This window comes from Niallia sp. 03133, from assembly GCF_052663225.1.
Map to the genome: position 1 here is coordinate 57672 of NZ_JBQTCY010000002.1, position 57671 is coordinate 115342.

Below are 57671 nucleotides of genomic sequence, written 5' to 3' on the forward strand. Positions count from 1 at the left end.
AATCGATTACACCTTTACCAGACCAGAAAGTAGTTTGTCTTAACAAACCTTCTTTTATTAAGAGGACAATCTTTGATCCCTCGTTAGCAGGCATAACATGCGATTTTATGTAAAAATGCTAGTCTAGTCTTTTTATACCTATGCATCATGAAATAAATCAAAACAAAAAAGATCGCGATACTACGATCATTTTTGTTTACATAATATAATTATGGTAATCTATGAATTTTCGATTTTTTTACAGACTCCTATTGTTAGCTCTTCAGTTATTTCATCCAATTTTGGTTCGAGCATACTGTTTATCATCGCAGCAAAGGTGCCAAATGCTTCTATTTGCAAAAAACCTGTCATTTTTGTTTCCCTTTTCGATATTGGAACTGCTAAAAAAAAGCCGTTGCCAGAAAATTTCTCGTTAATGCCTGTTAACTTAAATGTCACCTTGCTTGGTTCTTCCCATTTTAAAATGTCTACTCGTAGCTGAATTTTTTTGGAAAATAAACCAAAGTCCGTTTTAAACTCCCAAGTAGATACTAAATCTGAAAGAATTTGATGGTGAATATAGCCTGGAACTAATGGAGCCCAATTATTCATAGACCTTACAAAATTCCATACTTTCTTCAGATCAGCTTTTACCATAATGCTATTTTTTTTTTGAGGCATGGCAGCACTTCCTTTTTCACGTGTTAACGTGCAGTTCAACCAATGATGTTTAAGTTTATAAACACTTTGTACTAATTCTATTCAAAAGGAAGGTAATGTATGCCATTATCATTGATTTCTCCAATGGACCAGATAATCCTTGCTCTCGTTCTATTAACTCTAAATTAGCCCATGTGAATCGAAAAAAGAATCCTCTTTTCATTAAATAAGTAGTTCAGTTATCGTGGAGAAATATATGAAATAACATATCAATTAGCAGACCAAATCGTATAGTTGATATGGTCTCTTTTTCACCTTATATCTCAACTTTTATTAGGTTTTAACATTAGAAATGGCAGGGCGAACCCCAATAAAATTCACATAATGACAATAACTCTTGTCAATGGAGAATAAAGATGTTAAAAGGTATACTATTTAATATGTTAATTCTTATGCATTCAAAAGGTAATTGTAATTTTATGTTAAAATAAATAAAGAGTTTATGAAAAAATATACTTAAAGTAATGGGGCAGCTTTATTCGGGAAGAGGAAATGGGAGTGGTATTTTGTTAAAAATTCTACGTTATATTTTATCAGTAGTAACTATTTTATTTGCTACTTATGGACTAATTACGAAAAATTTTGAGTTTAACCATATTATGATTTTTCTCTTAGGTCTAACAATGTTGATTATGGGGTTAGAGGAATTTCGAAAAGAGCGAAAAGTAAACGGCTGGTTAATGGTTGGTGTTTTTTTATTTTCATTATTTGTATCAATACAAGGTTTTTTATTAAGCTAAAGGGTGCTTTAATTCCATCAATAAGACCGTTAATCTAAAATGCTTGAATTATATTTATAATCCAAGCATTTTTGTGTGTTAAGTAAGCTATTTTTTGCCTTACTATTCCTAATGTTATTTAGTCTACGTTTTTACATTTTTTCCACAGTATCTGAACTACTTATTCATTAGAGCGTGTTCTTTCAATTATTTTTCAGAAGACGATTGAAGTCGTCGCTTCCAGTAGTCCAAAGTACCAACAGGGATAGCAAAAGATGTTACACCTGCCTGGCCATCGCCAATTCTTCTTGGATACGCTTTGTTCCAAGGAGAAAATGATAGGGTAGTGCCCGGATCACCTGATTCGTTGCCAAAATATAAAGTAAACTTCCATCAGTGGGGGTTTTTCCTCATCCCCACTGATAGTTAGTTGCACTTATCGGACCTTTACGGGTTATTATCCCCCACCTAGTTTCCTCGATTTCTCGGCATCCTCGAGGTGGGGGTCTTACAGACCGTTAAGCGTGGGATAAATAGTAGGGTTCAGGATTTTCAAAATCAACCGTCTTTTTTTACTTGTAGCAACCCTCATCCTTCACTATAAAAATCTATATTCTCTTGCGGATTACCAGCAATTGCTGAGATAGGATGTATTCCAGCTGTAACTGTTTTCATGATGTTTCCTTCCCTATAGATAGGTAACAAATTCACCAATTGGTTTACGATAACCGCGCGGCTTTCGACTTTCTACTTTTTCTTTTCCTATCGTAATCATTAGTACAGGTTCTAGGTTGTCATCAATTGATAATAATTCGCGCATTTTTTCTTGATCAAATCCTATCATAGGACAAGTATCCCACCCTTTATTTTTCGCTGCCAACATAAAGAGCATTGCGGATAAAGACGCATTGCGTATCGCTTCATCCCGTTGAAAAACAATTCCGCGATTTTCATGTAATTGAATTATTTCTTGGACTATTGCTTCATATTGAATATCATTTAAAACCCCTAACATATGCAATCCTTCATAAATTTTTCCCACATTTTGATAAGCTCGTTTATCTCCTAAAACAATGATAACGGCAGATGATGATTGAACCTTGTATTGACCGAACGCTGCTTCTCTTACTTTCTCTTTTAATGCATGATCCTGAACGGCTAAATAATGGGTATGCTGCAAATTAAAAGCACTGGGCGCCAGTTTCACTTCTTCAAATATTTCATTTAATTCTTGCTTGGAAATCGATACATTTTCAACAAAATTATTAGCAGATCTTCTGTTTTTTATAATGGTTTCAAAATTTATCATAGGACTTTCTCCTTAAATAATATTTAAATTTATAGTTATATTGTAACGTAATTTTATCTCGAAATCAAGATATTAAACAAAAAAAGATCGTAACAATAATCTTTTTTGTTAACATAATATTATTATGGTTCATTAATATTCATCTCAACTAAACTTTTTTCATTTTTGCCCCCACTTTATTTTTGGCTCTTTTGGCTCTGTTCAATTTCATTGTTGATTTTAAATAATCCTGACCGTCAGAAGCAACAACTACTAAAACTAGACAATCTTCTTGATAGTTAACATAATATTATTATGTTAACTATCAAGAGAAATAATCCGATAGTTCGATATCCATTGCCTTCTCTTTTTGCGCATCGGATACATGTGTATATTTCTGTGTTGTATTTAAATTAGTATGACCTAATAATTCTTGGACAGTTCTAATATCTCTTCCATCCCGTACTAAATGGGTTGCAAAGGAATGCCTTAATTTATGACTGGATATTCCTTTTGATTTCCAGTTGAATGTTGGAGATTCTTTTTCGACTATTTCACAAATGCGCTCCGTTATTTCTTGGATTCTTCTTCGTGATATTCTTTTGCCTCGTCTGGAGATAAAAACTGCTTCTTCTTGCCCTTTCATTGGCATAATTCTATCTTCTTCAATATAGTAAAGAAGTTCTTCATACAATGTATTCGGAAGTGGAATATATCTTGCTTTATTTCCTTTTCCCAGCACTTGTATCCCTCTTTTGTGTGTATGAATGGAGGATAAGTTAAGCGTATGAATCTCTGTTACCCGCAGTCCGGCAAAAGCCATTAAACCAAGCATTACTTTGTTTCTTCTTACATGCTGTCTTTGAGACGCTTTTTCTATCATTCCAAAAAAAGATTTTAATTCCTCTTTTTCAAGATAGCTTGGGAGTTTTCCTTTTCGTTCTTTTGCACTTTCATACTCATTTGCTGGGTTTTTGGCGGCGAGCTCATAATCAATTAAACATTTATAAAAGGAGCGGATTGCGGTCAGACGCCGATTTCTGGATTCTGCACTATTTCCCCGTTTTGATTTTAACTCATTCATAAATAATGTTAATGTCATCTTTTTCACGTCATCTAAAGCAACTTTCTGCTGACTTTTACGTGTAATATATTCTAAAAAGAGCAAAACATCACGAATATAATTATCGATCGTAAATTTACTATAGTCCTTATTATCCATATGAGTAGTAAATAGGATTAATTCTTCTTCATACCATTCATATAAGCGATCTTTTTCTCTCATTGTATCAGTATCAGTCCTTCATCCATGTTATTTCCTGCTAATTATTATACTATATACTTTCAAAAACCGCACATAAGAGATATTATGCGCGGTAATGCAGTGTAGCTTGTTACAATCGAATTATATTTACTTTCACTATCATATACCTATTTAGTTTTCAATCAATAATTGGGATAATTAGTAAAAACAATTGTCATTTTGGTCATACTAGTCAAAGGGGCTGATGGCATGAAAATATTATTTATTCTAATTAGTTTTTTAAATTTTATTGATGGGCTGTTTACATATGTAGGCATGCATCTGCAGCTGATTACCGAATTCAACCCTCTTATGGAAACCATTTGGAATATTTCACCTTTCCTTTTTCTTTTTTGCAAAATTTCGCTTTCTATTGTTTTATTCTGCATTGCCAGGCTATTATTTATTACAAAGTATCAAAAAGCGTGGACACTCTTCCTGCTTATCCCAGTCGGCTTATATGGAAGTATTATGATTTTGCATCTTAATTGGATTGTAACAGCAGAAATCACAGTTTAGTTTACCATAATTATTTTATGTCATCTTCAAATAAATTTTCTTTCATTTTCTTGCATTCAATATTACAATAAGAGAAACATAGGAAAAAAAGGGGTAAAAAAATGAGTGTACATAAAGCAATTACGAAACATGTTGAACAAGTAAATAGCCGCGTAAACGTTTTTAAACAGCTGGACTATGCGCGTGAAAAATATATTGAAGAAGCAGTGCAACAATGCTTAAATGGAGAAAAATTTTCGGTTAAAAAAATTAATGCAGTAACAGAAGAAATTAATTCTCTAGCAAAACAAGGAGTTGTTCCTTCAAGAAAATTAGTAACCATCGAAATGGTCAAGGAATACACGAAAAAGTTGAAATAATCAAAACCACCCGTGAGAACGGGTGGTTTGCTCTACGGCTGAAAGCCTTTGTTACTGACCAAACCCTAAAGGGCTACTGAATGGTTCGCCTTTTGTACTACTTCTACTGGCCAGACCTCAAAGGCCTTCTTCCTTCTTACTTTCGTTTCTTTTTCTTTACCTCTTCACCAGTGAATGGATCAATGTATTCCATCATACTTAATTGTTCTGCGACTATATCATCTTGTATTTGGTTACGTATATATTCTTCTATTACTTTCTTGTTTCTTTCAACTGTATCCACATAATAGCCCGTACACCAAAATTTTCGGTTTCCATATCTGTATTTTAAATTGGCGCGACGGTCAAATATCATCAAACTGCTTTTTCCTTTTAAATAACCTACAAATGCGGACACACTTATTTTAGGTGGAATACTCACTAACATATGTACGTGATCTTTACACGCGGTTGCTTCAATTATCTCCACACCTTTTCTTTCACATAGTGTGCGTAGTATTTCTCCGATATCCTTTTTTATTTTTCCATAAATTATTTGCCTCCTGTATTTCGGGGCAAACACTATGTGATACTTACAATTCCACTTTGTATGTGCTAAACTATTAATGTCTTTTGACAAAAAAACTCCTCCGTATGCTGATATTTTGGTTGGCGAACCAAAAATATTTTAACACCTTGGGGGAGTTTTTTTAATACCACGCTGAAAGCTTTTTGGAACCCTAGGCCTAGCCTAGGGTTTTCTTTTCCATAAATAAAAAAAGCAGAATTTCTTCCATATAGGAGAAATTTTGCTTTTTTTGATAATTACTCCCTTTTTGCTATTCTTAATTTAGATCATTAAAAGGGGTTCTTTCCATGTATAGCTCGTTATTTGAGAATCTTCCTTAATATTTACGTTAAGATTTTAAGTTTACCACAACTCTATAATATATCCGATTGTTCACAGCTGTCTCCATGCTATTCATTTTATGGAGAATGACTCCGTATTTTTTTAGGTTTTAGTGATATCAAATCTTAGTAATATGCCTTGATTAACTATTATTTTTTTGTTTTTTTAAGGTTGATTCTAGGAATTTTTTATTATGCAAAATACTAGGATGATCTGGTTTATATTTTCTGGCTATTTCATTATGTTTATAAGCCAAACCATAGTTGCCTAATTGCGAATAACAAACACATAACTGTAAATGCGGCAGCCATGTCCAACAAGCATGATTAACGATCCCCAAATTCTCTGTGGGCTTTTCAAGTTGTGTGGCAAGTCTATACCAAAAGAGTGCCTGCTGGAGTTGATTAGTATGAAGAAAACGATAACCTAAGCGGCAGCAAAAATCTGCTCTAGGGCTGTCGTATTCAAAAGACTTTAATATGAAGTGCATTTCGCTTTCTCGGTCTCCTAATACATCAAAACATTCTGCAAGCCTTCCGCAGGCAGAAATATTGTCTTCTACCCACCCTTTTTTAGTTGATAAAAATTGTTTATAGTAATCGATTGCAACTTCTATCTTTTTATGTTCAAACAATTCGTTTGCAAAGTAATACAAATCTCTTGGAGAAAACTTCTCTCCTTTTGAAAGACGATTTTCATAGATTCGGAGATTTCGGTCGGAGTCATGTTGCATGCTGCTATGAGTAACAGCAATATCACTATGATGGATGTTTCCCCAAACTTCTAGATACTCATGTACTGCCCCGATCCATTGGAAGTTGTTTTTCCTTTTTACGAGGCGATTACGTCGCAGGCTAGAAATGACATTTTCATTTTCGTCAAGCATGAGATGATAATGCATCGTGACAGAATCAATAGAGGGGTTCAGCGTTTTCTTTAGTTTAAAGAATTGCTCAAAATCCCGTTCCTTTAGAATATCATCTGCATCCAACCAAAAAATGTAATCCATCGTAGCAAAACTAAAAGCGAAATTACGTGCTGCAGCAAAGTCATCAACCCAAGGGAAGTCAAAAACACGATCAGTATATTTTGAAACAATTTCTTTTGTTTTATCTGTAGAACCAGTATCCACAATGATCATTTCATCGACAAGATCTTTTACTGAGTCTAAACATCTTGCGATGGTTTCTTCTTCATTTTTTACAATCATACAAAGGCTAATGGTAATCAATTTGGCATACTCTCCTTTACCTTATGTTTCTATTTATCCCACACTTAACGGGCAGTAAAACCCCCACCTCGGGGATGCAGAGAAATCGAGGAAGCTAGGTGGGGGATAACTGCCCGTAAAGATCCGATAAGTTCAACTAACCATCATTGGGGGATGATCAAACCCCCACTCATGGAAGGTTCACTTTATGATATGAAGTAAGTTTATTTATTTTATGAAGTACATTCATTTAGGGTGTATAGAATAATTCTGGTTCTTAATAACTAAGGGAAATAAAATCTGTCACTTTTTTAATTAAATTGATGGCAAATCGCATTACCGTTTTATTACATCGAATTTTTATATGATTAATATCAATTAATTTTAACCTTTTTATTATGTAATAATGTTATGTTAAAGACTATATGAGTTTCATGGAGCATTATGTTATCTTTATCCAAATATCGGCAACGAACATGAGATTATACTAAAAAAAGACTTAAAGGAACTTTTTGAAATAATACGTTAATCATTCTAAAAGTTCCCTTAGTCTTATTTCTGCTTCAAAATCCCTTTTCTACATTTTGTCCTTTGAGACTTTTAATGATAATCTCCTTCATAAGACTGATATTACCATTAAAATTGTTACTGAAGGTTCTTCATCTTTTGTTTCTAATCTAATTTTTTAATAACAATAGAAGCATTAACATTTGTTTGCGTTCCACCAGCGAGAGTCTGTAGGGTAACTGCAGCAGCAGAGGAATGATTCCGAAGAGTAAGAGTATCTCCAGCTGCCATGGTGATTATAACCTGACCGTTGTTTTGTTGAGTTCCTGCTCCTGATCCATAAACTGTTCCCATAACAGGTGCTCCATTTAAAAATAGTGCGAATTGGTTCGGCTCCACACCCGATACAGAGAAGGTAACCTCATAGTCTCCTTGATTGACAACTTGAATTAGAGCGGTTCCGGGTGCATGGATAATACCAGGTGTCATTACGCCATTTGAATCAAAAAGGACATCAGCTTCTATGGCTACCACTTGAGCGCCTAAGTTGTAAATATACGCATATTGAGATAACCCAGCACCAGCTTCTCCAGTGGCACCTGTAGCTCCTGTTGCTCCCGCTGGACCTGCTTCTCCGGTAGCTCCTGTTGCTCCTGTTGCTCCTGTTGCTCCTGCTGGACCTGCTTCTCCTGTAGCTCCTGTTGCTCCTGTTGCTCCTGTTGCTCCCGCTGGACCTGCTTCTCCTGTTGCTCCTGTTGCTCCTGTTGCTCCTGCTGGACCTGCTTCTCCGGTAGGTCCTGTTGCTCCTGTTGCTCCTGTTGCTCCTGCTGGACCTGCTTCTCCTGTAGCTCCTGTAGCTCCTGTTGCTCCTGTTGCTCCTGCTGGACCTGCTTCTCCTGTTGCTCCTGTAGCTCCTGTTGCTCCTGTTGCTCCCGCTGGACCTGCTTCTCCTGTTGCTCCTGTTGCTCCTGCTGGACCTGCTTCTCCGGTAGCTCCTGTTGCTCCTGTTGCTCCTGTTGCTCCTGTTGCTCCCGCTGGACCTGCTTCTCCTGTAGCTCCTGTTGCTCCTGTTGCTCCTGCTGGACCTGCTTCTCCTGTAGCTCCTGTAGCTCCTGTTGCTCCTGTTGCTCCCGCTGGACCTGCTTCTCCTGTTGCTCCTGTTGCTCCTGTTGCTCCTGTTGCTCCTGCTGGACCTGCTTCTCCGGTAGCTCCAGTAGCACCTGTTGCTCCTGTTGCTCCTGCTGGACCTGCTTCTCCTGTAGCTCCTGTAGCTCCTGTTGCTCCCGCTGGACCTGCTTCTCCGGTAGCTCCTGTTGCTCCTGTAGCTCCTGTTGCTCCTGCTGGACCTGCTTCTCCTGTTGCTCCTGTTGCTCCTGTTGCTCCTGTTGCTCCCGCTGGACCTGCTTCTCCTGTTGCTCCTGTTGCTCCTGTTGCTCCTGCTGGACCTGCTTCTCCGGTAGCTCCTGTTGCTCCTGTAGCTCCTGTTGCTCCTGCTGGACCTGCTTCTCCGGTAGCTCCTGTAGCTCCTGTTGCTCCTGTTGCTCCTGCTGGACCTGCTTCTCCTGTTGCTCCTGTTGCTCCTGCTGGACCTGCTTCTCCTGTTGCTCCTGTTGCTCCTGTTGCTCCTGTTGCTCCCGCTGGACCTGCTTCTCCTGTAGCTCCTGTTGCTCCTGTTGCTCCTGTTGCTCCTGTTGCTCCTGCTGGACCTGCTTCTCCGGTAGCTCCAGTAGCACCTGTTGCTCCTGCTGGACCTGCTTCTCCTGTAGCTCCAGTAGCACCTGTTGCTCCTGCTGGACCTGCTTCTCCTGTAGCTCCAGTAGCACCTGTTGCTCCTGTTGCTCCTGCTGGACCTGCTTCTCCGGTAGCTCCAGTAGCACCTGTTGCTCCTGTTGCTCCTGTTGCTCCTGCTGGACCTGCTTCTCCTGTAGCTCCAGTAGCACCTGTTGCTCCTGTTGCTCCTGCTGGACCTGCTTCTCCGGTAGCACCTGTTGCTCCTGTTGCTCCTGCTGGACCTGCTTCTCCGGTAGCACCTGTTGCTCCTGTTGCTCCTGCTGGACCTGCTTCTCCAGTAGCTCCTGTAGCACCTGTTGCACCTGTTGCTCCTGTTGCTCCCGCTGGACCTGCTTCTCCTGTAGCTCCTGTAGCACCTGTTGCTCCTGTTGCTCCTGCTGGACCTGCTTCTCCAGTAGCTCCTGTTGCTCCTGCTGGACCTGCTTCTCCTGTAGCTCCAGTAGCACCTGTTGCTCCTGTTGCTCCTGCTGGACCTGCTTCTCCTGTAGCTCCTGTAGCACCTGTTGCTCCTGTTGCTCCTGCTGGACCTGCTTCTCCTGTAGCTCCAGTAGCACCTGTTGCTCCTGTTGCTCCTGCTGGACCTGCTTCTCCTGTAGCACCTGTTGCTCCTGTTGCTCCTGTTGCTCCTGCTGAACCTGCTTCTCCAGTAGCTCCTGTAGCACCTGTTGCTCCTGTTGCTCCTGTTGCTCCCGCTGGACCTGCTTCTCCAGTAGCTCCTGTAGCACCTGTTGCTCCTGTTGCTCCTGCTGGACCTGCTTCTCCAGTAGCACCTGTTGCTCCTGTTGCTCCAGTAGCTCCTGCTGGACCTGCTTCTCCAGTAGCACCCGTTGCCCCAGTAGATCCAGTTGGTACAATGACACATACTTTTACTTTACATTTGCAATTACCTTTTCCGCATTCAGAGCATTTTTTTTCACTGCATTTATTGGATTTATATTCACATTCTTTACATTTATCTTTGCTGCACTTACGTCCGCATTCAGAGCATTTTTTTTCACTGCATTTATTGGATTTATATTCACATTCTTTACATTTATCTTTGCTGCATTTACGTCCGCATTCAGAGCATTTTTTTTCACTGCATTTATTGGATTTATATTCACATTCTTTACATTTATCTTTGCTGCACTTACGTCCGCATTCAGAGCATTTTTTATCACTGCATTTATTGGATTTATATTCACATTCTTTACATTTATCTTTGCTGCATTTACATCCGCATTCAGAGCATTTTTTTTCACTATATTTTTTGGATTTATGTTCACATTCTTTACATTTATTTTTGCTGCATTTACGTCCACACTTTGAACACTTATGACCTAGCAATTTTTTTCAACTCCTTTACTTTAAATCTACTGTAGTTTATGTAAAGGAAATAAAAGTGCCTGGACAATCAGTCGAGTTTCCTATTTTTTTACATAACAACCTATTATTTTCGGATAATCCACTGGTGTCTTTATCGTATTAGAGTATTTATTGCATTCTTCTGATCTGGCTTTAGAATGCATTGTCTTAGTTGACTAACAAAAGGAATGGGAAATTAAAAGAATAAGATTTCATTAGAAGTAATAGTTGTAAACAAAGAAGATTTCCCTACTATGATGATTTATTCTTATTGTTTTAGGTTATCCTAAGTTTTTATACAAAAGCCTAATTTCTCGATTTTAATGCTGAGAAATTAGGCTTTTTAATATATAGAATTTCCTTGAATTAGTAAACCTGTACTTTTCTGAGGCTACTCTATACTAATTAGTAATAAAATACACAATATAGGTAAAATATAAATATAATATAAGGAAAAAAAAATCTGTCCACATTTCAGTGACTTAACATATTTTTGTATAACACATTCAAAGTATCGAAATTTCCTTATAACAAATCATTTAGTTTAATCATTATTCTTCAGCATTTTTTATTAACATATATTGACATTTTAGAAAAAATTCAGATCATTGAGGTGGTAATAGTCATGCCGATGTTGGATGTAGATGGTATCAGCTTATACTATAATGTGAAAGGAAAAGGAATTCCTATTGTGTTTATTCATCCTCCACTGCTCACAAATTCGAATTTCTACTATCAAAAAAGGGAACTTTCCCGCGAATTTCAAGTGATTACTTTTGATATAAGAGGTCACGGTAGCAGTCAGAACTCAAAAATACCAATTACCTATAATCTGATTGTTGCAGATATTCTATGTCTTTTGGACTATTTAAAAATTAATAAAGCAGTTATATGTGGATATTCTACCGGCGGCTCCATTGTATTGGAATATTTGTTACATGCATCTGAGCGTGCTTTAGGAGGAATTATTATAAGTGGAATGTCTGAAGTAAGAGATAATTTAAAGGATAAAATTTTATTAGGAGTAACATTCGCTAATAAAGAAGATTTCCCCATTCTTGCACTAGCGATTTCTTGGGGAAATTCGAATACAAAAGCAATGTTCAACAAGCTGTTTCAAGATGCTTTAAAAGGAAATCCGGAAAATATAAAACAGTATTACCTTTATAGTTTGCATTATAATTGTACCGATAATTTAGAGAAAATCGAGCTTCCGGTTTTACTTGTATACGGTAAAAAGGATAGACAATTTTCCAATTATGCTGATTTATTGCAAGAGAAATTACCTAATAGGGAATTAAAGTATATTGACCATGTAAAGCATCAAATTCCTACAAAAGCTGCTTATGATGTAAATAATTTAATAAAGCACTTTATCTTTGCACATAATGAGATGAATATAGGTGAAACATATCTTTGATATCCTCTTTCTTTTTGTATTCATACTTTCGGATCCATATAATAAGCTGATCTTTGTAAAAATCCTAAATCAAATGGAGTGAAAATATTGAAAAGAGATAAAAGTAAAGGAATACATTTATTTTTATTGCTTTTTGTTGCTGCTGTATTTATTTGGTCTGTCATTAAGCCAAAAGGATACATGATATGGACAATGGAAGTACTTCCTGCTGTAGTAGTATTAATTATTGTAATAAGCATATATAAAAAATTCCGCCTAACTACACTGTCTTATATCATTATTGCTATCCTATCGATTTTAATGTTCATCGGCGCTCATTATACTTACGCCAAAGTTCCTTTATTCAATTGGATTAAAGATTATTATGATTTAAACAGGAATCACTATGACCGTTTTGGACATTTTCTAAAAGGATTATTTGCAATTGTCATTAGAGAGATAGTAATACGGAAAACCACGTTAACAAATGGCCCGTGGTTATTTGCTGTCACATTAAGCTTTGCCCTTTCCATTGGAGCTTTATATGAAATAATCGAATGGTTAGCTTCTATCATTTCAAAGGGAGGAAAAGCTTCCCAAGAATTTTTAGGAACACAGGGTGATTTTTGGGATTCTCAATGGGATATGACGTTAACGTTACTAGGTTCTATCCTTGTACTGTTCACTTTATCAAAACTACATAACAATCTGTTAAGAAAAAAGAATGTACCAATAGATTAAAGCTGAAATGGAACTAACAAGTTATTCTATTAACTCTTTTTTAATGGCTTTTTTCGTATAGATTGTTGCTTTTAAACTCGCGCCTTTATGTAAAAAACAGCAAACTTTGAGAAAACAGCCTTTTTAATTTACAAAGATATAACCAACTTCCATCCTAATTTTATAGTAAAACATTCAATTTCACCTATCATATTACATTCAGATCATGTGTTAAATATTTCATAATAGATAAAGTAAACTTCCATCAGTGGGGGTTTTTCCTTATCCCCACCTAGCTTCCTCGATTTCTCGGCATCCCCGAGGTGGGGGTCTTACTGCCCGTTAAGAGTGGGGTAAAATGGGAAATGCAAACATCGGTCTGTTTGTTTACCAAAACATTTCCAGAATCATCTTCCCCCTTGATGTAAATATTAGATGATGGAAGGACAAAATGATACTTTCCAAATCTTCTATAGAGGAAGTGTTTAAAAATGAATAACAGGATACCAGCGCTATTGAATACTGGGAGAAGTCGTAGGCTATTAAAGAGGTTTGGAAGAAGAAGAAATAATAGAGGTATGATGTTGGCGTCTTTATTAGGTCTAGGAGTTAGTGTTGCTGCAGCATTCGGGATAGGGAGGAATCGAAACAGCAATATGCTGCGCCCTGTCCAAAATGTTATGAAGAATATTAGAACACGATCTGCTGGGCAAATGACTGCCCCTGCTGCTGTAGCAGAGTTTTCAAAAGAATTAACACCTAATAAAAACCCTCTAACAAATAAATAAATTTAATGCTACAAAAGATGCCCACTTGAAAGTGGGCATCTTTTGTAGGATAGTTTGATCAAGTAAAAACCAAATAATATATTTCTGAATAAAATTCCCTGTAAAGCAAGAAATATGTAACAAACGGAAAGGAGATTTCGCTGAATTAGATAGAGGTTAATTTGAAGTTAATAGTGTAGTTAAAAAAGGGGTAAGTTGAAATATTTCATTTAAGGGATGTTTTCATGTCTTACCAAAACAAATGAAATTTACTATTTCAGTACGAAGCGACTATTTTATGTAAAAAAAACATTACGCTTTCTGTTACATTAAGAATAAATTGAAGGCTTCGAGGAAAGCTAGTTTAGAGGTGAAAACAATGGAAAATGATACTTTTGATCAGATAAAAAGAGAGAGCAAAAAAGGGAAATATGATGATTATCTTGATATAAGTTCAACAGGTTATGGCTATGAATCACATCATGCGATTCCTTTTGAAAAAAATCTTAAAAACCACAGTGTAATAAAGAGCAATAAAAAATAATTGTTTAGAATTGGTGTTGCACGCATGCATGAAATAATAATCAGAAAATGGAAATACCTATAAAAAAAAGAGCATACGGTGGAAAATCACTTCACCCTATGCCCTTTTCATAGCCCACTAATTCTTCACTTGCTATTTTCCAATGCTTTTACTTATTAATTATGATTAATTGTTCTTTTGATGTTGATACTTCCGCAGTCTTCACGATAACCATCTTGGATGGAGCATCATAGTACCAAACATCATTTCCTTTATCTACTTCTTCTTTCGAGCTTACCTGATTTAGTTTTTTCCCATTTCGTTTGACTGATTTAATCCCTTTTTGATCTTTTACATCAACTTTTATTTCTGCAGTCCACGTTCTTTTTTCCATTTGTCCATCAAAGCTGCCCTTCATCGCTGCAATTTCAAGGAAAGTGTCTTTTGCAGTTGAACGAATCATAAGCTTTGTTTCAACTGTATGACCTTTTTCATATTGGTAAGTTTTGCCGTCATCTTCATATAAATTAAAGTTTGTAGCTTCTCCATTTTGTTTTGGGTAGGCATGAAGCGTTATTTTATTTGCTGGTCTTTCAGAAGTATAATTTTGAACCTCTTGCTGTGGAATAATCGCCCCTTCTTTTATAAAAACTGGAATTTTAGATAAATCAGCTTCATACTCTATATTTTGTCCGCCTGTATACGTTTTTTGGGTGCTCCAATCAAACCATTTTCCTTCAGGAAGATAAATACTTCTTTTTGCAATTCCTTCTAACGCTATTGGAGCCACAAGCATATTTGGTCCAAACATCCATTGATCTTCTATTCCATACACATTTGAATCTTTTGCGTAATCCATAACTAGAGGTCTCATCAGTGATACATTTCCTTCAGCAGTTTCTTTAGCAGCTGAATAAATATAAGGCAATAGTTTGTAACGCTGTTCAATGGTTTGTTTTACGATGCTTTCTGCTTTTTCGCCAAATGCCCAAGGTACTCTTGTATTTGTTGGATCTCCACATTCACAATTATGTGCACGGAAGATTGGCATAAAGGATCCCGCTTGCATCCAGCGAGTATATAGTTCTGCCGATGGTTTGCCATAAAAACCACCAATATCAGTAGTAAAATAAGGCATTCCAGACATGGATGAGCTTAAGCCTAATTGCATATTATGTCGAAAAGACTCCCAGCTTGCATCAACATCCCCGCTCCATACTGTTGTACCGTACTCTTGAATGCCGGAAAATCCGGATCGGGCTAAGCTCCATAGACGATTGTCGCTATAGCTTCTATGACCAGTATAGAAGGATTTTGCTTCATTTAATGCGTATACATTTCTAATTTCAGCTGCACTTCCCTTATAAAATTGATGTCTTAATGAATCTGTTGCGATCTCTGGTTCATTAAGGTCAATCCAGTATCCTTTTACACCTGCATCATGCAATGTTTTAACCTGTGCATTAAACCAATCAACTGCTTTTGGATTGGTAAAATCGACTAATCCAGCTTTCCCATACCATGCATCATAAATAATCGTATTTCCGGAAACATCTTTTACAAAATATCCATTGCGATCCCCTTCATTAAAATTACTTGCCGTTACTTGAATATACGGGTCTACAATGGGAACCATATTAACACCTTTTTTTGCTAATTTCTTCATACTTTCTTTCGCATCAGCGAATGATTCTGACCATGTCATATCAAAGTAGTGGTTTTCTTTTGCCCAATAAACATCGAGAATCATTCCATCCATGGGAATTTGTTTTTCACGAAACGTATCTACAATTTTATTTACTTCCTGCCAGCTTTTATATCCAAATTTGGATTGAATAAATCCTAGCGCCCATTTTGGCGGCATTGGCGGAGTTCCTGTTAAGTCTGCAAAGCTTTCCATAATATTAGTTAATGAACTTTCTTTTTCTTCGGCCATAAAGTAGTAAATCATTTCTCCATTTGGTGAATGGAACGTATAAGATTTTTCGTCGGTAGCTCCCATGTCAAACGTTGTATTTTCATACGTGTTATCAAAATACAGTCCGTATCCTTTCGTACTAGTGAAGAATGTGCCAGAAATATCCGATGTGTTTCCACCATATCCTCCCTTCATTCCATTATTCATGACGATCTTATGACTTCTCCTGTCGAAGGATTGTGAATCACGGTCGATTCCTAAACCATAGAAATGCTCATCTGAATCTAATTTCATAGCGGAATATACACCCGTATCTCCATCATAACCTAAACCTTTTCCTGCCAAATTCTCTGTTAACATGTTTGTATTCGCTGCATCATAGTAAGCTATTTTAAAAGGAGACTTATAGGCACGTATACTTATTTTTCCTGTTTGAATCAAGATGTAGTCATTTAGAGTGCTTACTTTTGGAACTATTTTTGGATCCTCTTTGTCGACAACAAAGGATGCCTTTGTCTTAAATGTACCAGTCGGTTCCATCCAAACTTTAGCCGTATCGTCCTGCACAAATTCTATTTTCACCTTTTCTTCCCCTTTTGAATTCAAAACGATGCTTTTTCCATCATTATCTACTGTATAAGGGGTATTAGGATTTAAGCCTTCAATATACGATACATTTTGATATTCAGATGGATCTTTTTTCATCATGCTAACTTGACTGATATCAAGAACACTGTCCGCTTTGCCATCTGTGCTGATGCCAATCTTTACTACTTCACCATTCGTTAACGTGATATTTGGCACTCTCACTTCTTTCCAATCTCCGCTTGTTGGAATTGGAACTTCTTTTATGCCGCCAGAGTACATGACATAAAGCACTGCATTTTCAAAACTTCCAGATTTACGTGTATTTACCGATAAAGTGTAATTTCCATCTATTGGCGCATTTGCAAATTGCCATAGATCGGATGAATAAGCTTCTGAACCTGTTATTCTTGCAAAGTTCTTTCCATCTTCCGATTGAATGGATTGGTTTACCATATTTGTGCGGCTCCAACCAGTAAATGCTTGGTCAAACTTGTTGTTATATAGTTGGATCAACTTATCTTCCGTGTTAGTAGAGTCAATTGGTTGAAGCACGACATTGTCTATTTGCATAGAAGTATCAGCTTTAGAAGCTTCCATATAAAATTCGATGCTTAATTGACCTTCTGTTACCTGTATTTTGTCTGTATTAAATTTTTTATATTCAAAATCGTCTGCTTCCCACTTTTGTTTTGCAGGACCATCTGGATTCTTTAATTTAGGTTCAATCGTTACTTCCACTTTTTCTTTCCCTGGTTGGGAAACAATCAATTTTGCAGCCCCGCCTGAAAAACTTGGATCTAAGTGGGGCATTAATTTCACCATGGATGATACCGTATATTCACCATTCTGTAAGCCGATTATTGTTTGCTTTGAAGAAGCTTTTCCTCCTTCATTAGGAGAATATAAGTATTGTTTATATCCTTCAAAAGCATCATTTTTATCAACTCCATGCCAAATGGTTGTTCCAAAGGCATTAAAAGTCCAGCCAGTTTCATTGCCCAATTCAAAATCTCCATTCACAAGTTGGCCTGAGCTTGTTTCAAACTGAATGGAATCTATTAATACGGATCCTTTCGTTTCATTTGTAAATTCCAAGGTGACTAAATTTTCCCCTTTATTTAGTTGCAGTGATTCTTTCACCGTACTCCATTTATCATTACTAGCAGGGAAAGCAACTGTTTTAGGTGCAGTAATGATATTCTTCTCTTCATCCTCAGCAGAAAGGGATAAAGTACTGGCTTCTTCCTTTTCACTTCTATATTTTATTGCCAATGGGAATTGGCCAGATTCAGGCATTTCAACCGCAATCGTGACTTTCGAACCGTTTTTTGTAAGCCCTTTTATATAACCAAATCCATCATAACCCATTTGTTCGTTGTCAAAGATGGCTCCTCCTTGATAAGATGCCACTTCAGTTTGAAATACTTTATCATTTGATTTTGGAACTAATTTTAATACTGTACTATCATGCGGCTCCAGCATTTCCGAATACATGGTCCGGTTGCCTACATCTTTATGTTCCCAAAGATTCCGAACAAAAGCTTCTTCGCTAAGCCCAATATCTTTTTTGAAATCAATGGAAAGCCCTTTGCTTACATCACTGCGATTAAAGAACGATATGATCCAAGAACTATCAGGCAGCTGACCAACCCATCTTTCACTGTCTCGGCTCCCATTATTTTTATAGTGCAAATTAGAATAAAATAGTGGTTTTCCTACAAAGCCTCGCTTATTTAATTCAATTAATTCAGGATTTTGATAATATTTATAGTTATCGCCAATGGTGTCATATTGATCGGCAATGGTAATGGGAGAACCAGCCATTGTAAATAGAGATACTGCTGTTTTCTTTTCATTTCCGGCATAACGACCGCTGAATGTATTTAGCCTTAAGAAATCGCCGTCATTGATCATAGAACTGCGTCCAGATATATCAGCAAAACCAGTAAATCCTTGGAATGGATTGGCCCATTGAGACCAATTATTTGTCCACTCTTGTCTGCGGCCGCTGATATGATCCCATCCTCCTTTAAAAGCATCTTCATCAATACGAATCATATCCCCATATTTTTGTTCGAAATCGCCATGATTAAATAAGTTCGGCATCACCAAACTTAGGAAAATATTATTCTCTTTTGAAGCTTCATCCATCCACTTCAATGCTTTTTGATATTGATCTCTCGTATGACCAGTGCCGATTTGGCCTAGCCCTTTATCGTATCCACTTTCGTACCAAGATAAGAAGTCTACTCTCAAATAAGAGGCTCCTTGTTTTCCAAAGAAGTTAACATATCCTTTTAAATATTTTTCTGCATCAGGGTGATCTACATTTAACCAGTAAAGCGCTCTTTCTCCCCCTTGACCGCCATCAAAACGGTCACCTTGCAATATTTTACCGTTTCCTAAATCCTGTGGATCTTTAATGACAAGGTCTGCTACTGGCGTATTTGTCCCTGCTACTTTGTATTTATCGGGATGTTTTACTACTTCAGGGCTAATCCAAAGTGGATTGTAATAGATTCCAAACTTCATTCCTTTACTTTTCACATAATCAGCCCAATATTTCCATGTATGACCATCTGGGTAGCGTTCGTCTGGATATCCTTTCCATTCTGATGCTGAATTATTCGAATCTAATGCTTCAAAAGTGACATCATCAAGTTGTAAAGAAGCATTTCCTTTTTTGCTGTCGATGACAAATTCCACCGTCATGTCTTTTCCAATCGATTTTATTTCCTGTGTATAATTTTGATATTGGGAATTTAACTTGATTGGTACACTTTTTATCAATTCACCGTTTTGGCTGATCCGTAATTCAGCAAAGCTACCGATTGAATCATCGGAAAACTGGTTCGACCCGCTGAAATCTGCTAGAGTAGCCCAAGCGGATATTCGATATGTTTTATCTGTTTCAAGACCTGTCACTATTTGATTCAGGGAAGAATTAAAAGCGGTATTTTTATAAAAGTAAAACTTAAAGTTATTGCGAGCGCCTGATTTATCCACTCCATTATCAGCATCTCCCTTTACCTGCCATCCTTCTGTTGTCGCATACTCAAAGTCACCGTTAAAAAGTTTTCCTGGTTTAATATATGGTTTTTCACGTCCATCCATAAAGATTGGTTCACTCATCCAACGATCATTATGGGAAACTACGTAACCGCTTTCATTTAACAGCGTTGCTCTTTCAATCCAACCATCCGTACTAATCATATCGTATCCATAAGCTTTGAAGTTTTTGGCCATCCAATCAATATTCTCTTTTAATCGATGTTCTGGCATGAAAACATCTTTGGTGAACTGATGCTCATAAGTAATCCAATACATTGGTCCTGCACCTTGTCTCGTAAACTGACTATCTCGTGCATAAGTAGAGTGAACCATAATCATAGAATAAACAGCAGCAAAAAATAAGGAAATAAAGATTATTTTTAATAGAAATTTGTTCTGATACCTCTTCATGTCACATCCTCCAACTCATATGGTTATACTAACCTTACAGATGAACATATTAAAAAATGACTAAATCTCAGGTGGCAAATATAAGTTTCTTAAATCTAAAAATGAAAAAATCTGTAAAAAATTTTGAAAGTATGAGTGTTTTCTTATTTGTAAATAGAAAATTCAAACAAATGACTAACTAATAATGCACAAGCCCCAATTAGCCATACATCATCTCCTAGCTGTGTAATATGAAACTGTAATTTATTTGGATGTTTATTAAAAAAATGGACGGCCAACTCTTTTTTGATAGAATTTATGAGAATTTCACCTCCCCTTACCCCCTCTCCCCCAAGTACAATTGCTGCTGGATTGAATAAGTGAATCATATTTTTAATACCTAATGCTAGATTTTGACCTTGCTTGATCAAAATTTCTTGCTCTCTTTTCTCCCCTGAATGAGCAGCCATTCTTATTTTATCTATTGTAATGGGAGAACCTGTATCTAATGGTGTTTGTATTTCCTTTGTGTCGCTATGGTGCCATTCATTTATAAGAAATGCATCAGATGTATACATTTCCAAACAACCTCGCTGACCACAATAACAAAGATGTCCTTCTGGATGAATGATAATATGTCCTAACTCTCCAGCTCCACCAAATGTTCCTCGAAATAACCTATTCTCAATGACTATCCCTGCTCCTACTCCTGCACCAACAGTTATACCTATAAAATTATTATATTCTCTTCCAACCCCTATCCATTTTTCTGCCAGTGAAAATACATTTGCATCATTATCGATTAATACCGGTACACCGAAATAGTCTCTTATTGGTTTCAAATCGATGTGATTTAGTGGAAGAATGGGAGAATAGATAATTTCAATGTTATCTCGATCTATTAGTCCTGGAGCAGCAATACCTATCCCAACCAAATTGGAAACGCATTCATTTTGTCCGATAAAAAAAGCAAGCTTTGCAATTATTAAACTCACTATTTGCTGTTCATCCATCATGCTGCAGCAGAATTGATCTTTGTGTAAAATGGTTCCTTCTAAATTGGAAATACACATTTTCACTTTATTTTTCTCAATCTTAAGACCAGCAACATGCCCATAATTCCCATTAAAATTTAATAATACAGGTTTTCTTCCTCCATTAGAGTCTCCTGTCCCAATTTCATAAACAAGCTTTTCCCTTATTAGTTCTTCCATAATATAAGTAACAGTCGATAAGCCAAGTCCGATCTTTTTAGCAATTTCCGTGCGTGAGATATTTCCTTGTAAACGAATCAAATCAATAACAAGGGATCTGTTCAGATCTTTCATAAGCTCTCTATTCCCATATCGGAGTTCTTTCATTTCTCGCTTTTCACCCTCCTTCCAATCTTTAGGTTGAATGTAACATACTTCATTCAATGAAACAAGTACAATATCTCCTTACTATTTATCCATGTAAATCATTCACACTCTATAGGGTATCACCATACAATAATACAAGCTTAAAAGAATAAGAATGTGCTAAATTGCTGTATAAGACATACAATAGTATTAATTAGTAATAAGTTAGAACAAGTTTTTCTATAAATGCAGTCCGATCTTTTCCAAGGAGGAATTGTTGGTGAATATGGATGGAAATGTTCAAATCACTTTTCAAAACTTGCAAGAAAGAGAGATGTCTTTTGATCGTGTTTTTCAATGCATTATAACATTCATGGAGAGAAATCCAATTGGGCATTATCGGTTAATGATCGGTACGGATTCCCAGGTTCATGCAAAGCATACAACATTTATTACGGGAATTGTTATACAAAATAAAGGGAAAGGAGCTTGGGCCTGCATTCGGAAAGTGACTGTTCCCCGGAAAATCCTCCGTTTGCATGAAAAAATTTCTTATGAAACAACATTAACGGAAGCAGTGGTTCATTTATTTACAGAAGAGAAAAAAACGGAATTAATTAATATTGTTTTGCCATATATTTATCAAGGTGCTACCTTTTCGATTGAAGGACATATTGATATTGGCTCTGGATCTCGCAATAAAACAAGAGAATTTGTAAATGAAATGGTCGCTAGAATTGAGTCAATTGGCATTGAACCAAAAATAAAGCCAGATTCCTTTGTTGCTTCCTCGTATGCAAATAAGTACACAAAATAAAAAGCCTGTCCTAAAAGAAACAGGCATTTATTGATCTTAATCTTTTGTTGAAGCAATTTCCTCAGAAATGTTTTTATTTTTATTGATAAAATGAATAATAAACGTAATGATAAATGCCAATATTAGAATGGCGAAAAATACATAATGATTTAATTCAAATCCAAAAATACTTGCGAACATTTTTAGAGAAATAATGCCGATTAAAACAAATGCGGTTGTTTCTAATTCTGGTACTTTTTCAATTAAGACTAAGAACAATTTTGCAACAGTTCTCATCATTAATATTCCCAGCATTCCTCCCAATAATAGAATCCAAACTTCTTCTGATACAGCAAAGGAAGCTAAAATGCTGTCAACCGAAAAAGCTAAATCCATTAATTCAACAGATATAACAGTAGCCCAAAAGATGCCGAACTTGCCGACGGCCCAACTTGTTTTGTTCATACCGGAAGTCTCTTCTTCCCCTTCCCCTTTCCAAAAATGCTTGATGACAATCCATGCTAAATAGGCAGCACCAAGAATTTTTATCCACATAAATTTAATTAAAAATACTCCTAATCCGATAAATAGAAAGCGAAAAAAGTAAGCGCCGAATAATCCGTAAGTTAATGCTTTTTTTTGTTTTTTCCGTGGTAAATGCTTTACCATAATGGCGAGCACCAATGCATTATCTGCAGACAACAGCCCCTCCAATAGAACAAGTGAACCAATTAAGCCCCAAGATACAGGATCCGCTACTATTTTCGCCCACATTTGCCAATCAAAAAAGGATGCATAAGTAGATAAAACATGACTTAATATTTCCACTAAAAAAGCCTCCAGTATTTGTTAAAATATTACTATTTAAGTAATTATACTCCTTGTCTTTTTTATTCGCAATACTAAGCTTATTAATGGAAAGTAATAATTCTAAAAACAAAAACTAGAAAAACAATACCCATGATTAATTGATGATACTTTAGATTGACCTTATATTCCCCTAATAATTTCCAAAAAAATTATCTTTTTACTCTATAAGATAAAAATGGGCAACGAAAAACACCAAACTAAAATAAAAGCTTGGTGTTTTGTTAGCCATTATTCCTATCTTATTTTCACGTTATCTAGTATTTCTTTCCAGTAATCATCATTGTTCGTCCATTTTTCGTAGTCTGGCAGTTCAACAACCGTAACTCGACCGATTGGCCAGAATTTTTCTGTCATGGTGCTGCCGCCATTTGTATGATTAATAATTAGAATATGAAAATCATTTTTTACTAATGTTGATAACGTGGATTCTAGTTGAAGCGTTTCCGCAAAACTTGCTTCTGTTCGAACAAAAAGGATCTTTTGTTTATTTTCCATAATATTTAACATTCTGTTAATTCTTTTATCTAATTTTCTTCTCACTTCAGGATAGGTTCCTAAATAAGCAAGGGTGTTTCTGTCTGCTTTAAAATCGTGGCTCGATACAATTCCATATCTTTGGTCATGTACCACTAAAAAACTGTCTGGTGTATTAATACCTGTAGAATAACTGGTTGGCAGTAAATTATCGCGATCCATAAATCCTTTAAAACGATTTTGCAATAGAAGATTGACACTAGATAATTTCGGGGATGACATCCAATCTAACGGACCTGCAAATGGCCTTAAATTAAATTTACGCAATTGAATACTTGCTAAACATAAATCACCTAAACTAAAAATTGCATCATATTCACCTTTCATCTCTGTTAAACTCATTTTTTTCCTCCCTCTTCTATAATTAATAAAGAATAACGTTTGACCCCCGTCAAGAATCGAAATCTTTCATATCAATACCTACTATTTTTAAATAGATGAAAATCATGTTGTTCTTTAGCCCATAAAATTCCCTTTATCACACCCTTGAATGTCCGATAATGGCTGTGTATATAATGCTTTGCATGGAAGTATTACATATCTTCCTATTATTAAATGCAAAAGCAAGGAAAAAGGACAGGCTAACAATCTAAAAGTTTAAAAAAAGGTAAATAACTAGAAATGTGCTTATAGAAGAGGTAGTAATTATGGTAGTTGTACAGGTTGATTTTTTGAATATAGATAGGTTTCCTCTAGACCAGAGTAAATCGTATACTGTGGATGCCAATGAAGTATTTGTTTTGCTTTTGTGTTGTCTAAGCAGCTGTGTTTAATATCACCTGTTCTGGCAGCTGTGTAATTTGTATGAATAGGATCCCCATGTAGTTCTGCCAGTCTGCTTACCAGCTGATTCACAGATGTATTATTAGATGTACTTATATGAATGGTTTCTTTATTTCCATATCTTGCTGCAGCGAGATTAGCAGCTACGACATCTTTTACAAACACAAAATCTCTCGTTTGCTCTCCATCGCCATGAACATTCAAGGTCATGTCTTTTCTGATTTTATCCAAAAAAACAGCTACTACTCCACCTTCCCCTTTCGCTGTTTGTCTTGGGCCATATACATTTCCATAACGTAAAATAGTATAGGATAAGCCAAATAAATTGCTATAAAGTTCCATATATTTTTCCGCTGTCCATTTGGATAAACCGTAATAGGAAATTGGATGCGCATCATCATTTTCTTTAATTAATTCTTTTTGTAAATTCCCATAAACCGCTGAAGTAGAAGAAAAAATTATTTTTCTCACGTTTGCCTGTCTGCAAGCTTCTAACAGATTTATAGTACCATTAACATTTACCTCTGTATCATATAAGGGGTTCTCAATAGAAATTGCTACATCAGCCTGTGCTGCAAGGTGAAAAACAAGTTCTGGTTTTTCTTTCATAATAATTTCTTTCGCCTTTTTGCTTCTGATGTCTACTGAATGGATGATAGCCTTGGGGTGAATATACTCATATTTTCCTGTTGTAAGATTATCAAGTATGTGTACTTCATTTTTTTCTGCAATTAATGCTTCTACTAAATGGGACCCTATAAAACCAGCTCCACCTGTAACGACAATTTTCATTAACCCATCTCCTCTTTTTGTTTCAATATCTTATGAAAAGAGATGCGGAATTGTATAAACTGGATGCCTAAAATCTGTAAAAACCATAATGAAAAATCATTAAACATTTACTACCGCACAAACTGGAACAAGACAAAAAAAAGAAAGAGAGAAGTTATCTTATTCGTGAATATCATTCATTCTCTCATTCTAATTTTTTGTCAGCGCTTTCTAATCAGAATTGATCAACTGACCTATCTCTATTCACTATGTTTGTATAGAAAAATTTTCTAATATTTCTTTCCAATATTGATTATTTCCATCCCAAATTTCTTCATTTGACAGCTCCAATGCACATACACTTTCAATCGGCCAATTAAGCTCCAACATTTCTTTTACTTCGGTATGATTAATTACAAGAAGTTGAAAATCATTTTTTACCATAGTCTTTAATACCTTTTGAAGTTCTGTCACTTCTTCGAATGTACCTTCTGTTCTAATAAAAAGTATGCTTTTACATGAAGAAAGCTTATCTAGAAATCTTTTTATTCTTCTATCGTATTTTTCTTTAATTTGTGGTAAATCGGATAGCTCTTCTAATGTATTTTTATCAGATTTAAAGTCATGGTTGAAGCTTATTACGTTTACTTCGTCTAACACAAGAATATCCGTTTCAGATACATATTGAATTCCTCTCAAATTCTTTAATTCTAAAAAGCTATGGAAATTATTACTCAACAGGTTTGTTAATTTGCTTAAATCTGGTGAGCCAACCCAATCGAGCGGTCCGGCAAATGCTCTAAGGTTATGGTCTCGTAACTTCATAGCCGCTAAACAATTATGGCCTAAGCTATAAATGGCATCATATTCCCTATTCATTTCTTTTAATTTCATTCTAATGCTCCTTTTTTACATTTAGCTCTCTCAAAAAGTGGACTTCCTTTTTGAAATGATGCGAATCAATGTCTTCTCTTCTTTATTATTAAATGAAAGAAAAAAGAAATGGAACAGGCATGCAACTAAAAGAGGGAAAAAAAGTAATTAACTGCTTTAAAATAAACAAAAGTAAAAGCGCACTTGTGCATTGCCATCCAGACTGTCAATTAAATACGTAGCAGAATAATGTCCACATCGGCAATTTCTACATTTTGTGCGTCGATGTACACTTGAACGTTCTATCCATCACGAACCGCTAATGTTATACACAACTCGCATCGTTGTTAGTACGCTAAGCAATAAAAAAAGCACCGATACCATTTCGCGTGCTTTTATACTGTATCTTTCTTTTTGTTTTTGACATGCAGCTGACGCCAAATTTAATTTACACTATAAAAATTTGGCATGGCCTTGGTTTCTGGGAGTTGATAATTAGGTGGAAGGTAAAATGTAATTTTATCCCATAAAAAATAATCAATAAGAACTTTAGGATGATTTGATGGTAAAGTAAATAAGGAGTTATATGAATTACTATGCATTTTTGAAAAAATATGAATAGTTTTTTCATTTGGAAGTGAGTACCCTTGAGGAATTGCTCCTTTTATTGGACTCCAGATTATCGGGTCAACATGTATCTTTGGCGTGTTTGGTGGATTGGAAAATAAAGCATTGTATTCATTGCTGCTCATCTTACTAAACACTTCATTTGTATAAAAATTCGGAAGGATATAATTATTTGGAATTCTCGTTAAAATATTATCCCAAAGATGATTTTCAACAAAAGTTTTTGGGGTTGAGGCTGTTGTAGAGAATAAGAAATTATAAGAATCAGCATTCATAACTTTGAATATTTTTATTGTTTGATTATTAGGCAGTACATAATTTTCAGGAAGCTTGTTAATTAATGGTTCCATCACTTTATTATCGATAAAAATATGACGAAAAGAAGGAGCATTTTGAAACAAAGCATTATATGAATCAATATTCATGGAATCTAATTTCTTGTAGGCTTTATCATTTGGTAACGTATATTCTGCTGGCAGTCCATCTAAAATTTTATCCCAAATGTTCCTCTCTACAAAAATTTTAGGTGTGGGCATGGCATTTGGAAAAATAAAGTCATACGTATCTCCGCTTGTAATAGTGACCTTTTCCGAGCTTTCTTTCCATAAATCTGATTCTATATTATGATTGATTTGATTCTTTTTCCAAGGCCACAAAGATCTTGTTATTTTTTTCGTTTTTATGATGATTTTCGAAAGGTAAGGATTAATTTTCTGTTTCAGGAGAAATATTTTTGATTTCCATAAATCTGTTTCCGTATTATTACTGATTTGATTCTTTTTCCAGTGCGACAAAGAGATTGTTATTTTTTTCGTTTTCATCATAATTTTAGAAAGATAAGAATTAATTTTCTGTTTCAGTGGAGACATTTTTGATTTCCTTTCTCCGTTTACTTATGGCAGTTTTATATACATCTACTACATTTTTTACTCCCTTTGATAAGGACCAGTGAGTCATTCCCCATTTTTTAGCGTTTGATCCTAATTTCTTTCGATAGTTCTCATTGCTAAGCAGAACATTCATATTATCACATAACGCTCTGATGTCTCCTGCAGGTGAAATAATGCCTGTTATACCGTGCTGGACCATTTCAGGAAGTCCCCCAGCATCACTAACAATCGTTGGTTTTCCAGCAATTTGTGCCTCAACCAATGATAATGGCTGGTTTTCTAAAAGACTAGGAAAAACATATATATCGGCAACCGATACTAAATATGGAACATCCTCCCGACTGCCAAAAAAGAAAATATCATCTTCTAATCCTAATTCCTTCGTTTGTGCTTCTAATTCTGATTGTTTATCTCCATCCCCTACAATCCAACAAACCCAGTCATCACGCATATCCTTTAAATGATGTAAAGCACTAATTAAAAGATGTACACCTTTCAGCTCCACAAGTCGTCCTGTATAAAGAATGATTTTTTTATTCGTTGGCAGCTTAATGGATTTGGTCTTTTCTTTCATCTTTTTCAGAAAATTTTCTGTATCAAATCCGTAATGAAGGACTTTTAACTGTTCATTGGGAACATCAAATTCATTCAATAGAATATTTTTTAACCATTCGTTTGCTACTATTGTTTGATCTGCGGATGTTGCCCCAATATGTTCCAAATCATCAAAATAGGCACGTGCCATATAGGAATTTGGAGTTTCATGTATGGTTTTTAATTGATATCTAATTTCATGGGCGACTGAACCATGAAGTGTTGCTACCAATGCAGTTGATTCAGGCAGTACCCTTTTAATGCTAGCAGTGGAAATAACATCTTGCGTGTGGATCACATCGTATTTATCTAATCCAAAATATGCTGCACCTAGTTCATATACGTACCGTTGAAATTCAGTATATTTTACTAATGCATTAGCATGGATAGCTGGATATAGATCTTCATTTAATTTTGCTTCAAGTAATGGAAGCAGCTTCTCTTTTTCAATTTTTATATTTTTATTTAAAAGGTAAACTGCTGTATTATCCTCGTTATAACCAAGTAAATCAACTTCATGTCCAAGAGATTCCAATTTACTTTTCTGTTGTTCCATATAATGCCATACTCCACCTACATGGGGAATTGCCCAATATGTTGCCAATAGAATTTTCATGCAAACATCTCCTCGCATCCATTAAATACTCATTAAAGCAATTTGTTTTATTTACTTGCACCTTATAACCCAGTGATAAATTCACTTTTAAACTATTATTAAATAACTATCATTTGAAGAATGATTGGTGATCCTTTTTGGGGAATGTCTTCGGTTTTAATGATTATTTTCCCTTTTTTAACTTCATAGTTTTTATGGGGCTGCAGCACACCGTTTACAAATAAATTCATATAAGAAATGGAAAGAGGATCTAATATCACTTGTTTCCCATATTCTTGCAGTGCATCATTTTCTGTATAAATCCTTTTTTCTCCATTCGAAATGGAGTAAAATTCAAAGATCCTAATTTTTCCTGTTCTATATATTTTTTGTTGAGTTGGAGTAACATGATAATAAATTAATGGAGGCGCTAAACTATTGGAACAACTAATTATTTTAGATCGCTTTTTTTGCACCCAGAAGCCCTCCTTTATATTTATCTTATTAAAATGCAACATCCAAGTTAATTTTTCATAAGTAGTATATAAATTTTAGAACGAAGTGTGTCAGATAATGAATTAATTCAGCTATAAAAATGATAATAAATTGATTTATAGCAACTCCCTGCCAATTTGCATATATTGTAACGAAAAAAAAGGAGGAAAGTAAATGGCGCTTAAAATAATTAAACTGGCGGTAAATTTAGAATCACAAGTAGACACTTCTCCTATGGTCTCACGCTTTTTTTATGAAGTAGAAAATACTGTTGAAGAGAATACATCGTTGAAGATTGATGCTTCACAGTTTTTAGATGATGCAGGAAATGAAGTGGTCTCATTACCAATGTTAAATTTAAATAATGGCTATTTTAATGTTTACATTAATGGGATGTTACAAATGGAAGAGAACTTCGCTTATACTGGAGGAGAACAAGGAGATGGGAACTTATTAGTAATGGTTCCTGAAGGTTCAGAGATTTATCAAGGCACATCCATTATTTTAGAAGTTCTTAATTTCTCCCCTTTGACAGTCACAAGAGTTAGAACTTAATAAACACAATAGAATGTTCCTATTTGCATTCTATTAGTATCATAATCTACGAAATACAAAAACCAAGGACAATTAAACAGCCTTGGTTTTTGTAATTTTTTTCTTTTGCTACCTTGAAAAAGTGTGGTGTTCTTGTAAGTAGTGCGCAGCCGGCATACACTTCGCTTTCCATGGGGCGGGCGTCGAGCTTCCTCGTCGCTAGCTCTCCTGCTTTCTTCTCGACTGTCCCGCTAATCCCATAGGAGTCTTCATGTATGCGGGCTGCTCTGCGCTCCAACTAATGGAAGGTTCACTTTATATTTATTGCTTCATTATATATGCTAAGAACGCTGGTGGCACCTTTTTCTAATGACCAATGTTCGAGCGCCCATTTTTTTGCATTTCCCCCTAATTTATTTCCAAATTCTTCGTTTTCAAGTATCGCATAAAGAGTATTGCATAAATCCCTCTCATCGCCTGCCTTCGTTACCATACCGTTGATTCCATGTTGAACCATCTCCGGTATTCCTCCTGCATCACTAACAATAATTGGTTTTCCCACAATTTGTGCTTCTATTAAAGATAAGGGCTGGTTTTCTATTAAGCTTGGCAAAACAAATATATCTGCATGATATAATAATTGTGGTATATTGCTGCGCTTACCGAAGAAATGGATATGATCCTCTAGTCCTAATTCTTTTGTTTGCTGTTCTAGTTCTCTCTGTTTCTCTCCTTCTCCAACTATCCAGCAAATCCAATCATTTCGTGAAAATCGTAATTTGCTCAGCGCGTTAATCAGATGATGGACGCCTTTTAATGCGACCAGCCTTCCGGTAAAAAGGATCACTTTTTTTTGAGGAGGTTTTTGTATGGAGGTATCTCTTGGATTAATTTTACTTAGGAATGTCTCTGTATCGTAACCATAATGCAGTACAGTTAGTTGGTAGGCAGGTACATTAAATTCATTGATTAAAATATTCTTTAACCAATTGTTCGCAACAATGGTAGTGACGGCTGAAGTTGCTCCGATATACTCTAGTTCATCAAAATAGGTGCATGCTAACGGGGAGGTTGGCGTTACATGTACATTCATCACATAATCCTTCATTTCATGGGCAACAGAACCATGAAGAGTTGCAACTAAAGTGGTATCTTTTGGCTTTATTCGACCGAATATACTACTCGAAAAAACATCTTGTGTATGAATTAAATCATACTTCTTTAAATTCAATTTTGAAGCACCTAATTCATACACTAGTCTTTGAGTTTCACAAAACTTCACAACTGGATCAGCATAATAAGGTATACTGGAATTTTGCTCTAGTATTTTTGTAACTTCCGGCATTACTTCTTCTTTATCTATCCTTACTTCATCTGATACAGCATAAACAAATTTATGCAGATCCCCATATCCTAATAAATCTACTTCGTGGCCGAATGTTTCTAGTTTATCCTTTAATTGATTCATATAATTCCATACTCCCCCAACATGTGGCACAATCCAATAGGTGGCAAGCAGGATCTTCATTCGAACATCTCCCCTAAATTCATACAATTTCTCTTTATATACTTATTTATATATAGGAAGGGGAGTATAGACAGATGTCCATTATCATCCATAAAATTTTTAATTCCACTAAAAAACCAATCCTTTTGTCTAAACACCCTATAGTAAATGACATAAGATATTCTGCAACACCATTCAAAAAAGAATGGAGGTGAAATTTAATGCCTATCGCGTTACAAGCTTTTACTAATCCTGCAAACACCACTCGCATTTTTGATAGTGCTGCTCCGATTGGTCCTGCCGTTTTTACTACTCCTTCTACACCAGCTATCGAAGGCAATGATGCTTATATTTGGTCTCCAGTTACTGCGTCTGGACAAGTTGTAACATTTCGTAGCGTCTTTTCTTTTGGAGCACCACTCTTAGCACTTGCATTACCTGTTAGTGTTTATTACGCATTTGCTGGAAATGAAACAGTATCAGTTAGTGCTACACTTCAGGTTCTTGATGCATTAGGAATTATTGTATTAAGCATCCCATTATTTACTGACGCTAATGATTCAAATCCTAATAATGTAGAAATTGTTTCAGCAGATGCTCTGATTGCTGCTAGCTTATTAGGTGGATCTATTAATATTATCGTAGACGCAACAGTAACAGCTCCGATCACACTTCCTTATACTCCTCCAAATACTGGTAGATACCTTGGTGAAATCATTGTACAAACTGTAATTTAGTAAAATCAAAAGTGCTAATTTCTTCTATATTAGAATATTATTAAGCTCATGATGATTCATACGGTTAATAAAAGGAGGTGAATTAAATGTCACTCGCTATACAGGCATTTACAAATCCAGCTAACACTGTCATTACTTCAGATACTGCAGGAGGAACACTTCCAAAAGTACCCGTTATTAAACCAGCCGTAACAGAACCGTATATTGATGGAAGTAATAGCTATATCTGGTCTCCAGACAATGTTGCGAATCAAGTTGTAACATTTAACAGCACTTTTTCTTTTGGACTTCCAATTCTAGCTTTAGCTCTTCCGGTTAGCGTCAATTATGCATTTGCTGGAAATGAAACAGTATCTGTAAGCGGTACTTTGCAAGTGGTAAACCTATTAGGTATTGTTATCGCTACGATCCCACTTTTTACTAATGTAACAAATATTGAAGGTCCAACGAGTGTGGAGATAGCTTCTGCAGATACTTTATTAGGTGTAAACCTGCTTGGCAATACCGCCAGAATTACAATTACTGCAACAGTAACAGCTCCTGTCGTAAATACTGGTAAATATTTAGGTCAAGTAACCGTTAGAACTTTAGTGTAAATTTGATATAAATGAAGAAAAATTCAAATTAAAGTGTTAATTAGTTATTAATATTAGATGATGAAAATAGAAATTATTGACCTAAAAGATTCTAGAATAATGGACAAGCTATTTCTTTATCATGAAAAATTTATATTAATTATCTCACTTAGTTAGAAAGAGCGTTATCTAGACAAGATCTTATCTTTTTAAGGTCTTGTCTTTCTATTATTCAATAAAAAGACAAGACACACTTTTTTAATGGAAGCGAAGTGAAAAGAATGAACTTAGAAGATGTAAAAGGCTCCTATGATTTGTTTATTAGTTTAGGCAGTTGGTGTGGACCTTCTTTAAATTTAAGGAGACATCAATTAAGAAGGTTTTCCTTTCCCTTAGACTGGTCAATCTCGAATTCTTTACAGGATGTAAATCAATTAATAAAAACTCATTTTGAAGGGTTTATGGAGTTAAATAATATGGAAAAAACAGAGGGTTTTGATTATGTCCTTGATGATGGTAATGCAGTGTTTCCTGATGCTGGTGGAGAACTTCCTGTAAAAGCCCATTTTATCAAAGACAACTATTCAAATATTATTTCTGTTCATGATTTTCCAATCATCCCTAACCAAGATTGGACAACTCATTATGATAAATATAAAGAAAAATTAACGATTAGAATTAATCGATTTTATGAGAAATTACAAGAAGCCCGTTCCATATTATTTATTCGATGGGGAATTGCCAGTTATCAAGAAATGTTGGAGCTGCAAACCATTCTTACAGAGATGATACCTGGGAAATTTAAGGTTATCATCCTTCATCCAACGGATTCCTTGCATGATATAAATCCTATTCCTATACCCCTGGAACATATCTGCTATGTTCAGTTCCCTTCTGACAAACCGAATGATGATGCAATGTGGAATAAAGTTATGGAAGGCCTTTTATTAACAAACTACTAATGATAAAAAAAAACAGCTTATGCATAAAGGTTCATATAAAAAAAGAATGTAAGGAAAATTACCCCACTCTTAACGGGCAGTAAAACCCCCACCTTGAGGATGGAGAAATCGAGGAAGCTAGGAGCTAGGTGTTGAATCTCGCCCGTAAAGGTCCGAGGGAGGTACACAAACGAAGATCGCCACTTCCTTATGTCTTCGTTTGTGTGATCCACATCCTGTGGAACTCAAGCTTTCCATCAGTGGGGATGAAGAAAAACCCCACTGATGGAAAGGTTTACTTTATATACTTTGTCTTATTGCAAAATTAATAGTCTAATAGGCTTCTATCCTATTTTATTAATAAGCAGCTTTTTTGTGAACAAACTAATCAGTGTTATGTATATTTCCTTCTCCTTTATTTTCTTACGTAATTCACGGCCAAAACATCCATATATTTGAAATTTAATGAAGGAAATTGTTAGACATGCCTAGGGCAATCATGTAAAAAATACATACTCTATAAGGGACATGGTCATAAAGGTTTACTTTTTCAATAGAGGAGCCACCTTTCCATATTAACTTAGTTAATGAACTAATATTTTTACAAAAGCATTCACCTTCGAAGTTTTGTTAAAAAATGGTGAATTAACAATTATTTAGTTGGAGAGGAAAATCTAATTAAAAAGTAGGTGAAAAATGAAAATACTTACGATATTAGGTACCCGGCCTGAAATTATACGATTAAGTATAATAATTGAAAAATTGGATTTGTTAGCTGACAAACATATCCTTGTTCATACAGGTCAAAATTTCACAAATTCATTGAGTGATATTTTTTTCCAAGAGCTAAAGATAAGAAAACCCGATTATCAACTTATTAATAAACAGCAATCATTAGGGCAGCAATTAGCAACCATGTATAAGGAGCTTGAAACGATCTTTATTGCTGAAAAGCCGGATAAGATTTTAGTGCTTGGAGACACCAATAGTGGCTTAAGCTCTATTTTAGCTGAAAGAATGGGTATTCCTGTATTTCATATGGAAGCTGGGAACCGATGCTTCGATCTTGAAGTGCCAGAAGAAAAAAATCGAAAAGTAATTGATGCCATTTCCACTTATAATTTGCCCTATACTCCTCAAAGCGAAAAAAATTTATGGAGAGAAGGAATTCCTCCAAATCGAATCATCGTTACAGGAAATCCCATTTATGAAGTGTTGCAACACTATAATCTAAACATTAATCGCAGTGACATCCTGAATAAGTTATCTATTGAAAAAAAGGATTACTTTTTAGTAACGACACATCGTGCTGAAAATGTCGATAACGAAGAACGCTTAATTGAAATCGTTGAGGGTCTTAATATAATCGCTAACAAATACAACAAAAGAATCATTTGCAGCATTCATCCTCGTACGAGAGAAAAAGTTGCAAAGAGTTCAAAAATTACGCTTCATCCGTTAATTGAATTTCATGAACCATTTGGTTTTTTTGATTTTGTTCATTTAGAGAAAAATGCATTATGTGTTTTGACTGATAGTGGAACCGTACAAGAAGAGTGTTGCTTGTTCCATGTTCCAACAGTAACTATTCGGAATTCTACCGAAAGAACGGAAACGATAGAATGTGGAAGCAACATTTTATCTGGCGTCCAAAAGGACCAAATTGCAAAATGTGTGCAAGTAATGATCCAACAAACCAATTTATGGACTTTTCCGGAAGGATATGATTATCCAAATGTTTCAGATAAAGTGATAAAAGTATTATTAGGAGGAATGAAGGTTGTTCACTGACCAAATAATTATGATCACAGGTGGTACAGGATCTTGGGGCCACGAACTTGTTAAACAATTATTAAAAGAGAATCCAAAGGAGATTCGTATATTTTCAAGAAATGAATCGAATCAATTTTCCATGAAACAAGAATTTGATAATAATCCCAAACTGCATTTTATTATAGGGGATATTAAAGAACAAAAATCATTAATTGATGCATGTCATAATGTCAATTATTTATTTCATTTAGCAGCATTAAAACATGTTCCTGTGTGTGAGGATCAACCTTTAGAAGCGATTAAAACAAATGCTCTTGGGACACAAAATGTAATAGAAGCAGCTATAGAATGCAATGTTGATAAAGTGGTTTATATTTCAACGGATAAAGCTTCTGACCCTTCCAATATTTATGGTTTATCTAAGGCAGTAGGTGAAAAACTTATCATTCACGCTAATACTTTGCCATCCAATACTAAATTTGTATGCATTCGAGGCGGCAATGTGCTTGGTACAAACGGAAGTGTTATTCATGTATTTAAAAAGCAAATTAAAGAAAAACAAACAGTTGGGATAACGGATATAAATATGACAAGATTTTTTCTAACCGTACAGGATGCTATTAAGTTAGTATTTAAAGCAACTCATGAAAGCTTTGGCGGGGAGATTTTTGTCATGAAAATGCCAACCTGTAAAATTATTGACTTAGCGGAGGTGTTAATTGATGCCTCCAATGTGAAAAATGTAAAGAGAAAAATTCTCGGAATACGTCCAGGTGAAAAAGTTCATGAGCTGCTTCTTTCAAAATTCGAAAGTACAACTACTGTGGTATATGACGAGGAATACTTTGTTATTCTCCCTTCTATCCATATAGAAGGATTAAAGGAACATTATGCTAATTATAAACCAGTGGATCTAGAAGATTATAATTCTAGCACCGGACTAATAAGTAAAGCCGAAATTAAAGAAATGTTGTTGAAGGGCGGTTTACTATAAATGAAAATATTGATCCTTGGTGGAAAAGGAATGGCAGGTCATGTAATGGCAGCTTATTTTCAGAAGAGTCCAGCGTATCATGTACTTTATACATCCAGGGACAAGAAAGATAAAAATTCAATATACCTTGATGTTACAAATCCAAATAGTGTGGAAAAAGTGCTTGACTCAATCAAACCGGATATTGTCATAAACTGCATCGGCATATTAAATGAACATGCCGAAAAGGATCCCTTATTAGCCCTTCAAGTTAATAGCTTTTTACCACATCAATTAGCAAAATTAGTTGACCGATATCATGGGAAATTGATTCATATCAGTACGGATTGTGTTTTTTCTGGTGAAGAAGGAGATTATTCAGAAAATGCTATCCCAAATGGTACAACAGAATATGCGCGCTCGAAACAATTGGGTGACATTACGGATGATAAAAATTTAACGATAAGAACATCTATAATTGGTCCAGAATTAAAAGACGATGGAATTGGTTTATTTCTTTGGTTCATGAAACAGACTGGAGAGATAAAAGGGTATAAAAATGTTCTCTGGAATGGTGTAACAACACTTGAGCTAGCGAAAGCTGCAGAAAAAATGATAAGAAACCAAGTTACAGGTATTTATCATTTAGGGGGTAATCAAAAAATTTCCAAGTATGATCTATTAAAACTAATTCAAGATGTATTTGAAAAAGAAGACGTTACCATAATTCCAGACTATGAAATGGTTCAAGATAGAACAATAAAAAATACTAGAATGGATTTTGATTACCAGATTCCAAGCTATCGAGAAATGCTTCTCTCTTTAAAAGATTGGATGAAAGGACAATGAAGAAGAAGCCTTCAATCTTAATAACTGGGGCAAATGGTTTTACTGGACAGCATGCATGTGAATACTTTATTAAAGCAGGGTACGAAGTAATTGCAGCAACAAGACAAAAGACAGAATTTCCTATCGATGGAAGAACAGAGTATTGTGATCTAACTAATAGAGCTGAAATAATGGAACTTTTAAATAAAACAACCCCTAACTATTTACTGCACTTAGCTGGAAAAAACAACGTGGCATACTCTTGGGTGGATCCAATTAAAACATTAGAGGTTAATGCAATGTCTACTGCATATCTAATCGAAGCAGTACACCAAATTCATCCTGCATGTAAAATATTAGTTGTTAGTTCTGCACTTCAATTTGATCCGCTAAAATCAATACCTCCCCATCCCTATAGTTTAAGTAAAACACTCCAATCTATCATTGCAAAAGCATGGGGGGATTTATATGAAATGGATATTATGATTGCCACTCCTTCCAATTTAATAGGTCCTGGATATTCTAATGGAGTTTGTTCAATCTTAGCAAAAAAAATTATCGCAATGGAAGATAATAAAACGAAAAAGCATTTGGAGGTTAATAACCTTGTAGCAACAAGAGATTTTATTGATGTTAGAGATGTAGTACGTGCCTATGATCTAATTCTTCAAAAAGGAAAAGCAGGAGAAAGCTATGAAATTACTTCTGGTAAATGCCATTCTCTTGAACAAATTATTTCTTTATTTAAACCTTTTACACATGCAGACTTTACAATCCATTCTCTCTCGATTGATTCTAAAGATAGGCAAAAAGAGGTAAAGCCAATAAAAATTCAACAGTTAGGTTGGGAGCAAACTATTTCTTTAAGTACCTCCTTAAAAGATATTCTACAATTTTACCGTAGTAAAAAAGAAGCAATATAGGAAAATCTAGCTTCTTATTATCTTGAGATATACGCCGAACTGATTAAGGTCCCAAAAAAATGATTCAACATCAAACTATTCATGGCAGGGGATAAAATATTATTCTTATATCCCCTCGTTATCACCTTAAATGAAATTTTCACTAGCTAATCATTTACTCCTAGACTAGTTAACATATTAATAAAATTAAAAGCATATTGTTCAGGACTAAAACTAGTTGTTAAATGATTGTAGGCCGTTGTTTGTATCCCTTCCCTTCTTTTTATATTGTTTATTAAATCATTCGCTTCTACTATTGCTTCATCAATATTTCCTAAAGTATAATATTTCCCTGTTTGATTATGAATAATGGAGCTGCGAACACCGTCGGAATCAGTGGTTAATACAGGACACCTACAACTAAAAGCCTCAAGAACAGAATAAGGAGCACCTTCCACTTTCGAAGTGGAGCAGAGAAATCCTCCTGAATCACCAATGATAGAAAAATATTCTGCCATTTTTTCATTAGGAATATTAGGAAATATAGTAAGATGCTTATCTAATTGCAGGGATTTTATTAAATGTTGAAATGCTTCGCGCTCTTGTTGAGTGGATAATGTAGGATCTTCAAATAGATAGAGTTGAAGATTGTTGTTGATATTATTTATTGCTTTATGGCCAATTTGGAGAAATTCACGCCAATTTTTATTATCCTCAAGTCTGCCAATCCAAGCTATGATCGGATTTGTATGTTTCGGCAAGGAGTGATAATGAAATTTTTTACTATCAAAACAATTATTAAACTGAAACTTTGGTGTGAAAGGAAATAATTCATCAAAAAGCTGAGAGATATGAGGCGTTTTCGGGTTTAGCAATCCATTCCCGTAATTGGTAACGTATGGAACTGCTTTTGTAAGCTCCGATCTTGCTATATGTTTCGGTCCATAACCTTGAATTTCTAAAACGATTAGTCCTTTATACCCTAAATCCCGAAACCGTTTGATAGATATATAATCAGAAATAATAACAATCATACTATAACTACCATTCTCAAGTATTTCCTTTATTTTATTATCATCATCTGTAATAAAGGTTGGAGCATTATGGTCATTTACCAAATCTCTTGCTTTTCGAAAATAAAGAAAATGACAATTTATATTTTTTTCCTTAAGGGCGGCAGATCTTTGGCGATTCAATGTCTCAACTCCACCACTTGGAACATAATAAACAAAAAGTACATTCATATTATTTCCTCCTTAGAATTATAGAAAAAGTCTATTAACCAAAAACAAATCCTTGCTTATTTGTGTAAATAAAAAATTATTTGTATTGCATCTTTTTGTAAACAGAGATCGTGGCATCTTCTAAATAAAATGGAGATTACCCATTTCCTTTTTCATTAAAGACAAATTTACCCATTCTAAAAAATAATACTCCTATGGAGTATAAAAATTCTAAATTTAAGAATCATAGGAGGTTAAAGAATGAACCCAAAAGTTTCTATTATTATCCCCTTTTATAACTGTTCCTACGTGAATCTGGCCATTGAAAGTGCTTTGAATCAAACTTATGAAAATATTGAAATAGTACTCGTAGATGACGGTTCTACTAAATTCCGTGAAAAAATTAAACCATATAAAAATGATATTGTATATTTAAAAAAGACGAATGGTGGTACTGCGACAGCCTTAAATCATGGAATACAAAATGCAACAGGGGAATATATCGCTTGGTTAAGTTCCGATGACTATTTTATGCCTGACAAAATTTCTAACCAGCTTTCCTTTATGCTTGAAAATGAATTGGATGCAAGTTTTACGAATTACGATATTATCGATAAATACAACAATGTCATCATTCCATGGCATTGTAAACGATTCTCCAATATCAATGAAGTATATATGGACTTCTTAACAACAAATGTAATTAATGGATGTACGGTTGTAATAAAAAAATCTGTCTTTGAAGAAATCGGATTATTTAATGAAGTATTTAAATATACACATGATTATGAAATGTGGTTTCGTTTACTAACTAAAGGATATCAAATACATTATTTAGACAAAGTACTCACAAAATTCCGAACCCATGAAGAATCTGGAACAAGTAAATATCATCAAGAAATGTTAAAAGAAATGAAAATTATAGAAATACACTACCAACCACTTCTAATTCAATACATTATATGTAACCTATAAGTAAGAAACACCTATTTCTTCTCATATTTATTGATCCTTACAAAAATTAATTCGAGATAATTATTTATATCGCTCTTAATAGATATTCAACCTCATATAATAACTTCACAATAAAAAAGGAGGTTTATTATGGCAGATAAAGCTGTATCTGTATTTATTCATATTCCAAAAACTGGCGGTACAACACTTAATGAGATATTTAAACGACAATATAACAGTAAAAAATTTCATGATCATGATTCCTATAACGGAGAAATAAAAACATTAGATGAATTAAACGAACATGAAAAAAATAAAATATTAGCAGTCGCTGGACATCATTTTTATGGTGACCATGAATATTTCAACAAACCTTTTAGATACTTTACCATGTTAAGGAATCCTGTGGATCGAGTAATCTCCTTGTATTACTTTTTACAAACATTTCCAGGCTACGAACGAGTGAAAGATATGAGTCTTGAAGAGTATATTCTTGCTGAACCAGAAGCACAAAATAATCAGACGGTATTAATTTGTGGAGATTTTGTTAATCCAGACTTAGACACTGCAAAAGAGCGGTTAAAAACGTTCCAGATAGTTGGTGTAACCGATATGTTTGATGAGTCTCTTTTTTTCTTAAAAAAAGAATTTAATTGGAAAAAAGTTAACTATACGAAAAAAAATATAACGAAAAATCGGCCACTAAAAGAAGAAATTTCTTCAGATCTAATAAACTTAATAAAAGAATACAATGCGTTGGACATAGAACTTTACTATTTTGCCAAACAACTATTAGAAGAAAAAATAAACAATTTAGATTCTAAAGAAAAAGTTCAACTTGCATCCTTTATTAAAAGACAAGCGAATTTTTCCAAACGTAATTCTTTGTAACTGGTATAAAGTGTACCTTCCATCAGTGGGGGTTTTGTTCATCCCCCACTGATGGAAAGCTTTAGGTCCACAGGAAGTGGATCTTACAAACGAAGACATAAGGAAGTGGCGATCTTCGTTTGTGTACCTCCCTCGGATCTTTACGGGCGAGTTTCAACACCTAGCTTCCTTGATTTCTCAGCATCCCCGAGGTGGGGGGGGGTTACTGCCCGTTAAGAGTGGGATAAATTTATTCAAACTAAAAAACAGCAGGCTGCATATGCTAGCCTGCTGTTTTTTTATTCTGTAATTTCCACTTTTTCCATTACATCGCCATTTTTCATTGATTTTACAGCTTCAATGTTGGATGTAACTTTTCCGAATACAGTGTGAACACCGTTTAAATGTGGTTGTGGGTCATGTACGATAAAGAATTGGCTTCCTCCAGTGTCTCTTCCAGCATGAGCCATAGAAAGTGTACCTTCTACGTGTTTATGAGGATTTCCTACTGTTTCACATTTGATTGTATATCCAGGTCCGCCTGATCCATTTCCGTTAGGATCTCCCCCTTGGCTTACGAAACCAGGGATAACACGGTGGAATGTTAAACCATCATAAAAACCTTCTTTGATTAGTTTTTCAAAGTTAGCCACTGTACCTGGTGCTTCATTTGGATATAATTCAAATTCGATTTTTTCGCCGTTTTGCATTAATATGTACCCTTTATTTGCCATTCATAACACTCCTTTATCAAAATCAGTATTTATCATACCATTTTTTTATCCAGAAAGAAAATGTTTCCTCTTTCTTTAATCTACTTTTTCTGGTTGTGGATATTTTACTCCTTTTGTATCGACCGTTATTTGTTTCATCACAACATCTACTTTTGGTTTATCGCTTTCATCACGGTCTACTTGAACTATGTTATCGACAACCTCCATCCCTTTTATTACTTTACCAAATGCTGCATATTCACCATCTAAATGTTCTGCATCTGCAACCATAATAAAAAACTGCGATCCACCTGAATTGGGATCACTAGATCTTGCCATGCTGATAACGCCTCTTTCATGCTTTACGTTATTTTCTACACCATTTGAACTGAACTCCCCTTTAATAGAATAACCCGGGTCTCCCGTCCCATTCCCATTCGGGTCTCCACCCTGGATCATGAAATCAGGAATAACCCGGTGAAATGTTAATCCATTGTAAAAGCTTTTATTAGCCAATGAAATAAAGTTAGCAACCGTATTTGGAGCAACTTTTGGATAAAGCTCTACCTCAATCTTTGTACCATCATTCATTGTAATAGACGCAATTGGATTCTCTTTTACTTTTGGATACTTTGCGCTGCTATCCTTTTCTGTGCTGTCTTTTGTTCCAGTTCCACATGCAGTTAAAGCAAACATCAGCAGAAAAACGAATACAAATGATACTGTTTTTTTATTTTGCTGTTTAAATGTTTTCAACATTGACAATAGCCCACTCCCTGTACTTTCAAATTCAACATACATTATTGTACAAAAAATAATAATTTTAAACAAATTCTTTTTTTGTGATAACACTGAATTTGTACACCATCAAAAAAAGATTGAATTGAAAATACATCCCTTATTGCCATTCATTCAAACGGTCAATCTTCATAAATCATTTTTACTGTCATTCCCCCATCAACCATTAAATTGGTACCAGTAATAAAGTCATTCTCCTTATTCGATAAAAACAAGCATGCTCTTGCAATGTCTGCTGGTTTTCCTACTCTTTTGGACAGATGCTGTTCATGATCAATATTTCTCAGGTGTTCATAATGTTTTGTTTCAATCCAGCCTGGTGAAACACTGTTAACGGTTATATGATCGTCTGCTAAGCTATTCGCAAGTGCATGAGTAATTGCGATAATCCCACCCTTGCTTGCACTGTAGCTTTCTGTATTTGGCTCTGACATATATGCTCTTGATGAAGACATGTTCACAATTGCACCGCCATCTTTATTTGTTCGCATATATTTGGCAGCTTCACGTGAACATAAAAAGACACTTCTTAAATTTGTATGCATCATATCTTCCCATTCATCAACCGATAAATCATATACAGTTTTAAACAGCACTTTTCCTGCATTATTGATTAGAATATTTATCACACCGAATGTATCAATTGTAGTCTTCATTAAAGAAATAATATCTTCTTCTTTCCGCACATCCGTTTTGACAAATACAGCATGATCCGAATTTGCTATTTTTGTTAAAAATGTATTTCCTGCTTTTTCATCAATATCTGCTAATACAACCTTTGCTCCTTCTTCCAAATAAGCTTTCGCAATACCCCTTCCTATCCCATTGCTTGCGCCAGTTATTACAACAACTTTATTATTAAATTTCATGAAGAGCACCTCTTTCTGTATAGTTATTGCTGTTTGCATCCTCACAGCAACGTAGAATAGACTTGTTTAATTAGATTTAGGATCCTTATAATATTTTTATTGCTTATATTTTGATAATATTTATTTTGGATGCGTAAAATTTTATTCCTTCTCTACAAAACCGATATCCAATGAGTCCAATCTATATCTTGATTTTACTGCTGATAGGCAAGCTCCACATTCTTTTGCATAAAAATAGACTGTGCAATTCGCCATAAAAGCAAGCTATTGCACAGCCCAACTATTTCATTTCTTCAAAGTGGTCGCTTACAGTTCAATATATAAACGGTAGACAGAATCTATAAATTGTGTATCATACACATAAAAATCATTTTCTTCTAATAGCTCCAGCAATTGTTGTTGTGTTTCTTCTGAAGCAGTGGGAATATACCCTTCCCCTTCATATACCTTTATCATTTCTTCCAATTCTGTCTCATTTGTTATGATTGTTTTTAGTGTATCTTTTAAATTCATCTTGCATACATCCTCCTACTAAGTAACTATGTATCATCATAGCATGGTTTACAGTCCAACTGTAATCCTTTTTTCTTCTTTTTTTGAAAATTTTATTGATGCTGTTCTGGCAATTGTTTCATTAAAAAGGAACTCAAATGGTTTGAGACGGCTCTCACTGCAATCGAAGGCGGCTCGCTGTTCTTTACATTTTCTAATGGATGTCCAAGCCATATGATTTGTTCATCAAGGATTATCATAGGAAAAACGATATCCATATTTTCAATAAATAAATGAGAACGATTCAGGTTGGAAGTAGGACCATATATTTTTACCTGCACATTATTTTTTGTATTTTCTAGTGTTTTTATCCATTCAGCAGATAATCTACTTTTTGGGGTTAAAACAATAATAATTGAACTTTTTGCGTTTTTTATATCAGAGAAAAGATTGTCCAAGCGTTTAGCATGCATCCATTGAAGAAAAGAGGATTGATGGTTAACCCATTTGCCAATTTGTCTGGATGTCAGAACAGCGCTCTTTTTCGCTTGATGCTCTATAAGCTTTCGAATGGTTTTACTACTGTCTGCCCTGTTTCTCAAAAAACGACAATGGGCTATATGAATAAATTTCCCTCTTGTCCGGGTTACAGCAACATTTATTAAACGATCACTATCTTTGCCAATCAACAGCATTCCGATTCGATCATTGGGATTGCCATCGACTGAGTCAAACACGATCATGTCCTTTTCACTACCTTGAAAACGATGCACAGTTGCAGCTGCAAGCATGCCTGCAGCATATTCTTCACGGAACCATTCTTCCATTAAACCATCCATCAACTCTGCTTGTGCACGGTATGGTGTTATATAGCCTATACTCTTTCCGCCATCTTTAATTCCTTCATAAACAACTTGAAGGGACAATAACAAATGGATTACATTCCATCTCGATTTTGATCCTTTTTCCACATTACTATATGTACCAAAGCTGCTTGTATCCAATAGGATATTAGCTGATCCTTTAATTGGAAGTTTTTCCGCTATATTCTCTCTTTTGTGAAGTACAGCTGGATGGTCGCCTACTAAGGAATGATAGATATATTCATTCGTAAAAGCAGAAATACTCGGGTGCATTCTGCGCTGTTTATTCAAAAGCAGTAAATGGTTATGCAAACTATTGGAAGAGACGCTCTCAGCAACTTGTGCCGCGTGGAAAATGTCTTCTTTTAGCCATTTAGCTACTGCTTCACCTCTTCCAGCAGCAATGGGCGGCAATTGTTTAAAGTCTCCGCAAATAATCACTCTTTTGCCAAGTGATGCTGCAAATGCAGCATGCGGTATATAGGCCATACTTGCTTCATCCAGCACCACTAAATCAAATTCCTCTTCATAAATTGCAGGATCACTTGCCGCTTTTGCTAAAGTAGTACCGATAATCATGGACTTTTTTACAAACTGCAGTTCTCTTTTCCTTATTTTCTCCAATAATCGGGCAAGTTTTTCTTCTAATTTTAATAGGGATGATGAATCACGAGTGCTGAAGGATTTAGATAGATCCATTTTAAGCTGTCTTTTTTCTTCTGTTAATTCTTTTTTCTGAATAGATAAATACTGGTCTTTTTCCTCCAAAAGCATGGTTGTTGTCACTTTTTCAGCGTTTAAGAGGCTATCAGATCCATTGCCTCCATATCGAAGAATATCTCCTAATTTAAAGCGATTCTTCTTTTTTGCAGTCTTCGTAATTTCTTTTATCAATACGTCTACTGCTTGATTGCTGTGAGACAAGAGCAGGATTCGTTTTCCTTTCCAATATCTCTGCAATGCTGCTCTTGCCAACGTATACGTTTTTCCAGTTCCAGGAGGTCCCCAAACAAACGTAACCGGATTGTATTTGCTTCTTAAAGCCAGCTCATGAACATGGTTTTGGATTCCCTCACAAGGATGCTTTGGCTCCATGGTTGGATTCATTAAACGAGTAATTCGTACTCTTTTCCTTTTATTTTCTTTAATCGAATCAAAACGTGCTATCAGCTGCTCTAATAATTCCCATGGATCATGAACTAAATAAGCTTCTGAAACATCGTAACCCACTGATTTCTCTACAATTACCAGGATGCTTTTTCCATCTGAAGAAAGAATTCGTCCATCTAATTGCAATGTTCCCCATAGCAGTTGAATGGTAGAACCAATTGGTATTTTTATAAATGCACTTGTTTCAAAATAATAGGTATATAATTCTTCCGTATGCAAAAGCTTGCCATTGTATAAAGCAATTCTCGAATGAGAAAACTTTTTCAAATAATTTATTTCAGATTGAAGCGCATTTTGCCACGCTTTTATATAAGTTGATGTTTTCATATATTTTAACCTTTGAATACTTTATTTTTACCCTTACAAGATATTTTATTATTATAGCATTTTTCCAGTTAAAAAAAAGGCTGTATAATGAAGGGGAATGCAAAGATTGATTGACATCCGATTGAATAAAATGTAAAAAATATGGCTGATAGTTGTTAAGTTATGTATGAAAGATGACATTAGAGTAAAGATATTGGACGTAATTTTCTTTGGAATGAGGTTAGATAAAGGACCTTTACAGACTCCTTTATCTTAACGGATAGGAACTACAGGTTTCACCTCTTCTCCTCTTGTTTTTTCAAGTACTCATCAATTCTATCATCTAGATGCTGCAAACTTATTAGGGCTCTTTCTTTTGATATGCTGCGATAATGATGATGGCCGCCTGGTTCCTCATCTTTTTCATCTGCTAATTTAACGACTTTTTGAATCGGGGTAAGGATTACACTACCACCAGAAATAAAACTATCCGTATGAAATAATACAGCAAGCGCAATTTCTTTTGCTTTAATTGGATTTTCTCCTAATCGAATTAATAGCTTGTGTGCCCTTTCAGCACCTTTTATTGGATGAATATCATTTTGTTTGTATAACTTATAGTCCCATTTTCCATCTTTATACCAAGTATAATGACCCATATCATGCAAAAATCCTGCCTTTGCTGCTATATCAACATCAATGCCTCTCTCTTTTGCTAATTCAAAAGCATGATAAGCAACTGCCAGAGCATGAGCCAGTCCAGACCTGGTAATGTATTTTTGTGCAATATGATGCTTAAATATATTTGTTAATGTTACATCTCTCATCTCCGACACTCCTTTTTTATTAAAAAATTTATAAAAAAACACCTTCAAAAGGTGTGTTTGTTTACGTTGAGGCCAATTAAAGCATATCCTTCACTCGGGCATTATTTGCATCAACTCTAAAAACACAAACTATTTTAAGATTGTCCACCACGATTCTTTTATCAAAGGACTTTATTACCCTTTTTCAAAGTAATTTTTACTATTATATAATAAATAATAAAAAATGATAATCAATTTGCCTATCTTTTGGCATCCATTTATTTTCTTTTTTTTAATTACAGCTGCCATAAAATAGTTAAACTTAGCTAGTTGGTTATTAGAAAAAGTAATAATGGTAAAGGCTCATCGATAACGTTTGTAATTGATAGCGAACAACGAAGAAATTTGGAGTTTCTCGAAGGCCAGGATCGTTTTATCCCACTCTTAACGGGCATTAAGACCCCAATGTCATCAACTTAAGATTCCAAAAATTGTAATCAGATGAAAATGTCAAAAACCCCTTGACTTTTAAAAATTGCCACAATAATCTCCTTGAATACCAATTAATGGTATACCAAGGTGATAAGTGGTGATTTTTTTATGGAGAAAAGGAAGTTTTTAAAAGCTGTAGAGGTGACGCAAAATGTCTTGCATGATGTTATTTTTATGTGTGAATCGTGTTCTAAGCCCACGTATTTTCGAACATAGAGGATGACGAACTTGGAATAGAGGATTTTAAAACCCTCTATTTTAAACGCTGGGGAATCGAAACGAAGTAGGATGAATGAAAAAATAGGTTTCCAATTCAAACATTTACTGGTGTACTCTCCTCTCCATTGAGCAAGATTTCTATACGACGATGTTTCTCGCAAATATGGCCTCGCTTGTCAAACAAGAAGCCGATGAAATCATTGCCAAAGAGCAGGAAGGAAAGGGATTAAAATAGGAATATATGGTTAACACTAATCTTTTAATTGGCAAACTTAAAAATCAATTAATAACTATAATTTTGGAGAAAAGCACGAGGAAGCGCAAAAATCTAAATAAACAACTACTGAATGAAGGGAAAAAGAATCGAAGTCCGATAAGACCAGGTAGAAGTTTCCATCGTGCCAAAGAATGAAGAGCGAATAAAAATGGATGGAATCAAAAAGCGGCGTTATAGGATTTAAAATAAAATAGGATAGTACGGGTATGTAAAAATGAGGAAACCATACCTAGGCATCCTATTGCCTTTTTTAAGATCCTAATTATTGGATACCCATATTTAAAAGAAATACCCCATTTGTTTGGAGAGGCGTCCGCTCGACTCCTACAGGAATAGCGAGACAGGCGAGACCCCACAGAAGCAAGGCACGAGGAGGCTCGGCGCTCGCCCCGTGGAAAGCGAGCGGTAAGCCTCGGAGAACAGAACGAAAACCCTTACTTCCTATTTAGTTGTTAATTTTCCTTTTTTTTGAAGTTTAGCTTGATGACATTGAGTAAGACCCCCACCTCGGGGATGCTGAGGAAGCTAGGTGTTGAAACTCGCCCGTAAAGATAAGATAAGTGCAACTAACAATCAGTGGGGGATGAGGAAAAACCACCACTGATGGAAGTTTACTTTATATACCTTTTTTACATGTATACTATTTTCTTTTCACAAGCTCTTGGCCGTGGTTCTTCCATCTATAAGTATATTTCTTCCTATTTTTTTCCCTCATCATTTTTCTACAAACTTGTTATGAGCAAGTTTTATAATCATCATCCATGTTAATTTATCACTTTCAACAGTATATATACCATAATCTTTCTAGCAGCTGATTACATTGATTAGTTTCCGTTCTCCTTACTTTTTCCATCCTGAAAATAATTTTACATTTAATAGGCCACTATAGTATCCAATCGATATTCCAACTCATATACAAGGATTATAGGAAATGTTTAGTTAGATCGTATTCATGAAATGAAAAGCTATTTTTCCTAAGGTGCATCACTCACTTTTTGCCAACAACAAAAGCTTCATTAACGGAAATGCTTCTTATAGTAGAAAAAACTACTATTCAATACCTTTTGTATGTTAGAACAAGCAGCTGCTGTGCTATATGGGAACGAAATGAAGCATAATTCGGAATTAGTAAAAATTCTATTCTATTAGAGAAAAAGAACATTGGGAACTTTTTGTTATCATCCATTGTGCCAAAAAATTAGAGGCATATCCTTATGCTGTTTTTTTGAGGTGATGATGTAAAATAGCCATTAACAAAAGAAATTTTGCTATTGCTAGAAACAAGATGACTTTCACCCCTTTGAATAAATGGTTGGATGTTTTTCTGAGTTCCATGCTCTATTATTTAAAATTTATTAAACGTTTATCATTTAAAAAGAATTATAAATTAATAAAGGGAGTTTGAAAATGATGAAAATAGCTGTGATTGGCACTGGATATGTCGGCTTATCGACAGGTGTATGCTTAGCAGAAATAGGTCATCATGTGACTTGTATTGATATAGATATTAATAAAATTAATCTACTACAGTTGGGAAATTCACCAATATATGAACCAGGCATGGAACAATTGTTAACGAAAAATATAGAAAACGGCAAACTACTCTTTTCCACTACACATAAAGAGGGACTGCAAGGTGTTGAGGTTATTATCCTCGCAGTAGGAACACCACAAGGTGAAAATGGAGCAGCTGATTTAACGATTTTACAGCAGGCAGCAAAAGATATTGCTGATTATTTACACAATAATCCAATAATCGTGATTAAAAGCACCGTCCCTGTTGGTACGAATGATTCTATAAAAGAAATGTTGGAAGACCATTGTAAGAAAGAAATATTAATCGTTTCTAATCCTGAATTTTTACGGCAAGGTTCAGCTATTTATGACACGATGAATCCTGATCGTATTATAATTGGTTCCTATAAAAAGGAAGCATCCGAAAAAATACAAAAAATGTATAGTCCGTTAAATGCTCCTGTGTTAATAACGAGCGTTCGCAGTGCAGAAATGATAAAGTATGCTTCTAATGCATTTTTAGCAAATAAAATTAGTTATATTAACTTTATCGCAAATTTATGTGAACAAGTTGGTGCAAATGTAGATGAAGTATCAATGGGCATTGGAAAGGATAAAAGAATTGGAAATGCTTTTTTACAAGCTGGTATAGGTTACGGAGGTTCTTGTTTTCCAAAGGATGTAAAAGCCCTCTTACACACTTCCCTTCAATTCGGATTAAATGCTTCTTTATTAGAGGAAACAATCGCAATTAATGATTCTCAACAAGAATTACTGGTTGTCAAAGCACTGCAGCGTTTCGGATCGCTGAATGAAAAAAAAGTTGCATTACTGGGCCTTGCATTCAAACCAGAAACAGACGATATGAGGGAAGCTCCCTCTATAAAAATAGCAAAGCAATTAACAAAAATGGGAGCAGAAGTTGCAGCTTATGATCCTGCTGCAATCGATAATGCTAAAAAAATTTTAGGAGACATAATTTCATACACTCAATCGATTAAAGATGCGATTAAGAATGCGGATGCGATATTTATCGTTACAGAATGGAAAGAAATAAAAAATATAGAATTAAGCAGTGTTTTAAAAGAGGCCAAGTTGCCTATTATTTTCGACGGAAGAAATTGTTTGAACAAAACGAAAATAATGGAATGTGACTCTATAGAGTATTACTCCATAGGAAGACCTGCTATTATCAAAAAATAAATAATTTTATATTCAGGCTTCGACAAACGCTCGATCTGCTTCGTTGTTCACCTTACTCGGATGCTCATTTACCAGGGAAAAGAGGATGAACATTAAGAACTCAACCAAGGGATATCAACTAACCACGTCCTTATGTCTTCGTCGATTGACTACCATCCTGCTAGCCTGTCGCACCGTTGATTGACTTGTACCCTCCAAGTCTCGATCAGCCTTCAGTTTGTGCAAATATTACTTTTTCTACATCTGATTTTCTTCTTTTCTTTTTATGTATCCTATATCCAGACTAATAATCCTACTTGGAAAAATCCTATCATTTGGTAAAAATCATGAGAATATTCGCTCTTTCCTCATCTTCTCCAACTTTACTCAACAATCAAGCCATAAACTATTCAAGTTTGATGGCTCTTGATAAGATAAGCGGTTGAAAATATAAAACGCCGTTTATGTTGTCCAGGGCCTTTATTAGATTACCTTCTATACAGAGGATTACTAAAACTAATCTCTAGTTCAACGACGAAACGGTCTTAACCCTTTATAATTTAAAGGACTTAGACCGCAAATGACCTATTCTTCTTTTACTGTTTATAAACTTTTTTTATCATTTTAGAAATTTGCTGTGGCAGTATTTTTTTTCTGCGTATTACTAAACTTTTGACGATTGTTTTTTTTTCTTCATCTGAAACATTCCAGTCTTCTGGAATGTTTTTTACTATTTCTTCTAATAAATGTGTCGGAATGGATTGAATAAGCTTTAATTGCTCAGTAAACACTTCTTGATTATCAATAAATTGTGCCATTAATTCATGTGTAGAACTCTTCATTATTTCATCGTTTAGTGCATTTAAGTCATCCAGCGTCCAATTATAGGAATTGAATATTTCTGCATGATCCATAATAAACAATCGATATTCATCCTGGTTTACTTTTTTTAATAGAATATTTTTTTTTGTTCGATCTCTGTTGTACAGCCAATGGTCAAAAACGATAATACCGGCTAACGTATGAGAATTTGTTATTTTTGTAATCGTGGATACTTGATGTCCATTCAAGCAATTTGGTTCATAAAGGGAGGCAAACTGGTATTTGGAATGATCTAACTCTTTCATTTCAGGAAGATTCATGGAAAAATTTGAAGGAATTTCAACTACTTTAGCAAAGGGAATTGGGAGTCCAAGAAAACGACCTATGCAGTATCCAATCCATTCATTCGCTAAAGATTTTTCGAATCCAGGCTGTATATATTTCACAACATAGTCTTTTCCGTCACTAAATGTTATAAGATAAGCATTGGACTTTCCATCCATTTTCTTTTGATAGGCAATTGGTTCAATCATTTCTAATCACCTCACCATTAATCTGCTTTAATAATTCAATATATTGATCGCCTACTTCCTTGATGGCGAAATGTTTGCTGACATGTAATACAGATTGTTGAGACAATTTTTGATATAGATCTGGATTATCTACTATTTCATATATATGCTTAACAGCTTCTTCTACATTTTGTCCTGAAAAAAGCAGTCCTGTTTCCCTGTTTATGACTATTTCATTAATTGGCATGATATTCGATGCTACTACGGGAACTCCACATCCCATTGATTCAATAAAAGTATTACCAAAAGATTCACATTTTGTTGTAGCGATGGTACAGCCGCCTGAAATTCGAATTTTTGCATAAACACTTGGCATTTGCTGATATGGAATCACCGGAAACCATTTAATAATATCAGTAAGGTTTTCTGCTTTCCAAATTTCTGCAAACTCTTCCTTTTGATTGCTTTGTGCTCCTCCAATTAGCCATATTTCTATATCTTCTCGGTCCTTTTTTATCTTCTTAGCAATTTCAACTAGCATGGGCCAATTTTTACGTTTATCCACTCGACCAATCCAACCTATTATTTTTTTTTCTGTTTGCAAAATTGGCGGGACAGAAAAATCAATTTCGTGTTTTAGTATAGGGTGAAAAAATGAAGTATTCAGGCCGTTGTAAATTACCTTAATGGGAATGTCATCAGATAGGATAGAAACTAATCTTTTTTGAAATTTTGATGGAACGATTAATGTTTTCGGTTGTATTCCTCTAAATTCCTTTAAATGGGGGCTAAGTTTAATGAGTTCTGGAGTTCGTGCTTCTACAATTACTGGTCCCGTATAATTTGCTTTCCGAATCCATTTAAAAGCATTGCCAGTGTCAACAACAATAATTGCATCATAAGCATTTTTTTTAATAATATTCACAATTTCTTTTTTATCTTTTGTAATATATATTGTTGCTATATCTTGCATGATATGCGCCCCACCATGATCCGTAGAATATAAAAATTCTGTTTCAATTCCATGCTGTTTAAAATAAACAGCACGATTTCTCCATCCAGCATTTACTCCACCAACTGTTAGAAGACGCCAAATGACAAGTACCTTCATTTGCAATCATCCTTGCTCAAATTTTGTTTGTAAAATTTTATGCAATTCTTTTACGATAATTCCTATTCCATCAGGAGAAATATTTTTATTTATGAAGTTTTTTATTAGGGATACTGTGTTTGTGCTATTTATCAACTTACTAAAATATTTTTGTAAATTTACTTTTCCATAGGACATTTCTTTCTCTATCCAATATTGGTCGATTTTTTTCATCTCTTCATCTGGATTGTAGCCTTGCTCCATCATGGATTTAATCCATTCTTCCTTATATACTTTATAAACTAAGCCTTCTAATTTTGATTGTTCATCATCTTTTGTCAGCAGCATTTTTGCTTTGCTCTCTAATTTGCTAATATAGATATTTTCGGAAAATAATGTTTGACAAATTTGGCGTGACAATTCTTCCATTTCGATATAATATAGCCATTCTTCATACAAAGCTGGAGCTAATGCTTGTACATATGCTAAGAATTTCCCTTTATTAACTTCGCCAAGCGAAGTTAATAGTTTCCGAGGATATGGATACACACGATCCCGCCAAACAGTCCTAGCAACATCAATAACCTTAAGGTTTCCATCGGTCTGTACAAATATTTGTCTTTTATGATGGTCGATTCTTTCAAAGCCAATCTCCTTAAAAATGATAAGCATTTCAATCAATTTATAAGCTAGTTCTTCTGTTAATGGCTGTGATTGCAGATACTCTCTTAGATCAACCCCTTTAATTATCTCCATGGAAATATAAAGTGATCCTTTTTCATAAATACGTGGAAAAAGATTCGTATGCTGCCCTAGTGATAATGCATAATATTCTCTTTCACAGTCTTCTGTATTACCAAATACTTTTATACATTGATCATCAGACAATTGAAATACAGCTCCCTGTCTTCCTTTCCCCATGATCTGTAATGACGTGTTATTTACTACTTCTACATCTTCGTTTTCGATATTCCGAACGTATATATCCTCCATCAAAATATCAAGTGTCTCTTTGTCCATCTTCCGAACATCCTTTCTTCCCTTCTATCCTTTTACCTATAAAATCTTTCTACTCATTAATGAATAAAGGATCTTTTTTATTCAATATTTCCACTTCTTGTTTATATTTTTCAGCTAATTGGTCTCTTCAAACAATAATATTTACTATAATAATAAGCATTAAAACCTTTTATGAAACGGCTATAGACTAGCAAAAAGAACAATAATTTTCTCCTATACAACCACACTTTATCATTCGAATGAACAGGTAAAACGAAAAGTTAACATGCCTCTTTCTAATAAATTGAACCTTCCATCAGTGGGAGTTTTCCTTATCTCCACTGATGGAAAGCTTGCGGTCCACAGGTGTGGCGACCTTCGTTTGTGTACCTCTATCGGACCTTTACGGGCAGTAAGACCCCCACCTACCTTCCTAGATTTCTAAGCATCTTAAGATTGGGGTCTTACTGCCAGTTAAAAGTGAGAGAAACTTTCTTATAAAAAGGAGTTCTATTATAATAATAAGAGATAAATAGAAGGGAAGGATTTTCCATGATTTTACGAACAATTGCGGGAAATGAATATAGCGAAGTTTTTCAAATGGGCTACAAAGAATGGAAAAAGGGAAGAACATATGATCAGTATATACAAGATAATCAAAAAGAAGATGCTTATGGAGAACGGTATGTATATGTTAATGAGGATGATAATATAATCGGCTCGTTCATTGTTTTGTCATTGGAGATAAAGCTGTCCAATCAAACACTGAAAGTATTTGGAATAGGGTCAATAGTCATCCACAATAATTATCAAAACAAAGGATTCGGCACGAAAATGCTGAAAGAATTTTTTTCTTCTTATCCTATTGAAGACGATTCATCCGTTTTTTTATTATACAGTGACATCAATCCGCAGTTTTACTATCCATTTAGTTTTAAAGAACTTCCTTTACAGCTTCAGCATTCTCTAAATTCAACAAGCATGATTCGCTGCAGCCAAAAATTTTATAATAAAATAGAACAAGTCAATAAGCTTGATATTCCATCCTATTTTTAATAGAAAATAATCAGGTTTCATTATATGAATTTAATAAAGTGAACCTTTCCATCAGAGGGGGTTTTCTTCCTCCCCACTGATGAAAAGGTTCACTTTATTTTTCTTTTAGATGGGGATGTTGATTTCCGCTCTATGGGTTCGCTTTCCACGTGGCTACTCCTGAGCCGCTTCGGCTACGTCTGCAGGGTCTCGGACTGGCTCGCTAATCCCGTTGGAGTCTCCCCCTTTCGCTCCAATCAACTTACTTTCAATCCATCATAGAATTTGAAATTCCCATCTTTTAAAATAAAGATAGATAAATGGACAGAGGTGACACCATGCTTTTCAAACATTCTTCTATCCAAAGAGACCAATTAGAAATGATAACGTTAGATCAACTAGTACCCCAAAATCACTTGGTTCGCAAAAATTCTGAACCCCATTTGTTGACAAACTAAAATCCAGGGAATAATTTCCCTGGATTTATATTTAAGCATTTAATGTAGGCAAATGAGATACACCCATTAAATATTCATCTACTTTACGAGCAGCTTCCCTACCTTCATTAATTGCCCAAACAATTAAGCTTTGGCCTCTTCTAGCATCACCAGCAGCAAAAACGCCTTCTATATTTGTTTGAAATTCTCCATACTTTGCATCAATTTTGCGAGATTTTGTTTCCACTCCAAAATGCTGAAGTATCGGTTGTTCTGGCCCTTCAAAACCAATTGCAATAAATACTAATTGTGCCGGCCATACTTTTTCCGAACCAGGAATTTCATGAAATGCAAAAGTTCCATCTTTTTGCTTTTCTTTTCTCATCGAAATAGTATGAAGCTCTTTTAAATTTCCTTGCTCATCTTTTACCATTTTTTTCGTTTGGATGCTGTATTGTCTTGGGTCGCTTCCAAATTTTCGCTCTGCCTCTTCATAAGCGTAATCTAATGTAAAGATATGCGGGAAAGCAGGCCACATATTATCATCTAATCGAGCCATTCCTAATTTTGGATGTTTGCCAAATTGTACAACACTTTTGCATTTTTGGCGAAGAGCTGTTGCTACACAATCGGCACCAGTATCCCCACCACCGATTACAATGACATCTTTGCCTTCTGCATTAATATACTTGCCATCTTCCAAATTAGAATCAAGCAGGCTTTTTGTATTCAATGTCAGATAGTCCATAGCAAAATGTACCCCATTAGCCTCTCTGCCTTCCATTTCTAAATCACGCTGCTTTTGGGCTCCAGTACATAAGATAACCGCATCAAATTGTTTTCTTAATTCATCTGCAGTGATATCTTTTCCTACTTCTGTGTTTGTTACAAAATCAATGCCTTCTTGTGTTAATAATTGAATGCGGCGCTCTACATCTTTTTTCTCCAATTTCATATTGGGAATTCCATACATCAATAAACCGCCAGCACGATCAGAACGTTCAAATACAGTAACAGAATGCCCTGCTTGATTTAATTGATCTGCACTCGCCAGCCCTGCAGGACCTGAACCGATAATAGCAACTTTTTTTCCTGTTCTTTTTTCTGGGATTCTCGGTTGAATCCAGCCATTTTCAAATCCTTTATCAATAATGGTGCGTTCTATATTTTTAATGGCAACTGCAGGATCAGAAATAGCCACCGTACATGATCCCTCACAAGGAGCTGGACATGCGCTTCCAGTGAATTCTGGAAAGTTATTTGTTTTTAATAATCTTTCCAAAGCTTCTTTCCATCTGCCGCGATATACAAGATCATTCCATTCTGGAATTAAGTTATGGATTGGACAGCCTGATGTTGTACCACTAATATCCATTCCTATATGACAAAATGGAGTCGCACAATCCATACAGCGTGCTCCTTGTCTACTTAGCACCTCATCTGAGAAAGGAGCAGAATATTTCTTAAAATCATTTAAGCGGGAAAGCGGAGATCTTTCTTCCGCTTCCTCCCGTTTATATTCCATAAAACCAGTTGCTTTTCCCATTGTTATTCTCTCCTTTCTTACCGAACTGCTGCAGTTAGCTTAGTAGGTTTTTGTTTTTTTTTGTCCTGCTTCGAGTTGCTTTCAAATGCATTCATTACTGCATCTTCTTCTGAAAGCCCATTATTTAATCCTTCTTGAATATTTCTCATCATTCGTTTGTAATCTTTTGGAATTACCTTTACAAATTTGCTAACTGTTTTATCCCAATTTTCCAACGTTTGTCTCGCTACGATACTATTTGTTTGATCCTCATGTTTTTCGATTAATTGTTTAACTCTATCTACTTCTTTTGGATCTTCTAATTCTTCAAACAAGATCATTTCTTGGTTGCAAAGATTTTTAAAAGCTTTTTTATCGTTTGCCAACACATATGCAACCCCACCAGACATACCTGCAGCAAAATTTTTCCCTACTTCTCCTAGTATTACTACTTGACCGCCAGTCATATATTCTAATCCATGGTCGCCAATGCCCTCTACTACAACACTTGCACCACTATTACGTACGGCAAAACGTTCTCCTGCTTTTCCGTTTACATAGGCTTCTCCATCTGTAGCCC

The 57671-nt window shown here is 35.1% G+C and carries 49 protein-coding genes and 1 pseudogene (2 of these 50 cut by a window edge); 21 read left to right on the plus strand and 29 right to left on the minus strand.

The window, feature by feature from the left end; genetic code table 11:
* Window positions 1-109: pseudogene (locus ACTYBU_RS02775) on the minus strand (GNAT family N-acetyltransferase) (its annotated part extends 53 nt beyond the left edge of the window); the annotation flags it as partial.
* A gap of 110 nt (window positions 110-219) precedes the next feature.
* Entirely contained in the window at window positions 220-660 is a 441-nt protein-coding gene (locus tag ACTYBU_RS02780) for a CoxG family protein (RefSeq protein WP_445486963.1), read from the minus strand.
* A gap of 545 nt (window positions 661-1205) precedes the next feature.
* Between ACTYBU_RS02780 and ACTYBU_RS02785 the strand changes: the two genes are divergently transcribed.
* On the plus strand, window positions 1206-1439 hold the full coding sequence (locus tag ACTYBU_RS02785; protein ID WP_445486964.1) for a DUF3953 domain-containing protein: 234 nt from the start codon (window positions 1206-1208) through the stop codon (window positions 1437-1439).
* Window positions 1440-2106: 667 nt separating this feature from the next.
* On the opposite strand, the gene ACTYBU_RS02790 is transcribed toward ACTYBU_RS02785, so the two are convergent.
* Together ACTYBU_RS02790 and ACTYBU_RS02795 are read right to left on the minus strand one after the other, a co-directional pair.
* A complete protein-coding gene (locus ACTYBU_RS02790; protein WP_445486966.1) occupies window positions 2107-2727 on the minus strand; it encodes a nitroreductase family protein in 621 nt (206 codons plus the stop codon).
* A 304-nt stretch (window positions 2728-3031) separates the two neighbouring features.
* The gene (locus ACTYBU_RS02795) at window positions 3032-3991 is read right to left on the minus strand and encodes a tyrosine-type recombinase/integrase (RefSeq protein WP_445486968.1); all 960 of its coding nucleotides are present in this window, start codon (window positions 3989-3991) and stop codon (window positions 3032-3034) included.
* 228 nt (window positions 3992-4219) lie between these two features.
* On the opposite strand from ACTYBU_RS02795, the gene ACTYBU_RS02800 reads away from it, so the two are divergent.
* On the plus strand, window positions 4220-4528 hold the full coding sequence (locus tag ACTYBU_RS02800) for a DUF5658 family protein (RefSeq protein WP_445486970.1): 309 nt from the start codon (window positions 4220-4222) through the stop codon (window positions 4526-4528).
* 101 nt (window positions 4529-4629) lie between these two features.
* Window positions 4630-4887 (plus strand): DUF2533 family protein, encoded by a 258-nt coding sequence (locus ACTYBU_RS02805; protein ID WP_445486972.1) that lies wholly within the window; start codon window positions 4630-4632, stop codon window positions 4885-4887.
* 136 nt (window positions 4888-5023) lie between these two features.
* On the opposite strand, the gene tnpA is transcribed toward ACTYBU_RS02805, so the two are convergent.
* From tnpA to ACTYBU_RS02820, 3 genes are all read right to left on the minus strand, one after another.
* Entirely contained in the window at window positions 5024-5506 is a 483-nt protein-coding gene (gene tnpA / locus ACTYBU_RS02810; RefSeq protein WP_445486973.1) for an IS200/IS605 family transposase, read from the minus strand.
* 412 nt (window positions 5507-5918) lie between these two features.
* Window positions 5919-7007, minus strand: coding sequence for a tetratricopeptide repeat-containing glycosyltransferase family 2 protein (locus ACTYBU_RS02815; RefSeq protein ID WP_445486975.1), 1089 nt, complete (start codon window positions 7005-7007; stop codon window positions 5919-5921).
* 651 nt (window positions 7008-7658) lie between these two features.
* Window positions 7659-10610 carry a BclA C-terminal domain-containing protein gene (locus ACTYBU_RS02820; protein ID WP_445486977.1) on the minus strand — a complete coding sequence of 984 codons (2952 nt, stop codon included), beginning with the start codon at window positions 10608-10610 and terminating at the stop codon, window positions 7659-7661.
* Window positions 10611-11253: 643 nt separating this feature from the next.
* On the opposite strand from ACTYBU_RS02820, the gene ACTYBU_RS02825 reads away from it, so the two are divergent.
* The 4 genes from ACTYBU_RS02825 (at window position 11254) to ACTYBU_RS02840 (ending at window position 14058) form a co-directional block, all read left to right on the plus strand.
* On the plus strand, window positions 11254-12048 hold the full coding sequence (locus ACTYBU_RS02825; protein ID WP_445486979.1) for an alpha/beta fold hydrolase: 795 nt from the start codon (window positions 11254-11256) through the stop codon (window positions 12046-12048).
* 87 nt (window positions 12049-12135) lie between these two features.
* Window positions 12136-12768 carry a DUF2238 domain-containing protein gene (locus ACTYBU_RS02830; RefSeq protein WP_445486981.1) on the plus strand — a complete coding sequence of 211 codons (633 nt, stop codon included), beginning with the start codon at window positions 12136-12138 and terminating at the stop codon, window positions 12766-12768.
* A 557-nt stretch (window positions 12769-13325) separates the two neighbouring features.
* Window positions 13326-13535: a hypothetical protein gene (locus tag ACTYBU_RS02835; protein WP_445486982.1), complete on the plus strand. Its 210-nt coding sequence runs from the start codon at window positions 13326-13328 to the stop codon at window positions 13533-13535.
* A gap of 358 nt (window positions 13536-13893) precedes the next feature.
* Window positions 13894-14058, plus strand: a complete 165-nt coding sequence (locus ACTYBU_RS02840) for a hypothetical protein (RefSeq protein ID WP_445486984.1) — start codon at window positions 13894-13896, stop codon at window positions 14056-14058.
* Between the two features lie 148 nt (window positions 14059-14206).
* Here the strand turns inward: ACTYBU_RS02840 and ACTYBU_RS02845 are convergent, their stop codons facing one another.
* Window positions 14207-20005: a TIM-barrel domain-containing protein gene (locus tag ACTYBU_RS02845; RefSeq protein ID WP_445486986.1), complete on the minus strand. Its 5799-nt coding sequence runs from the start codon at window positions 20003-20005 to the stop codon at window positions 14207-14209.
* Window positions 20006-20148: 143 nt separating this feature from the next.
* Window positions 20149-21345, minus strand: coding sequence for an ROK family protein (locus ACTYBU_RS02850; protein WP_445486987.1), 1197 nt, complete (start codon window positions 21343-21345; stop codon window positions 20149-20151).
* Between the two features lie 265 nt (window positions 21346-21610).
* Here ACTYBU_RS02850 and ACTYBU_RS02855 point away from each other — a divergent pair, with 265 nt between their 5' ends.
* Window positions 21611-22141 carry a ribonuclease H-like YkuK family protein gene (locus ACTYBU_RS02855; RefSeq protein ID WP_445487545.1) on the plus strand — a complete coding sequence of 177 codons (531 nt, stop codon included), beginning with the start codon at window positions 21611-21613 and terminating at the stop codon, window positions 22139-22141.
* A gap of 36 nt (window positions 22142-22177) precedes the next feature.
* Here ACTYBU_RS02855 and ACTYBU_RS02860 read toward each other — a convergent pair whose 3' ends face one another.
* The 7 genes from ACTYBU_RS02860 to ACTYBU_RS02890 form a co-directional block, all read right to left on the minus strand.
* Window positions 22178-22894: a TerC family protein gene (locus ACTYBU_RS02860; RefSeq protein ID WP_445487547.1), complete on the minus strand. Its 717-nt coding sequence runs from the start codon at window positions 22892-22894 to the stop codon at window positions 22178-22180.
* Window positions 22895-23224: 330 nt separating this feature from the next.
* Window positions 23225-23866, minus strand: coding sequence for a DUF1796 family putative cysteine peptidase (locus ACTYBU_RS02865; protein WP_445486989.1), 642 nt, complete (start codon window positions 23864-23866; stop codon window positions 23225-23227).
* A 303-nt stretch (window positions 23867-24169) separates the two neighbouring features.
* Window positions 24170-25099 (minus strand): NAD-dependent epimerase/dehydratase family protein, encoded by a 930-nt coding sequence (locus ACTYBU_RS02870; RefSeq protein WP_445486991.1) that lies wholly within the window; start codon window positions 25097-25099, stop codon window positions 24170-24172.
* Window positions 25100-25345: 246 nt separating this feature from the next.
* Window positions 25346-25972: a DUF1796 family putative cysteine peptidase gene (locus tag ACTYBU_RS02875; RefSeq protein WP_445486993.1), complete on the minus strand. Its 627-nt coding sequence runs from the start codon at window positions 25970-25972 to the stop codon at window positions 25346-25348.
* A gap of 422 nt (window positions 25973-26394) precedes the next feature.
* On the minus strand, window positions 26395-27402 hold the full coding sequence (locus tag ACTYBU_RS02880; protein ID WP_445486995.1) for a hypothetical protein: 1008 nt from the start codon (window positions 27400-27402) through the stop codon (window positions 26395-26397).
* 19 nt (window positions 27403-27421) lie between these two features.
* On the minus strand, window positions 27422-28678 hold the full coding sequence (locus ACTYBU_RS02885) for a glycosyltransferase family 4 protein (RefSeq protein ID WP_445486997.1): 1257 nt from the start codon (window positions 28676-28678) through the stop codon (window positions 27422-27424).
* Window positions 28679-28776: 98 nt separating this feature from the next.
* Window positions 28777-29133 carry a DUF4183 domain-containing protein gene (locus tag ACTYBU_RS02890; protein WP_445486998.1) on the minus strand — a complete coding sequence of 119 codons (357 nt, stop codon included), beginning with the start codon at window positions 29131-29133 and terminating at the stop codon, window positions 28777-28779.
* A 193-nt stretch (window positions 29134-29326) separates the two neighbouring features.
* Here ACTYBU_RS02890 and ACTYBU_RS02895 point away from each other — a divergent pair, with 193 nt between their 5' ends.
* Entirely contained in the window at window positions 29327-29707 is a 381-nt protein-coding gene (locus tag ACTYBU_RS02895) for a DUF4183 domain-containing protein (RefSeq protein ID WP_445487000.1), read from the plus strand.
* 289 nt (window positions 29708-29996) lie between these two features.
* Here the strand turns inward: ACTYBU_RS02895 and ACTYBU_RS02900 are convergent, their stop codons facing one another.
* The gene (locus ACTYBU_RS02900) at window positions 29997-31214 is read right to left on the minus strand and encodes a glycosyltransferase family 4 protein (protein ID WP_445487002.1); all 1218 of its coding nucleotides are present in this window, start codon (window positions 31212-31214) and stop codon (window positions 29997-29999) included.
* Window positions 31215-31414: 200 nt separating this feature from the next.
* Here ACTYBU_RS02900 and ACTYBU_RS02905 point away from each other — a divergent pair, with 200 nt between their 5' ends.
* The 7 genes from ACTYBU_RS02905 to ACTYBU_RS02935 all read left to right on the plus strand — a co-directional run bounded on the left by ACTYBU_RS02905 (window position 31415) and on the right by ACTYBU_RS02935 (window position 37943).
* Complete coding sequence (locus tag ACTYBU_RS02905) at window positions 31415-31930, plus strand: hypothetical protein (protein WP_445487004.1); 516 nt, start codon at window positions 31415-31417, stop codon at window positions 31928-31930.
* A gap of 86 nt (window positions 31931-32016) precedes the next feature.
* The gene (locus tag ACTYBU_RS02910; RefSeq protein WP_445487006.1) at window positions 32017-32526 is read left to right on the plus strand and encodes a hypothetical protein; all 510 of its coding nucleotides are present in this window, start codon (window positions 32017-32019) and stop codon (window positions 32524-32526) included.
* A gap of 260 nt (window positions 32527-32786) precedes the next feature.
* On the plus strand, window positions 32787-33467 hold the full coding sequence (locus tag ACTYBU_RS02915; protein WP_445487008.1) for a DUF1796 family putative cysteine peptidase: 681 nt from the start codon (window positions 32787-32789) through the stop codon (window positions 33465-33467).
* Window positions 33468-34142: 675 nt separating this feature from the next.
* The gene (gene wecB / locus ACTYBU_RS02920; RefSeq protein ID WP_445487010.1) at window positions 34143-35237 is read left to right on the plus strand and encodes a non-hydrolyzing UDP-N-acetylglucosamine 2-epimerase; all 1095 of its coding nucleotides are present in this window, start codon (window positions 34143-34145) and stop codon (window positions 35235-35237) included.
* The gene (locus ACTYBU_RS02925; protein ID WP_445487011.1) at window positions 35227-36213 is read left to right on the plus strand and encodes a polysaccharide biosynthesis protein; all 987 of its coding nucleotides are present in this window, start codon (window positions 35227-35229) and stop codon (window positions 36211-36213) included. Before wecB ends, ACTYBU_RS02925 begins: the two co-directional genes overlap by 11 nt.
* On the plus strand, window positions 36214-37041 hold the full coding sequence (locus ACTYBU_RS02930; RefSeq protein WP_445487013.1) for a dTDP-4-dehydrorhamnose reductase family protein: 828 nt from the start codon (window positions 36214-36216) through the stop codon (window positions 37039-37041).
* Window positions 37038-37943: an NAD-dependent epimerase/dehydratase family protein gene (locus tag ACTYBU_RS02935; protein ID WP_445487015.1), complete on the plus strand. Its 906-nt coding sequence runs from the start codon at window positions 37038-37040 to the stop codon at window positions 37941-37943. Before ACTYBU_RS02930 ends, ACTYBU_RS02935 begins: the two co-directional genes overlap by 4 nt.
* A 146-nt stretch (window positions 37944-38089) precedes the next feature.
* Here ACTYBU_RS02935 and ACTYBU_RS02940 read toward each other — a convergent pair whose 3' ends face one another.
* Window positions 38090-39166, minus strand: a complete 1077-nt coding sequence (locus ACTYBU_RS02940; protein ID WP_445487017.1) for a glycosyltransferase — start codon at window positions 39164-39166, stop codon at window positions 38090-38092.
* Between the two features lie 240 nt (window positions 39167-39406).
* On the opposite strand from ACTYBU_RS02940, the gene ACTYBU_RS02945 reads away from it, so the two are divergent.
* Both ACTYBU_RS02945 and ACTYBU_RS02950 read left to right on the plus strand, forming a co-directional pair.
* Window positions 39407-40120: a glycosyltransferase gene (locus ACTYBU_RS02945; protein WP_445487018.1), complete on the plus strand. Its 714-nt coding sequence runs from the start codon at window positions 39407-39409 to the stop codon at window positions 40118-40120.
* Window positions 40121-40249: 129 nt separating this feature from the next.
* Complete coding sequence (locus tag ACTYBU_RS02950) at window positions 40250-40990, plus strand: sulfotransferase family 2 domain-containing protein (RefSeq protein ID WP_445487020.1); 741 nt, start codon at window positions 40250-40252, stop codon at window positions 40988-40990.
* Between the two features lie 278 nt (window positions 40991-41268).
* Here ACTYBU_RS02950 and ACTYBU_RS02955 read toward each other — a convergent pair whose 3' ends face one another.
* The 6 genes from ACTYBU_RS02955 to ACTYBU_RS02980 all read right to left on the minus strand — a co-directional run bounded on the left by ACTYBU_RS02955 (window position 41269) and on the right by ACTYBU_RS02980 (window position 47007).
* Window positions 41269-41703: a peptidylprolyl isomerase gene (locus tag ACTYBU_RS02955; RefSeq protein WP_445487022.1), complete on the minus strand. Its 435-nt coding sequence runs from the start codon at window positions 41701-41703 to the stop codon at window positions 41269-41271.
* A gap of 75 nt (window positions 41704-41778) precedes the next feature.
* Window positions 41779-42441: a peptidylprolyl isomerase gene (locus ACTYBU_RS02960; protein ID WP_445487024.1), complete on the minus strand. Its 663-nt coding sequence runs from the start codon at window positions 42439-42441 to the stop codon at window positions 41779-41781.
* Between the two features lie 161 nt (window positions 42442-42602).
* Window positions 42603-43349, minus strand: a complete 747-nt coding sequence (locus ACTYBU_RS02965; protein ID WP_445487026.1) for a glucose 1-dehydrogenase — start codon at window positions 43347-43349, stop codon at window positions 42603-42605.
* A gap of 306 nt (window positions 43350-43655) precedes the next feature.
* Window positions 43656-43862 (minus strand): hypothetical protein, encoded by a 207-nt coding sequence (locus ACTYBU_RS02970; protein WP_445487028.1) that lies wholly within the window; start codon window positions 43860-43862, stop codon window positions 43656-43658.
* A gap of 92 nt (window positions 43863-43954) precedes the next feature.
* Window positions 43955-46201 (minus strand): AAA domain-containing protein, encoded by a 2247-nt coding sequence (locus ACTYBU_RS02975; protein ID WP_445487030.1) that lies wholly within the window; start codon window positions 46199-46201, stop codon window positions 43955-43957.
* 275 nt (window positions 46202-46476) lie between these two features.
* Window positions 46477-47007 carry an HD domain-containing protein gene (locus tag ACTYBU_RS02980; protein ID WP_445487032.1) on the minus strand — a complete coding sequence of 177 codons (531 nt, stop codon included), beginning with the start codon at window positions 47005-47007 and terminating at the stop codon, window positions 46477-46479.
* Window positions 47008-48969: 1962 nt separating this feature from the next.
* Here ACTYBU_RS02980 and ACTYBU_RS02985 point away from each other — a divergent pair.
* On the plus strand, window positions 48970-49092 hold the full coding sequence (locus ACTYBU_RS02985; RefSeq protein ID WP_445487034.1) for a hypothetical protein: 123 nt from the start codon (window positions 48970-48972) through the stop codon (window positions 49090-49092).
* Window positions 49093-49381: 289 nt separating this feature from the next.
* On the plus strand, window positions 49382-50692 hold the full coding sequence (locus ACTYBU_RS02990) for a UDP-glucose dehydrogenase family protein (protein ID WP_445487036.1): 1311 nt from the start codon (window positions 49382-49384) through the stop codon (window positions 50690-50692).
* 575 nt (window positions 50693-51267) lie between these two features.
* On the opposite strand, the gene ACTYBU_RS02995 is transcribed toward ACTYBU_RS02990, so the two are convergent.
* From ACTYBU_RS02995 to ACTYBU_RS03005, 3 genes are read right to left on the minus strand one after another with little or no spacing between them, the layout of a single operon-like run.
* On the minus strand, window positions 51268-52026 hold the full coding sequence (locus tag ACTYBU_RS02995; protein ID WP_445487037.1) for a HipA family kinase: 759 nt from the start codon (window positions 52024-52026) through the stop codon (window positions 51268-51270).
* A complete protein-coding gene (locus ACTYBU_RS03000) occupies window positions 52019-53116 on the minus strand; it encodes a glycosyltransferase family 4 protein (RefSeq protein ID WP_445487039.1) in 1098 nt (365 codons plus the stop codon). The genes ACTYBU_RS02995 and ACTYBU_RS03000 overlap by 8 nt, the downstream gene beginning before the upstream one ends.
* Before the next feature lie 6 nt (window positions 53117-53122).
* Window positions 53123-54115 carry a hypothetical protein gene (locus ACTYBU_RS03005; protein WP_445487041.1) on the minus strand — a complete coding sequence of 331 codons (993 nt, stop codon included), beginning with the start codon at window positions 54113-54115 and terminating at the stop codon, window positions 53123-53125.
* Between the two features lie 531 nt (window positions 54116-54646).
* Between ACTYBU_RS03005 and ACTYBU_RS03010 the strand changes: the two genes are divergently transcribed.
* Window positions 54647-55150, plus strand: a complete 504-nt coding sequence (locus tag ACTYBU_RS03010) for a GNAT family N-acetyltransferase (RefSeq protein WP_445487043.1) — start codon at window positions 54647-54649, stop codon at window positions 55148-55150.
* Between the two features lie 468 nt (window positions 55151-55618).
* Here the strand turns inward: ACTYBU_RS03010 and gltD are convergent, their stop codons facing one another.
* Both gltD and gltB read right to left on the minus strand, forming a co-directional pair.
* The gene (gene gltD, locus ACTYBU_RS03015; protein WP_445487045.1) at window positions 55619-57112 is read right to left on the minus strand and encodes a glutamate synthase small subunit; all 1494 of its coding nucleotides are present in this window, start codon (window positions 57110-57112) and stop codon (window positions 55619-55621) included.
* A 17-nt stretch (window positions 57113-57129) separates the two neighbouring features.
* Window positions 57130-57671, minus strand: partial view of a glutamate synthase large subunit gene (gene gltB / locus ACTYBU_RS03020; protein WP_445487047.1) — the 3' end only. The gene runs 4015 nt beyond the window's last position; the window shows 542 of its 4557 coding nt (coding positions 4016-4557); its start codon lies off the right edge, out of view — the gene reads right to left on this strand; it ends in the stop codon at window positions 57130-57132.

What these genes read in the sequence shown, in the direction of transcription:
- ACTYBU_RS02780 (WP_445486963.1), bottom strand. Translation starts at nt 660, where the DNA reads ATGCCTCAAAAAAAAAATAGCATTATGGTAAAAGCTGATCTGAAGAAA.
- ACTYBU_RS02790 (WP_445486966.1), bottom strand. Translation starts at nt 2,727, where the DNA reads ATGATAAATTTTGAAACCATTATAAAAAACAGAAGATCTGCTAATAAT.
- ACTYBU_RS02795 (WP_445486968.1), bottom strand. Translation starts at nt 3,991, where the DNA reads ATGAGAGAAAAAGATCGCTTATATGAATGGTATGAAGAAGAATTAATC.
- ACTYBU_RS02800 (WP_445486970.1), top strand. Translation starts at nt 4,220, where the DNA reads ATGAAAATATTATTTATTCTAATTAGTTTTTTAAATTTTATTGATGGG.
- ACTYBU_RS02805 (WP_445486972.1), top strand. Translation starts at nt 4,630, where the DNA reads ATGAGTGTACATAAAGCAATTACGAAACATGTTGAACAAGTAAATAGC.
- ACTYBU_RS02825 (WP_445486979.1), top strand. Translation starts at nt 11,254, where the DNA reads ATGCCGATGTTGGATGTAGATGGTATCAGCTTATACTATAATGTGAAA.
- ACTYBU_RS02835 (WP_445486982.1), top strand. Translation starts at nt 13,326, where the DNA reads ATGATGTTGGCGTCTTTATTAGGTCTAGGAGTTAGTGTTGCTGCAGCA.
- ACTYBU_RS02840 (WP_445486984.1), top strand. Translation starts at nt 13,894, where the DNA reads ATGGAAAATGATACTTTTGATCAGATAAAAAGAGAGAGCAAAAAAGGG.
- ACTYBU_RS02845 (WP_445486986.1), bottom strand. Translation starts at nt 20,005, where the DNA reads ATGAAGAGGTATCAGAACAAATTTCTATTAAAAATAATCTTTATTTCC.
- ACTYBU_RS02850 (WP_445486987.1), bottom strand. Translation starts at nt 21,345, where the DNA reads ATGAAAGAACTCCGATATGGGAATAGAGAGCTTATGAAAGATCTGAAC.
- ACTYBU_RS02855 (WP_445487545.1), top strand. Translation starts at nt 21,611, where the DNA reads ATGGATGGAAATGTTCAAATCACTTTTCAAAACTTGCAAGAAAGAGAG.
- ACTYBU_RS02860 (WP_445487547.1), bottom strand. Translation starts at nt 22,894, where the DNA reads ATGTGGGCGAAAATAGTAGCGGATCCTGTATCTTGGGGCTTAATTGGT.
- ACTYBU_RS02865 (WP_445486989.1), bottom strand. Translation starts at nt 23,866, where the DNA reads ATGAGTTTAACAGAGATGAAAGGTGAATATGATGCAATTTTTAGTTTA.
- ACTYBU_RS02870 (WP_445486991.1), bottom strand. Translation starts at nt 25,099, where the DNA reads ATGAAAATTGTCGTTACAGGTGGAGCTGGTTTTATAGGGTCCCATTTA.
- ACTYBU_RS02875 (WP_445486993.1), bottom strand. Translation starts at nt 25,972, where the DNA reads ATGAAATTAAAAGAAATGAATAGGGAATATGATGCCATTTATAGCTTA.
- ACTYBU_RS02880 (WP_445486995.1), bottom strand. Translation starts at nt 27,402, where the DNA reads ATGATGAAAACGAAAAAAATAACAATCTCTTTGTCGCACTGGAAAAAG.
- ACTYBU_RS02885 (WP_445486997.1), bottom strand. Translation starts at nt 28,678, where the DNA reads ATGAAAATTCTATTGGCAACATATTGGGCAATTCCCCATGTAGGTGGA.
- ACTYBU_RS02895 (WP_445487000.1), top strand. Translation starts at nt 29,327, where the DNA reads ATGGCGCTTAAAATAATTAAACTGGCGGTAAATTTAGAATCACAAGTA.
- ACTYBU_RS02900 (WP_445487002.1), bottom strand. Translation starts at nt 31,214, where the DNA reads ATGAAGATCCTGCTTGCCACCTATTGGATTGTGCCACATGTTGGGGGA.
- ACTYBU_RS02905 (WP_445487004.1), top strand. Translation starts at nt 31,415, where the DNA reads ATGCCTATCGCGTTACAAGCTTTTACTAATCCTGCAAACACCACTCGC.
- ACTYBU_RS02910 (WP_445487006.1), top strand. Translation starts at nt 32,017, where the DNA reads ATGTCACTCGCTATACAGGCATTTACAAATCCAGCTAACACTGTCATT.
- ACTYBU_RS02915 (WP_445487008.1), top strand. Translation starts at nt 32,787, where the DNA reads ATGAACTTAGAAGATGTAAAAGGCTCCTATGATTTGTTTATTAGTTTA.
- wecB (WP_445487010.1), top strand. Translation starts at nt 34,143, where the DNA reads ATGAAAATACTTACGATATTAGGTACCCGGCCTGAAATTATACGATTA.
- ACTYBU_RS02930 (WP_445487013.1), top strand. Translation starts at nt 36,214, where the DNA reads ATGAAAATATTGATCCTTGGTGGAAAAGGAATGGCAGGTCATGTAATG.
- ACTYBU_RS02935 (WP_445487015.1), top strand. Translation starts at nt 37,038, where the DNA reads ATGAAGAAGAAGCCTTCAATCTTAATAACTGGGGCAAATGGTTTTACT.
- ACTYBU_RS02940 (WP_445487017.1), bottom strand. Translation starts at nt 39,166, where the DNA reads ATGAATGTACTTTTTGTTTATTATGTTCCAAGTGGTGGAGTTGAGACA.
- ACTYBU_RS02945 (WP_445487018.1), top strand. Translation starts at nt 39,407, where the DNA reads ATGAACCCAAAAGTTTCTATTATTATCCCCTTTTATAACTGTTCCTAC.
- ACTYBU_RS02950 (WP_445487020.1), top strand. Translation starts at nt 40,250, where the DNA reads ATGGCAGATAAAGCTGTATCTGTATTTATTCATATTCCAAAAACTGGC.
- ACTYBU_RS02955 (WP_445487022.1), bottom strand. Translation starts at nt 41,703, where the DNA reads ATGGCAAATAAAGGGTACATATTAATGCAAAACGGCGAAAAAATCGAA.
- ACTYBU_RS02960 (WP_445487024.1), bottom strand. Translation starts at nt 42,441, where the DNA reads ATGTTGAAAACATTTAAACAGCAAAATAAAAAAACAGTATCATTTGTA.
- ACTYBU_RS02965 (WP_445487026.1), bottom strand. Translation starts at nt 43,349, where the DNA reads ATGAAATTTAATAATAAAGTTGTTGTAATAACTGGCGCAAGCAATGGG.
- ACTYBU_RS02970 (WP_445487028.1), bottom strand. Translation starts at nt 43,862, where the DNA reads ATGAATTTAAAAGATACACTAAAAACAATCATAACAAATGAGACAGAA.
- ACTYBU_RS02975 (WP_445487030.1), bottom strand. Translation starts at nt 46,201, where the DNA reads ATGAAAACATCAACTTATATAAAAGCGTGGCAAAATGCGCTTCAATCT.
- ACTYBU_RS02980 (WP_445487032.1), bottom strand. Translation starts at nt 47,007, where the DNA reads ATGAGAGATGTAACATTAACAAATATATTTAAGCATCATATTGCACAA.
- ACTYBU_RS02990 (WP_445487036.1), top strand. Translation starts at nt 49,382, where the DNA reads ATGATGAAAATAGCTGTGATTGGCACTGGATATGTCGGCTTATCGACA.
- ACTYBU_RS02995 (WP_445487037.1), bottom strand. Translation starts at nt 52,026, where the DNA reads ATGATTGAACCAATTGCCTATCAAAAGAAAATGGATGGAAAGTCCAAT.
- ACTYBU_RS03000 (WP_445487039.1), bottom strand. Translation starts at nt 53,116, where the DNA reads ATGAAGGTACTTGTCATTTGGCGTCTTCTAACAGTTGGTGGAGTAAAT.
- ACTYBU_RS03005 (WP_445487041.1), bottom strand. Translation starts at nt 54,115, where the DNA reads ATGGACAAAGAGACACTTGATATTTTGATGGAGGATATATACGTTCGG.
- ACTYBU_RS03010 (WP_445487043.1), top strand. Translation starts at nt 54,647, where the DNA reads ATGATTTTACGAACAATTGCGGGAAATGAATATAGCGAAGTTTTTCAA.
- gltD (WP_445487045.1), bottom strand. Translation starts at nt 57,112, where the DNA reads ATGGGAAAAGCAACTGGTTTTATGGAATATAAACGGGAGGAAGCGGAA.